Source organism: Sphingobacterium sp. PCS056, from assembly GCF_023273895.1.
GTDB lineage: Bacteria > Bacteroidota > Bacteroidia > Sphingobacteriales > Sphingobacteriaceae > Sphingobacterium.
On record NZ_CP096883.1, the window covers coordinates 5,132,759 to 5,190,429 of the forward strand.

At 36.1% G+C, this 57,671-nt stretch carries 44 protein-coding genes, 3 tRNA genes, 2 rRNA genes and 1 pseudogene (2 of these 50 running past the window's edge); 21 read left to right on the top strand and 29 right to left on the bottom strand.

Annotation, left to right across the window (positions count from 1 at the left end; genetic code table 11):
• Positions 1-1,080 carry the 5' end (the start) of a phosphoenolpyruvate carboxylase gene (locus MUB18_RS21565; RefSeq protein ID WP_248754588.1) on the bottom strand. Its footprint begins 1,497 nt before the window's first position, so 1,080 of the gene's 2,577 nt are visible here — the first part of the coding sequence; the start codon lies at positions 1,078-1,080; its stop codon lies off the left edge, out of view.
• 202 nt (positions 1,081-1,282) lie between these two features.
• Between MUB18_RS21565 and MUB18_RS21570 the strand changes: the two genes are divergently transcribed.
• The 3 genes from MUB18_RS21570 to MUB18_RS21580 all read left to right on the top strand — a co-directional run bounded on the left by MUB18_RS21570 (position 1,283) and on the right by MUB18_RS21580 (position 4,969).
• Positions 1,283-1,693 carry an organic hydroperoxide resistance protein gene (locus MUB18_RS21570; RefSeq protein ID WP_045754816.1) on the top strand — a complete coding sequence of 137 codons (411 nt, stop codon included), beginning with the start codon at positions 1,283-1,285 and terminating at the stop codon, positions 1,691-1,693.
• Positions 1,694-1,786: 93 nt separating this feature from the next.
• Positions 1,787-3,982: an FUSC family protein gene (locus MUB18_RS21575; RefSeq protein WP_248754589.1), complete on the top strand. Its 2,196-nt coding sequence runs from the start codon at positions 1,787-1,789 to the stop codon at positions 3,980-3,982.
• Positions 3,983-4,000: 18 nt separating this feature from the next.
• Positions 4,001-4,969 (top strand): YpdA family putative bacillithiol disulfide reductase, encoded by a 969-nt coding sequence (locus MUB18_RS21580; RefSeq protein ID WP_248754590.1) that lies wholly within the window; start codon positions 4,001-4,003, stop codon positions 4,967-4,969.
• Between the two features lie 11 nt (positions 4,970-4,980).
• On the opposite strand, the gene MUB18_RS21585 is transcribed toward MUB18_RS21580, so the two are convergent.
• The gene (locus MUB18_RS21585) at positions 4,981-5,586 is read right to left on the bottom strand and encodes a TetR/AcrR family transcriptional regulator (protein ID WP_045754819.1); all 606 of its coding nucleotides are present in this window, start codon (positions 5,584-5,586) and stop codon (positions 4,981-4,983) included.
• A 104-nt stretch (positions 5,587-5,690) separates the two neighbouring features.
• Between MUB18_RS21585 and murB the strand changes: the two genes are divergently transcribed.
• From murB to MUB18_RS21600, 3 genes are all read left to right on the top strand, one after another.
• Positions 5,691-6,707, top strand: coding sequence for a UDP-N-acetylmuramate dehydrogenase (gene murB, locus MUB18_RS21590; RefSeq protein WP_248754591.1), 1,017 nt, complete (start codon positions 5,691-5,693; stop codon positions 6,705-6,707).
• Between the two features lie 264 nt (positions 6,708-6,971).
• Positions 6,972-7,484, top strand: coding sequence for an RNA polymerase sigma factor (locus MUB18_RS21595; RefSeq protein WP_045754821.1), 513 nt, complete (start codon positions 6,972-6,974; stop codon positions 7,482-7,484).
• A gap of 18 nt (positions 7,485-7,502) precedes the next feature.
• Complete coding sequence (locus MUB18_RS21600) at positions 7,503-7,748, top strand: cytochrome b5 domain-containing protein (protein WP_248754592.1); 246 nt, start codon at positions 7,503-7,505, stop codon at positions 7,746-7,748.
• On the opposite strand, the gene MUB18_RS21605 is transcribed toward MUB18_RS21600, so the two are convergent.
• Both MUB18_RS21605 and MUB18_RS21610 read right to left on the bottom strand, forming a co-directional pair.
• A complete protein-coding gene (locus MUB18_RS21605) occupies positions 7,749-8,663 on the bottom strand; it encodes a PfkB family carbohydrate kinase (RefSeq protein WP_045754823.1) in 915 nt (304 codons plus the stop codon). It abuts the gene before it with no gap.
• A 62-nt stretch (positions 8,664-8,725) separates the two neighbouring features.
• Positions 8,726-8,799 (bottom strand) — tRNA-Asn (locus tag MUB18_RS21610).
• A gap of 208 nt (positions 8,800-9,007) precedes the next feature.
• On the opposite strand from MUB18_RS21610, the gene MUB18_RS21615 reads away from it, so the two are divergent.
• Entirely contained in the window at positions 9,008-10,567 is a 1,560-nt protein-coding gene (locus MUB18_RS21615; RefSeq protein WP_248754593.1) for a S41 family peptidase, read from the top strand.
• A 156-nt stretch (positions 10,568-10,723) separates the two neighbouring features.
• Here MUB18_RS21615 and MUB18_RS21620 read toward each other — a convergent pair whose 3' ends face one another.
• The 4 genes from MUB18_RS21620 to mgtE all read right to left on the bottom strand — a co-directional run bounded on the left by MUB18_RS21620 (position 10,724) and on the right by mgtE (position 13,633).
• Positions 10,724-11,587 carry an HD domain-containing protein gene (locus MUB18_RS21620; RefSeq protein WP_248754594.1) on the bottom strand — a complete coding sequence of 288 codons (864 nt, stop codon included), beginning with the start codon at positions 11,585-11,587 and terminating at the stop codon, positions 10,724-10,726.
• Positions 11,588-11,848: 261 nt separating this feature from the next.
• A tRNA-Asn gene (locus MUB18_RS21625) sits at positions 11,849-11,922 on the bottom strand.
• A gap of 121 nt (positions 11,923-12,043) precedes the next feature.
• A tRNA-Asn gene (locus MUB18_RS21630) sits at positions 12,044-12,117 on the bottom strand.
• Between the two features lie 133 nt (positions 12,118-12,250).
• The gene (gene mgtE / locus MUB18_RS21635; protein WP_045753400.1) at positions 12,251-13,633 is read right to left on the bottom strand and encodes a magnesium transporter; all 1,383 of its coding nucleotides are present in this window, start codon (positions 13,631-13,633) and stop codon (positions 12,251-12,253) included.
• 685 nt (positions 13,634-14,318) lie between these two features.
• On the opposite strand from mgtE, the gene MUB18_RS21640 reads away from it, so the two are divergent.
• Positions 14,319-17,138, top strand: coding sequence for a TolB family protein (locus MUB18_RS21640; protein ID WP_248754595.1), 2,820 nt, complete (start codon positions 14,319-14,321; stop codon positions 17,136-17,138).
• A gap of 51 nt (positions 17,139-17,189) precedes the next feature.
• Here MUB18_RS21640 and MUB18_RS21645 read toward each other — a convergent pair whose 3' ends face one another.
• Both MUB18_RS21645 and sppA read right to left on the bottom strand, forming a co-directional pair.
• Positions 17,190-18,380, bottom strand: coding sequence for a phosphoglycerate kinase (locus MUB18_RS21645; RefSeq protein ID WP_045753398.1), 1,191 nt, complete (start codon positions 18,378-18,380; stop codon positions 17,190-17,192).
• A gap of 112 nt (positions 18,381-18,492) precedes the next feature.
• Positions 18,493-20,256: a signal peptide peptidase SppA gene (gene sppA, locus MUB18_RS21650; protein WP_045753397.1), complete on the bottom strand. Its 1,764-nt coding sequence runs from the start codon at positions 20,254-20,256 to the stop codon at positions 18,493-18,495.
• A 111-nt stretch (positions 20,257-20,367) separates the two neighbouring features.
• Here sppA and folK point away from each other — a divergent pair, with 111 nt between their 5' ends.
• Both folK and MUB18_RS21660 read left to right on the top strand, forming a co-directional pair.
• Positions 20,368-20,859, top strand: a complete 492-nt coding sequence (folK, locus tag MUB18_RS21655) for a 2-amino-4-hydroxy-6-hydroxymethyldihydropteridine diphosphokinase (RefSeq protein WP_094772857.1) — start codon at positions 20,368-20,370, stop codon at positions 20,857-20,859.
• Positions 20,846-21,199 carry an Hpt domain-containing protein gene (locus MUB18_RS21660; protein ID WP_052627539.1) on the top strand — a complete coding sequence of 118 codons (354 nt, stop codon included), beginning with the start codon at positions 20,846-20,848 and terminating at the stop codon, positions 21,197-21,199. The genes folK and MUB18_RS21660 overlap by 14 nt, the downstream gene beginning before the upstream one ends.
• Before the next feature lie 3 nt (positions 21,200-21,202).
• Here MUB18_RS21660 and pssA read toward each other — a convergent pair whose 3' ends face one another.
• Together pssA and rho are read right to left on the bottom strand one after the other, a co-directional pair.
• Positions 21,203-21,880, bottom strand: a complete 678-nt coding sequence (gene pssA / locus MUB18_RS21665) for a CDP-diacylglycerol--serine O-phosphatidyltransferase (protein WP_248754596.1) — start codon at positions 21,878-21,880, stop codon at positions 21,203-21,205.
• A gap of 68 nt (positions 21,881-21,948) precedes the next feature.
• Positions 21,949-23,430: a transcription termination factor Rho gene (gene rho / locus MUB18_RS21670; RefSeq protein ID WP_248754597.1), complete on the bottom strand. Its 1,482-nt coding sequence runs from the start codon at positions 23,428-23,430 to the stop codon at positions 21,949-21,951.
• Between the two features lie 334 nt (positions 23,431-23,764).
• Here rho and MUB18_RS21675 point away from each other — a divergent pair, with 334 nt between their 5' ends.
• The 3 genes from MUB18_RS21675 to MUB18_RS21685 all read left to right on the top strand — a co-directional run bounded on the left by MUB18_RS21675 (position 23,765) and on the right by MUB18_RS21685 (position 27,545).
• Positions 23,765-25,492, top strand: a complete 1,728-nt coding sequence (locus tag MUB18_RS21675; RefSeq protein ID WP_094772860.1) for an MFS transporter — start codon at positions 23,765-23,767, stop codon at positions 25,490-25,492.
• A gap of 244 nt (positions 25,493-25,736) precedes the next feature.
• Positions 25,737-26,591, top strand: a complete 855-nt coding sequence (locus tag MUB18_RS21680) for an N-acetylglucosamine kinase (RefSeq protein ID WP_045756144.1) — start codon at positions 25,737-25,739, stop codon at positions 26,589-26,591.
• A 135-nt stretch (positions 26,592-26,726) separates the two neighbouring features.
• Positions 26,727-27,545 (top strand): UDP-2,3-diacylglucosamine diphosphatase, encoded by an 819-nt coding sequence (locus MUB18_RS21685; RefSeq protein WP_045756143.1) that lies wholly within the window; start codon positions 26,727-26,729, stop codon positions 27,543-27,545.
• Positions 27,546-27,583: 38 nt separating this feature from the next.
• Here MUB18_RS21685 and MUB18_RS21690 read toward each other — a convergent pair whose 3' ends face one another.
• Both MUB18_RS21690 and MUB18_RS21695 read right to left on the bottom strand, forming a co-directional pair.
• The gene (locus tag MUB18_RS21690; RefSeq protein WP_248754598.1) at positions 27,584-28,267 is read right to left on the bottom strand and encodes a metal-dependent hydrolase; all 684 of its coding nucleotides are present in this window, start codon (positions 28,265-28,267) and stop codon (positions 27,584-27,586) included.
• A gap of 4 nt (positions 28,268-28,271) precedes the next feature.
• A complete protein-coding gene (locus tag MUB18_RS21695) occupies positions 28,272-28,577 on the bottom strand; it encodes a YbaB/EbfC family nucleoid-associated protein (protein WP_045756141.1) in 306 nt (101 codons plus the stop codon).
• A gap of 126 nt (positions 28,578-28,703) precedes the next feature.
• Between MUB18_RS21695 and MUB18_RS21700 the strand changes: the two genes are divergently transcribed.
• Positions 28,704-29,330: an ABC transporter substrate-binding protein gene (locus MUB18_RS21700; protein WP_248754599.1), complete on the top strand. Its 627-nt coding sequence runs from the start codon at positions 28,704-28,706 to the stop codon at positions 29,328-29,330.
• A 35-nt stretch (positions 29,331-29,365) separates the two neighbouring features.
• Here MUB18_RS21700 and MUB18_RS21705 read toward each other — a convergent pair whose 3' ends face one another.
• Entirely contained in the window at positions 29,366-30,391 is a 1,026-nt protein-coding gene (locus MUB18_RS21705) for a hypothetical protein (protein ID WP_248754600.1), read from the bottom strand.
• Positions 30,392-30,629: 238 nt separating this feature from the next.
• On the opposite strand from MUB18_RS21705, the gene MUB18_RS21710 reads away from it, so the two are divergent.
• Positions 30,630-31,214 carry a thymidine kinase gene (locus MUB18_RS21710; protein ID WP_045756138.1) on the top strand — a complete coding sequence of 195 codons (585 nt, stop codon included), beginning with the start codon at positions 30,630-30,632 and terminating at the stop codon, positions 31,212-31,214.
• 218 nt (positions 31,215-31,432) lie between these two features.
• Here the strand turns inward: MUB18_RS21710 and MUB18_RS21715 are convergent, their stop codons facing one another.
• The gene (locus MUB18_RS21715; protein ID WP_094772876.1) at positions 31,433-31,951 is read right to left on the bottom strand and encodes a glutathione peroxidase; all 519 of its coding nucleotides are present in this window, start codon (positions 31,949-31,951) and stop codon (positions 31,433-31,435) included.
• Positions 31,952-31,960: 9 nt separating this feature from the next.
• The gene (locus tag MUB18_RS21720) at positions 31,961-32,827 is read right to left on the bottom strand and encodes an N-acetylglucosamine kinase (RefSeq protein ID WP_045753295.1); all 867 of its coding nucleotides are present in this window, start codon (positions 32,825-32,827) and stop codon (positions 31,961-31,963) included.
• 208 nt (positions 32,828-33,035) lie between these two features.
• Between MUB18_RS21720 and MUB18_RS21725 the strand changes: the two genes are divergently transcribed.
• Positions 33,036-34,769, top strand: coding sequence for a M61 family metallopeptidase (locus tag MUB18_RS21725; RefSeq protein ID WP_094772861.1), 1,734 nt, complete (start codon positions 33,036-33,038; stop codon positions 34,767-34,769).
• 55 nt (positions 34,770-34,824) lie between these two features.
• On the opposite strand, the pseudogene MUB18_RS22070 reads toward MUB18_RS21725, so the two are convergent.
• Positions 34,825-36,193: pseudogene (locus MUB18_RS22070) on the bottom strand (IS3 family transposase).
• 81 nt (positions 36,194-36,274) lie between these two features.
• Positions 36,275-36,775 carry a hypothetical protein gene (locus MUB18_RS21740; RefSeq protein ID WP_094772862.1) on the bottom strand — a complete coding sequence of 167 codons (501 nt, stop codon included), beginning with the start codon at positions 36,773-36,775 and terminating at the stop codon, positions 36,275-36,277.
• 189 nt (positions 36,776-36,964) lie between these two features.
• Here MUB18_RS21740 and MUB18_RS21745 point away from each other — a divergent pair, with 189 nt between their 5' ends.
• Both MUB18_RS21745 and MUB18_RS21750 read left to right on the top strand, forming a co-directional pair.
• Positions 36,965-38,734: an AMP-dependent synthetase/ligase gene (locus MUB18_RS21745; protein ID WP_248754602.1), complete on the top strand. Its 1,770-nt coding sequence runs from the start codon at positions 36,965-36,967 to the stop codon at positions 38,732-38,734.
• A gap of 72 nt (positions 38,735-38,806) precedes the next feature.
• Positions 38,807-39,808 (top strand): YihY/virulence factor BrkB family protein, encoded by a 1,002-nt coding sequence (locus MUB18_RS21750; RefSeq protein WP_045753291.1) that lies wholly within the window; start codon positions 38,807-38,809, stop codon positions 39,806-39,808.
• 61 nt (positions 39,809-39,869) lie between these two features.
• On the opposite strand, the gene MUB18_RS21755 is transcribed toward MUB18_RS21750, so the two are convergent.
• Both MUB18_RS21755 and cls read right to left on the bottom strand, forming a co-directional pair.
• On the bottom strand, positions 39,870-42,596 hold the full coding sequence (locus MUB18_RS21755) for a carboxypeptidase regulatory-like domain-containing protein (RefSeq protein WP_248754603.1): 2,727 nt from the start codon (positions 42,594-42,596) through the stop codon (positions 39,870-39,872).
• Positions 42,597-42,687: 91 nt separating this feature from the next.
• Entirely contained in the window at positions 42,688-44,175 is a 1,488-nt protein-coding gene (cls, locus tag MUB18_RS21760; RefSeq protein ID WP_248754604.1) for a cardiolipin synthase, read from the bottom strand.
• Between the two features lie 247 nt (positions 44,176-44,422).
• Here cls and MUB18_RS21765 point away from each other — a divergent pair, with 247 nt between their 5' ends.
• The 3 genes from MUB18_RS21765 to MUB18_RS21775 are packed head-to-tail and all read left to right on the top strand — an operon-like array spanning position 44,423 to position 50,239.
• On the top strand, positions 44,423-45,583 hold the full coding sequence (locus MUB18_RS21765; RefSeq protein WP_248754605.1) for an efflux RND transporter periplasmic adaptor subunit: 1,161 nt from the start codon (positions 44,423-44,425) through the stop codon (positions 45,581-45,583).
• A gap of 35 nt (positions 45,584-45,618) precedes the next feature.
• The gene (locus MUB18_RS21770) at positions 45,619-48,774 is read left to right on the top strand and encodes an efflux RND transporter permease subunit (RefSeq protein ID WP_248754606.1); all 3,156 of its coding nucleotides are present in this window, start codon (positions 45,619-45,621) and stop codon (positions 48,772-48,774) included.
• A gap of 10 nt (positions 48,775-48,784) precedes the next feature.
• Positions 48,785-50,239 (top strand): TolC family protein, encoded by a 1,455-nt coding sequence (locus tag MUB18_RS21775; RefSeq protein ID WP_248754607.1) that lies wholly within the window; start codon positions 48,785-48,787, stop codon positions 50,237-50,239.
• On the opposite strand, the gene MUB18_RS21780 is transcribed toward MUB18_RS21775, so the two are convergent.
• The 8 genes from MUB18_RS21780 to MUB18_RS21815 all read right to left on the bottom strand — a co-directional run.
• Positions 50,232-50,930, bottom strand: a complete 699-nt coding sequence (locus tag MUB18_RS21780; protein WP_248754608.1) for a sulfite exporter TauE/SafE family protein — start codon at positions 50,928-50,930, stop codon at positions 50,232-50,234. The genes MUB18_RS21775 and MUB18_RS21780 overlap by 8 nt on opposite strands.
• A 1-nt stretch (position 50,931) precedes the next feature.
• On the bottom strand, positions 50,932-51,354 hold the full coding sequence (locus tag MUB18_RS21785) for a FixH family protein (protein ID WP_045753284.1): 423 nt from the start codon (positions 51,352-51,354) through the stop codon (positions 50,932-50,934).
• A gap of 34 nt (positions 51,355-51,388) precedes the next feature.
• Entirely contained in the window at positions 51,389-52,774 is a 1,386-nt protein-coding gene (gene ccoG, locus MUB18_RS21790) for a cytochrome c oxidase accessory protein CcoG (protein WP_248754609.1), read from the bottom strand.
• 10 nt (positions 52,775-52,784) lie between these two features.
• Positions 52,785-53,654, bottom strand: a complete 870-nt coding sequence (locus tag MUB18_RS21795; protein WP_248754610.1) for a cbb3-type cytochrome c oxidase N-terminal domain-containing protein — start codon at positions 53,652-53,654, stop codon at positions 52,785-52,787.
• A gap of 2 nt (positions 53,655-53,656) precedes the next feature.
• Positions 53,657-53,848 carry a hypothetical protein gene (locus MUB18_RS21800; RefSeq protein ID WP_045753281.1) on the bottom strand — a complete coding sequence of 64 codons (192 nt, stop codon included), beginning with the start codon at positions 53,846-53,848 and terminating at the stop codon, positions 53,657-53,659.
• 11 nt (positions 53,849-53,859) lie between these two features.
• Positions 53,860-55,998, bottom strand: coding sequence for a cytochrome-c oxidase, cbb3-type subunit I (gene ccoN, locus MUB18_RS21805; RefSeq protein ID WP_248754611.1), 2,139 nt, complete (start codon positions 55,996-55,998; stop codon positions 53,860-53,862).
• A gap of 761 nt (positions 55,999-56,759) precedes the next feature.
• A 5S ribosomal RNA gene (gene rrf / locus MUB18_RS21810) occupies positions 56,760-56,871 on the bottom strand.
• A gap of 110 nt (positions 56,872-56,981) precedes the next feature.
• Positions 56,982-57,671, bottom strand: a 23S ribosomal RNA gene (locus MUB18_RS21815) (it continues 2,199 nt past the right edge of the window).

The window sequence follows — 57,671 nt, forward strand, 5'->3', positions numbered from 1 at the left end:
AATGTCCAATGTCGTAAAAAAGCAACCAAAAGTCATTACCTTACGCAAAAGATCATCGACGATCTCCACGAAAAGATTATTATGCTTTTCTTTCAGTACCTCCTGAATAGCTTTTAAATTTTCAATAATATGAGCAGTCTCATCGACAGGGTTTTCAACAGGATTAAAACTATTTTCATAAAATAGCTCCTGTAGATTGTCCATATATTGTTCAACACCTCTAAAAGTAATACGGCGTTTCACCACTCTGAAATCTCTGTAATAACAACGAAATAAAATAGTTCTTAAAAGTGTTGCTACTTTTTTAGTACTATCAGCACTCACATTTGGATTTCCATCGCGATCCCCCCCTGGCCAAAAACCAAGCTCAATCAATTGCCTCACTTCCTCTGTCTCAATCCCCAGCTCATCATCAATATAAGTTTGGATCTCAGAAGCTACTTTGTAGAACACATTTTCTAGAAACCAAGCCAAGCTAATCGCCTCATCAACCGGAGTAGGCTTGTTATTATTGATAAAAGGTGTTTTACCAAGTTGTTGCAATAATAAATGAATATTATGAATATCATTCTCTTTGATTGCACTGATCAGATCATTGATAATCGACAATACAGATCCAGGATAAAACTGAGTCGGGTGAGCAGTCAATACAAGGCGGACAGAGAAATCTTTTAGTTTCGCAACTATTTTTCGCTTAAGTTCCGGATTTGTTTCTGAAGATTTAATTAAAGACCCAAGCTGTGAAGATTGATCTGTTTTACCAATTGCTTTAAATGAAGAATCTTCAATTGCATCAAAAAGCACCACCTGTCTTTCGATGTATTGTACAAATCGAAATAACAAATCGACTTGAGTTTCCTCATCCGAATAAATTTCATGCTGCTCAAAAAAAGTATTGATGATATCTTCCGGAGTTTGATGCTTCTCTACTCCATTTTCACAGTGTTTGGCAAAAAAAGGTAATAAGGTACCCGTATCCTTTACCTGTTGGAAGGGTAGCGTTAAAAATAGACTTTTAAAAAGTTCAAATCGCGTCAAAACTTCGTTTTGAAAAACGGCTTCTTTTGTACTTAATTTCATATTATAGAAAAAACAGTTGTAGTTAATGGAGAACGTTTGAATATGATCAAACATTCAAATATATAAAATTTATATTCAAATAATCATTTAAATGAAAAAAAACTAATAATAACATCTTAAAATTACAATATTATTAAGAACAAAAACGTTTTTCACTTGTTATATTATTTTTGATCAAGTACAAATTACTAAATGTTACAAAATGGGAAAAATTTATACAGCAGAAGTTACTGCAACTGGTGGACGTAATGGTGAAGTAAAATCTTCAGATGGTATCATTGATTTAATTGTAAAAAAACCAACAGCTATGGGCGGTGATGGAAACGCTACCAATCCAGAGCAATTATTTGCAGCAGCATGGAGTTCATGTTTTTTAGGAGCCGTTGCCGCAGTAGGAGAAAAAGATAACGTCGATATGACCGATGCTACAGTGACGGTACGCGCATCATTTAACGAAGAAAACAATGCCTTCTTTATTTCTGCAGAAATTGATTTACATGTACCGACTCTTAGCGCCGAACAAGCTCAAAAGCTTGCGGAAAAAGCACATCATGTATGCCCCTATTCAAAGGCTACCAGAGGAAATGTAGAAACTAAAATAACAGGTATTTAATTACCGATCTTCAAATACGAACCCGCTATGCTTTTTATTGTAAAAGCATAGCTTTTCCTATTCAATCTTGTATATTTGTTTGTATTCTAGATTATGAAGCAGACACAAGAGATAAAAAGTTTTTTTTATAGCCAATACTTCGCAGATGGTATCAGGATCACCATCGGATGTATCATTCCAGTCATTATTTTTGCGGCAATGGGCCAGTTCATAAATGGAACATTCGTGTCCTTAGGAGCACTGTTGGTTGGATTGTCAGATACTCCAGGCGCCCCCTCCCACCGTCGTACAGGGATGTATTTTGCAGCGATACTAACGATTATAACTTTTATTCTGACAGTCGCTGTAAATTCCAATATTTATTTACTAACGATATTAATTGCTGCCTTGTGCTTTATCTTTGCCATGTTTGCAGTGTTCAATGCTCGTGCAGCGAATGTCGGGTTGATGTGCATGTTGATGATGCTTATACATGTTGATACACCATTTACACTCGACAGCGCACTTACCTATTTATTTTATTACTCCATAGGTTGCCTTTGGTATATTATTATCAGCTTATCGATCACGCAAATTAGACCCTATAGACTAACGCAACAGGAACTTGCAGAATCCATTCGTCATGTTGCCGATTACCTACGTTTAAAAGCTAATTTTTACGACATCAATGTTGATAATGATAAAAATTATCTCAAACTGATAGATAAACAAGTCGAAGTAAACGACCATCAAGAAAACGTACGAAATCTACTCTTTCAGAGCAAAAGATCCATCAAAGATACCACCAAAACTGGACGGTATTTAACATTCGTATTCAATGATATTATTGATCTCTTTGAGCAAAGTATGGCAACTCATTATGATTATAATGCAGTCAGTGAAAAATTTGGACATACCGGTATTTTAAATGAATTTAAACATATCATCTTAAAATTAACGAATGAATTAGATCATATCGCCTATCAATTAAATGCAAATCGAATACCAACTCCAATGTACAACTTTGATCAAGAGATCAATTTAATGCACAAAAGGATCGATCAAGTGGAAAAAGAACTTCAATATAATGCCATTGCGCTTCGAAAAATTTTAATCAATGTTCGAGACATCATCCGTCATATCAATGATATTTATAGCTATTCGCACATAAAATCGACAGAAATTAATAAGCAAGAAATCGATGAGGCAAAAAAATTCATTGAACCATCCATTATTGATTTTAAAAAAATAAAAGAAAATCTAACCTTAGATTCAACTTATTTTAGACATGCGTTGCGCATGGCCATCGTCATGTCATTATCTTATTTTATAGCCAAGTCATTTCATATCAGCCAAAATATATTTTGGATATTGCTGACGATAATGGTCATTTTAAAACCAGGATTTGGATTAACAAAATCAAGAAATATCCAGCGCCTAATGGGGACCATAATTGGAGGACTGATCGGAGCTTTCATCCTTTTTATGGTACATGATGAAACCATTCGCTTTGTATTACTCATATTTTTCTTCCTAAGCGCTTATAGTCTCTTTCGAGTCAATTATATTGTAGCAGTTATATTCATGACACCTTATGTACTGATCATGCTGAGTTTTGTCAGTACAAATACAATTGAAGTAACAAAAGAGCGAATTTTTGATACCTTTATTGGAGGTATGATTGCATTCCTTTCCAGTTATGTTATCTTCCCAAATTGGGAGTCAACACAAGTTAAAGTCTCTATGCAAAAGCTACTCCAAGCAAGTTATCACTATATTGCATTGACCATCAAAGAGATTGCAGGAAATGAACCAACAGTTACAGAATATAAGTTGGTTAGAAAAAAGCTGTATGTAGAAACAGCCAACATGGGATCAACATTTCAACGTATGCTTACAGAACCCAAAAACAAACAGAAATACACAAAAGATGTCAATAAGTTTGTTATTTTTAATCATGTTTTAGCATCATTTGCAGTTACCTTACATAATCAGGTTACTTCATCAAGAGCTAATCACAGCATCACAAAAGAACATATCAAATTGATTCGTAAGATATTAAGCTCCTTAGAAAGTGCAATCAGAGATTTAAGTAATCCCAATGAAGAAAATCCATTTACACCAGTCGATTTTCAGATACCTGAAACTCTCATAGCAATAGATGACATCAGGGACGAAAACAGTATTTTACTAACAGAGCAACTACAATTTATCAATAAAATCGCAGCAGATATTGCAAAGTTGGTACAGCAATTAAAAGAAAAAACAAGCGCGGAAATCGACCCGATGTTAAACAAAAAGGTACAATAGTTAAAATAAATGGCAATTATGCAAGATAATTATTTCGATATCATCATCGTAGGTGGGGGCCCAATAGGACTTGCCTGTGCTTTAGAAGCATCATTGAATAATCTCAGCTATCTTATATTGGAAAAAGGATGTCTTGTCAACTCACTTTATCATTATCCCCAAAATATGACTTTCTTTTCTTCATCAGACCGATTAGAAATTGGAGATATACCTTTCGTAACGACATTGCCCAAACCTAAGCGATCCGAAGCGCTGGAGTATTACCGACGCATTCAACAAAAGTTCAAATTAAAAATTAATTTATTTGAAGAAGTCACATCAATTGACAAAACGGAATTTGGCTTCCATACGCAAACGGTTAAAGACAGCTATACATCCAGATACGTCATCATTGCGACTGGCTTTTATGATATTCCTATGCAACTAAACATTCCTGGAGAAGATTTGGATAAGGTCAAACATTATTATGATGATCCACATTATTATGTCAATCAAAAAGTGATTGTAGTAGGCGCCAGTAATTCCTCTATTGATGCAGCTTTAGAGACCTTTAGAAAAGGGGCAGATGTTACCCTTGTTATACGTGGAAAAGAAATCAGTCCAAGAGTCAAGTACTGGGTCAAACCTGACATTGAGAATAGGATTGCTGCTGGTGAGATTAGCGTATTGTATAATAGTACACTGAGCAAGGTAACCCAATCTCACGTCTATATCCATACGCCAGATGCTGAAGTTGTACTAGAAAATGATTTTGTATTGGCTCTGACCGGCTATCAGCCAAATTTCAAATTCCTAAAATCTGTCGGAATTCATATCGGTGAAGAGTCTCCATGTATTCCTGAGCATGACCCTACAACAATGGAAACTAACGTTAAAGGTCTTTATCTTGCAGGTGTTGTATGCGGAGGTCTAAACACTCATTTATGGTTTATAGAAAATTCCAGAATTCATGCTCAACAGATCATAACAGCGATCAAGCAGAAATAATATATATACAACTATTTTCTTAAACCCTTTAAGAAAATCTTCATCATCTTTTTTTGTAAACTCAAGATATCGTCAAACTCATCTTTGGTCGGGAATAACATGTTTTTCATATCTTTCAAAATGCCCATGCGCATTCCAAATAAAGAATATAATAAAATTCGAGCTGTCTCTTCAATATCTTCAACCTCGATTTTATTGTGCTCTACGCCGATCACTAATATTTCAACAAAAAGTTCGACTTCCCTTACATGTGATTCTTTAAATACACGCTCCAATTCTTCAGGGAGCTCTTTGACCATATTGATCGTATATTCAAATAAATTATAGTACTTATTGATTTGTTCAACCCTTTTATCAAGTGTATACATCATGATTTCTTCAAAATCATCACAAGTATTAATTTTTTCTTTAATATCTTGAACCATTTTATCAATCACGTATTCAAATACAGCAGAATATAAACTATTCTTATCCGGGAAATAATAATAGAGCAGTGCTTTTGAAAAATTCAAATCAGTAGCAATTTCAGACATGGTTGTTTTTGCCATACCAAAATGCGCAAATCTACGTGTTGCCGCCTCCAATATCCTCGTTCTTTTTAAATCCGCATTTGCCATCAATTCAAAAATTAATTACACTTAATTACTGCTTTGTACTATCTTTACTAACTATTATATAAAGATAATTTATTTTTTTGATTTTTTGAAAAAACTAGTCAACAATGGGTATAAACATACAATCAGATATTTCTTTAAAAAAATACAACACATTCGGCATTGAGGAAGTTGCACACTATTTCATTGAGATCACTGAAGCAACTCAATTATTGGATGCTTATGAGTCTGGTATATTCGAAAAAGACTTTCTGACATTAGGCGGTGGAAGTAATATTTTATTCACCCATCCCTATGAAGGCTATATCATCAAAATTAACATCAAAGGAATAAATGCAAACCAAGTTCATCAGGAAATATTCCTAACCGCATCAGCCGGCGAAATCTGGAATGATCTCGTATGGTTCTGTGTTGATAATAATTACAACGGATTAGAAAACATGGCGCTTATCCCTGGTACAGTCGGAGCCTCTCCAGTCCAAAATATTGGAGCTTATGGCACTGAACTTATGGATATTTTTTACAGCTGCGTCGCCTTTGATACACTTGAAGGTGTATTTAGGATTTTTTATAATGAAGATTGTCAATTTTCTTATCGAGATAGTATTTTCAAATCCGAACAAAAAGGTAGATACATTATTACAGAGGTAACGTATAAACTTAAAACTACTCCATCGATCAACACTTCATATGGAGCAATCAGCACGGAGCTTGAAAAACGCAAAATAACGCATCCTACGATACGAGATATTGCAGAAGTGGTGTCGACTATTCGTGTCGAAAAATTACCAGACCCGAGCACAGTTGGAAATGCAGGAAGTTTTTTCAAGAATCCAATTATATCGGCTGAGCAGTTCAAGAAGATCAAATCATTATTTCCAGATATGATCAGTTATGATATGCCAGATGGACGTGTAAAACTTGCCGCAGGTTGGCTGATCGAGCAATGCAACTGGAAAGGTCGAGTCATCGGTCAAGCAGGTGTATGGAAGAACCAAGCCCTTGTACTAATAAATATACAATCAGCTACAGGAAATGAAATTTTTGAATTATCGTCTAAAATAATAAACGATGTGTATCAAAAATTCAATGTGAAATTAGAACGTGAAGTAAATATTTTTTGATTTTTAATAAAAAAATATTTCATAAAAATTTTTATAAAAAAGCGCCCTATTAGGTATTTGAATTAGTGTTTATAGAAAAACAACTTTTCTATAAACGAAACTTCCTGTTAAATATTTATTAATTTAATATCAATTCTCAATAATTAGCATACTATTTGCAATCAGTTTACTGAACCGTATTAAAATCGCTGAGGAATTTACATTTTATTTCTCTCTCAGTGTTTTGCAAACCATTCATTTTAAAGTGAATATAAATTCAGTGATATGACTAAGTATGAATTCAACTCATTAGTGGTAGAGCAATCCGACTCCCTAAAACACTATGCAAAGAAATTTACAAATGACACCGAAGATGCAAATGATTTGGTGCAAGACACAATGTTAAAGGCTGTTACCTATTTCAACAACTTTAGAGAGGGAACCAATTTAAAAGGTTGGTTATATACTATTATGAAAAATACATTCATTAACAATTACAGAAGAATTGTTAAAACGAATTCTTTCATAACTAAAGAAGAAGAAATTTCAAGTGCTAACTTGATCTTGTCAGCATCAAAAAATCAAGGTGAAAATAAATTTGTCATGGAAGATATACATACCGCGCTTTCTAAGCTTTCAGAAGACTACTATGTCCCTTTTAGCATGTATTTTGAAGGATTTAAGTATCATGAAATTTCCGAATATTTAGCAATTCCTATTGGTACTGTCAAAACACGAATACATATCGCTCGAAAAGTTATGAAAAAATCATTATCAACTTATAAACTTATCGACTAAGTTTTATACCTTCGATTCATGGATCATCATGAAACACTTCCCGTATATTCCAAATCGAAACTTGCATTGAGAAATGGTCAAGATCGGCCGGAAATATGGGTGGCTTTTCAAGGATTAATATACGATGTCACAGCAAGTAGATTGTGGAGATCCGGAAAACACTATGAGCATTGGGCGGGTCAAGACCTAACTGAGGAGCTTTCAGAAGCTCCTCACTCAGATCAAGTATTTCTTAAGTTTCCAATAATAGGAAAAATAGGATAATTAAATATCAAATTTAGCTAAAGAAACGAAAGCCTTCAATCGAGCTTCGATTTCTTCCTGCGTTAAAGTCTGCAAGCGTTCAGTACCAAATTTCTCAACACAGAATGATGCTAATGCGGATCCATAGACCACAGCATTTTTCATATTGGTAAAGTTAATTGTTTTCACTTTAGCCAAATAGCCGATAAAACCACCTGCAAACGCATCACCCGCACCGGTTGGATCAAACACTTCAGCCAAAGGCAATGCTGGAGCTGAGAAAATCTGTCCTTCACCGAATAATAAAGCACCATGCTCTCCTTTTTTAATGATCAAATATTTTGGTCCCATTTCAAGAATAACAGCAGCAGCTTTTACCAACGAATACTCACCAGATAGCTGACGAGCCTCACCATCATTAATAGTTAATACATCAACATGTTTCAATACCGCTTTCAAATCATCCATAGCGATATCCATCCAGAAATTCATGGTATCTAAAACAACCAATTTAGGTTTGTTTTTTAGGCGATTTAAAGTCGTCATCTGAACTTGAGGAGTCGCATTGCCCAATAACAAAAATTCGCAATCTTGGTAACTCTCAGGAATAATCGGATCAAAATTTTCCAATACATTCAATTCAGTAGTGATGGTATCACGACTGTTCATATCGTTATGATACTTACCAGCCCAGAAAAATGATTTACCCCCCTCTATGATCTGGATACCCTCAACATCTACACCTTTACTCGTAATGATATTGAGATTATCATCTCCAAAATCTTCACCGATTACGCCTACTAATTTTACTTGGTCATATAAGAAAGACGCTGAAAGTGCTGCGAAAGTTCCCGCTCCACCAACAATTTTATCTGTCTTACCAAAAGGTGTTTCGATAGCGTCGAATGCCACCGTACCCATTACTACTAAACTCATAGTGTATAAATAAATAACTTTAAACAAAAAAAAACCGGCTTTTTAGCCGGTTTAACCTAATGCTCCTGAAGCTGGGCTCGAACCAGCGACCCTCTGATTAACAGTCAGATGCTCTAACCAGCTGAGCTATTCAGGAATCTTCTCAAGAAAGATGACTATATATCCTTCTCTTTTGATGCCACAAAAATAGCTAAATTCAACGTATTTCCAAATTATTTTAAATATTTTTTACTTTTTTTTTATCGAAATTATGATCATATTTAGATTATAAAATAGTAGCGATTGAAAACAAAGCAATTACATCATCCTATTACTTTAATAATTTGATTTAAATTTATTCCCTTATGCACAAAGTTGCTGTAAAAACAAGCACCCTTCTTCTCTTAGCCGCACTTGTTGTGAGTTGTAGCAAAAAAAATGTAACAGATGATGACCCGATAAAAGAGCCCGATACAAAAACCACACGTATCGAAAGATTGACAGACTCTCTTTTCTATTATGCAACAGATGCATATTTATGGAACACCGATCTTCCGACGTATACCGTTTTCAATCCACGACAATACAGCAAAGGAACTGATGAATATGAAAACCTCAACGCCGAACTATTTGCCATTACACGTTACGGTATAAATCCGAAGACGACACGACCTTATGAATATAGTTCCGATAATGAAACAAAATATAGTTATATCGACAAAGAAAGCTATAATGGGAGTACCGCTTTTATTAGAAAGAACGAGTCAGCATCTCTCGACTTAGAAGGAAATGGAAATGACTTTGGTTTGAAAGTAGGTCTTTATGGAACCAATACAGACTACGACATTAAAATACAATTAACCTATACTGGTTCTCCAGCCGCTATAAAGCAGTTAGATCGTGGAGATGTAATCACTCATATCGATGGCATTAAATATGGATCCAACTTCAACAGTGAAATAACAGCACTAAACAAAGCCCTATTTGATAGTGAATCAACCACAATCAAAGGGGTAAAACTTGATGGAAAATCATTTGAATTCACATTAAATAAAGCAAGATATAAAACTCGTTCAGTTGTCAAAGATAGTGTGTATACCAGTGGAGCCAATAAAATTGGCTATTTTGCATTCACTTCATTTTCTAGCCTGGAACATACACAAGCCGATCTGACCAACACCTTTAATAAGTTCCAAACTGCAGGTGTTACGGATCTGATTATCGACTTACGCTATAATGGTGGTGGCTACATCAATACTGCTCAGTTTATTGCCAATAAAATTGCTCCAGCCTCTCTAAATGGGCAGCTGATGTTTTCAGAACATTATAATAGTACCATGCAAAACAACAAAACGCAATATCTGAAGAACCTGCCTTATCAGACAACGGATCGAATGGGAAATCCTGTAACGAGTAATTACGGTAATATTGATTATAGTGTTTCTGGCAATACATTTAAGTTTGCCCCAACCGGAAATTTAAATATCAAATCCATTGTATTTATTGTTACAGATAATACTGCTTCGGCCAGTGAACTACTCATTAACATCTTTAAGCCGTATTTAAATGTAAAATTAGTAGGTGAAAAAACCTATGGAAAACCGGTCGGATTCTTTCCTTTGACTATTGGAGGTTATGATGTCTACATGAGCATGTTTACATCGAAGAATTCAAAGAATGAAAGTGATTACTTTGATGGCATGTCCGTTGATAAAGCTAGCAGAGATGATGCAGATTATGCATTGGGAGACTTAAAAGAGCAATCATTACAAGCAGCCTATAATTACATTACCACGGGCAGTTATCTCAATAGCTCATCTGCAATTTCAAGTATACGGACATCAACGACCCAAATCAAGAAGTTAAAGGATTTATCCCCCAATCAGTTCAAAGGGATGGTAGAACATCGATTAAAAACAAGATAAACGCAGAAAGCCTTTCCAAAATGGAAAGGCTTTAATTTTTGTCTTCTCATGCGCAATTCTCAAATCAGATGATTGTTTCATCACCTAAATTGATCGATATAAGAATCGATATAAGAAATGATCACTATATAAGATACATTTAGCAAAGAGTAATTATCACGCATGATCAATGACCATCGGTTTCAGAATCCTTTCCTTAAAGGTCTTTCCGGATCCAGAAACAGAAAATCTTTCAAAATCGTCCAGGCTTTTTATTTTTTGCAGTTCTAGATTGAGATCAGGATCAGATTTTATCGTCGATAAAACGGCAGGGTCATCTTTCATGAAATCAGACAGAATAATAACACCTTTTTCCAATCCAAGAGCAATCAATTCAGAAAACTTCGTATTGGCATATACATGTTCGGGTTTTCTAAAATACTCATTATTGAGCTGAACATATTTACCGACAATCCATAAAGCGGTCTTTTCACTCTTAACACCAATCTTCCCATCCTGAACAGCAAGTTCATTTATAAAATGATGCACCTCAACAATATTGATTAAGCCAAAATGATATAAATCCCTCATCATATAATCAATCCTATCCGCACAAAGGGCAGGAAGGGCCATCTCAAGCAAAGTATATTTTGGATCTTCCAGTAAAGAAGTACTGAATCCATGTTTAGTGAGAATAGATGGTATAGTGGAATTTGCAATTACTTCTTTAAAAATTTGCTCATGATAATCTTCTCCTGACTTTTGCAGGACATAATCGCTAACATGTGAAAAAGCAGTATGGGAGACATCGTGCAAAAGGGCAGCAATCTGCTCTTCCAGACTACCTCCAAGTTTCTTCACAAGAAGCATCACTCCGATCGCATGTTCATATCTGCTGTGACTAACATGTGGTGAAACCAAAAAAACCGCACCTCCCTGATGAATATTTTTTAATCTTTGAACCGGTGCCGAACTTATGAGATCGCTGAGTATATCTTCAAGTTCGAAATTACCATAAAAAATATCGATTAACGTCATCATACAAATATAATAGATTTAGATAATGGTAGAGATAAACAAAATGAATAACACAATTTTCTGATGATCTAGAAATTTAAAATCAGTTTTTATAATTGTATGGAGATTGTTCATTGGTATTCACCGAAAAGTTGACCTATGCAATGAGGGCAAGATCGAAGCGCCAATGTCGGCTTTATATTTATGAACTTACACCTCCCGCTTAGAGCAGACTATGGGATAAAAAAAAAGGAAAGCGACCGTTTTACCGTGCTTTCCCTTTTGCTCCTGAAGCTGGGCTCGAACCAGCGACCCTCTGATTAACAGTCAGATGCTCTAACCAGCTGAGCTATTCAGGAATCATTCAAGAGTATATTGCTATAACTCTTTTTGGTTTTAAGAATTTACATTCTTATCTTTTAAATAAATTCAATCTAGACTATCGATTGAATGACGATTTTACTATCTAAAATCGCTTTGCTCCTGAAGCTGGGCTCGAACCAGCGACCCTCTGATTAACAGTCAGATGCTCTAACCAGCTGAGCTATTCAGGAATCCGGTTAATTTTCCGAAGCGTCATTTCCGTTTCGGTGATGCAATTATCGGAAGATTATTGCAATCCTACAAATCTTTTAAAAACATTTTTTGCAACTCCCTCGCTTCCAACAAGAATAATTTTTATCCCATTTAGATCAAAACACCCTTTAAGAGCAAAACAGCAAACGTGAAGTAAATCAGAAGACCCGTTACGTCAACTAAAGTGGATACAAATGGAGCCGAAGAACTGGCAGGATCTGCACCAAGTTTTCTTAAAATAAAAGGGAGCATTGATCCCATCAACGAACCCCAAAGCACAACACCTACCAACGAAAAGCTGACCACAAGACCGACTAAAACCCAATGTTCACCATAAGCATGCGAAAATCCCTGCCAAGTCATAATTCGGATAAATCCTAAAATCCCAAGTATAAGACCCAACATAAATCCAGAGACTAATTCTCTCTTCATCACTCTCCACCAATCACCTAGTGTAACCTCACCCAGTGCCATGGCCTGAATAATTAATGTCGAAGCTTGTGAGCCACTATTACCACCACTCGATATAATGAGTGGCATCAAAGCAAAAAGCATGATAGCACTCGCTAATTGATGCTCAAAATGCTCGATGACGGTAGCTGTCAACAATTGTCCAAAAAACAAGACCACTAACCATCCCGATCGCTTTTTGACCAGATTGACAATAGACACATCCAAATAAGGTTCATCCAAAGCCTCCGTTCCCCCAAACCGCTGCATATCCTCAGTATACTCCTCATTTGCGACCCATAAAATATCATCAATCGTCACAATCCCCAACATGATTCCCGCTTTATCAACAACAGGCAATGCAACACGATTATTCATTCGAAAGATATTAACAGCCTCCTCCTGAGGATCATTGGCATTTAAAGAAATCAATCTATTATCGATAAGATCACCAACGACAACATTGGGGTCTGCCATCAGGACATCTTTAATACGAATATCATCGATCAATTTGCCGGCAGCATCAATGACATATAACACATCAATAGTTTCCGAATTTTTTCCATATTGACGAATATGTTCTAAAATTCGAATGATATTCCAGTGAGGCTTGACAGTGATATAATCAGGCGTCATCAAACGACCAACACTATCTTCCGGATATCCTAATAAAGAAAGAGCTTCTTTCCGATCTTTTGGAGGTAATAAAATAATTAATTGTTTTACGACATCACCATCCTTCAATTCACTAAAAAAGGAAGTTCGATCATCGGGGGGCATTTCATTAATCAGTTCACTAATTTTACCACCAGAAAGCTTCTTAAAAATACGCTCCTGGGTAGGGAAATCCAAGATACGAAATACATTAACAGCACGGTTCAGATTTAAGGTCTCTATGAAGATATGGGCATACTCGGGAAGCTCATCGATCAGTGCCTCCACATCTGAAATATTTAGTTCATTTAAATATGCTTGTAATCCATCAGTATCCTTCGACTCAATGAACTGTTCAATTTGTTCAACTTGCATTTCCAATTCTTCCATAGTTCCCTTTCTTTACTAATATGCTACATCGGTGTATTTAAAATTTTATGCAAAAATCGTCTTTTTAAAAATAATATAAGAATTTATTTATAGTCTATTCCAAATACTTATTTTCACTTACGCATCGATGACAAAAAACAATATGAACTTCATTTTCATTTCATTTGAGAAAGGTAAGCAACTCTACGCGGTAATTCAAAACAATTAAAAAACAAGACATATTGTCACTCACACATGTATCCGAAAGAAGTGAAATTTTTGAAATAGAATTTGAGATAAATTAAAATAGATGCACGCATGTGCACAACTCTAGCGTATCAAGAAACTCCTAATAGGTCGATTTAGATTAATCGTATTCCAAATCGATCCCTGAATCAGATACTCCTTTAAAATCAAGCAATCACGCAGTTAAAATAGATAGAATAAAAGTTGCAAAAATAGAGAAACAAAGAAACAGAATACTCATTATCAATTGATTGAAATAAAAAAAACACCAAAATAAGTAAATTAAAATAAAAAACTTATATTTAGTAATCGATTTATAAAAAAGCACAAGTATAATAACAAACTATAACATAACCACTTAATAACCAAATGGTAAATAAATCATTAAATTAACAAACAGGAGTAATACTAAAATAATTAGCAATTAATGAAAACAACGATATAAAACTACCGTAAGTACATGAAAATCTACCTGTTATCTTTAATATTCTCTATTTTCACTTTCCATACTAGTTACTGTCAAATTTTTGAAGACAGTCAAGCCCCTCCGTCACAAAATTGGCATCAGATTGACTGTAAGGAATTTAGACTTATTTTCCCAATTGAAATGGAAAAGAAAGCCTCTACCCTAGCCGATCAAATTATACAATATCTAAGGATAAATGGTAAAGATTTACAGATAAAACCTCGAAAAATATCACTCATTCTACAAAACACAGAGCTGCGACCTAATGGATTTGTACAATTAGCTCCTCGAAAATCCGAATTATATAGCAGTCCCTCACCCGAACCAGATAACCAAGAGTGGCTATCTAATCTAGCATTACATGAATTGAGGCACGTTGCCCAATTTGACAAATTGACAGGAAAACTAAAAGCTCCTTTTTTAGAACAATTAGCACTCGCCATTTATGGATTAACGTTACCGTCGTGGTATTTCGAAGGTGACGCTGTCTGGACAGAAACCTTTTTTTCAAAAGGTGGAAGAGGCAGACTCCCATCTTTTGAAATGACTTTAAAAGCGAATGAAAGAAGCGATAAAAAATACAGATTTGAAAAATACATACTCGGATCCTATCGCGATAAAATTCCGAGCTATTATACAATAGGCTATTTCATGACTGAATATCTAAAACGAAATTTTAAAGAAAATTTTGAACCAGAACTATATCAAAATATCAACAAAAATCTACTGACCCCATACAATTTCAGTCGATCATTAAAGAAAATAACAGGATATAATACAACAGGTTTGTTCACTAACACGATGAGCGTCCTGAATAATAAGTGGAGACAAAATGAACAAACAAACGCATTTTCTGTATACCCAATAATTGAATTTAAAAGCAATAAAAACTATCAAGATTGGCTGCTACCGAAAAGTGATGAACACAGCAATTATTTTTCCATTTTGCAAACTCCCCATAACACCTCTGAAATTATTAGAACAGATCCTGATCATCATATTTCAACACTCATAAAATTAGGTTACCAAACGGTACCAAATTATGATATGCGAAATAATATGATTGTATGGGATGAAGTAAGGAGAGATCTGCGATATACAAAAAGATCCTATAATGTTATCAATCTGTATCATTTAGAAACAAAAAAGCAAGAACAAATCAGCTCTAAAAGTCGCTATTTCTACCCCATTATACATCCACATAAACCAGAGATCCTCACACTTGAAGTCGATCTAAGTAACCAAACTGCAATTGTCATAATCGACATCAAAACAAAAAAAGTACTTAAGAAAATCCCGATCGACCCCGCTATATTTCTCCAACAACCCTCATTTAATGCTGACGGATCCAAAGTAGTTGCTATTGCAATTTCAAATAAAGGAACAAATTTAGCGGAAATAGTATTAAACTCTGGACAGATCACATTACTGCAAAAATGGGGAAATGAACAATTTGAAAGACCTCAATATATAGACGAAGATCAGATTTTATTTAAAGCGCAATACTCGGGGCTAGATAATATATATCAATACCATAAGCGATCAAAAAAATTGACAAAGCTCACGAATGTCCCATTTGGTGCATTCAATCCTTTTTATGACCCCTATAAAAAGGAAATTCTATTTAATAACTATCAATATAACGGATATAAAATATCAAAAACAGCGCTACTGCATAACGATTCACTAAATGCAAATTCCTTTACCCTAGCGATGACTGATATAGATCAAAGTATAGAAAAACAATTTTCCAATTATTCCGATACCACAGCACAACATACAATATCTCCTTATAAAGGTTTATCCAGAACATTTAATTTTCACAGCCTATCATTAAGCAATACTAATTTCGAAAGCTTAGACAACTTTAAACCAGGTATATTTTGGCTCTCCAACAACATACTCAATACCACACAAATTGTTCTCGGATATGAGTACGATACAGATATTAAAAAATCTATCTATTCTGCTACCCTAAATTACAATAAGTACTTTCCAAAATTCACTTTGAAATATGAGAATAGAGGGCAGATAGGTACAGCTACCATTAATAATAAAACAGATAGCACCATCAACTTTGATTGGAGAGAACATGATGTAAGCGGACAAATATCCATACCGCTGGCTTATTACAGCAAAAACTATGTTTATAGCACAGGATTTAATTTTGCAACATCCTACCTTCAACGATACGATTTAAGTATCAATAGTTTGAAAAACTTCAACTCAAAGGTATTATTCCCATTAACCTATCAATTTTACTGGAATAGAAATGCGATGATGTCAAAAATGGATATAACACCAAGATGGGGACAAAACTTCAGCATCACATACCGTCATCTCCCCTTTGACAATCAACAAGGCACATTATTTTCAATCAGAAGCGGTTTCTATATTCCAGGATTGGCTACCAATCATGGTTTCCAAGTACGGTTTGGATATCAAAAAGCATCAGGCCGCTATCAGTACAGCAATGATATTCCAACCATTAGCGGATATGGGTATTACAAATATGAAAAAATTAAGAATACGCTATTAATAAATTACAGATTTCCTATTAGCTATCCCGATTGGGCTATTGGCGGTTTAACCTATATCAAACGGATCAAAGGCGGAGTATTTGCCGACTACCAAAATATACATCATCAATCCGATATCAGTCCAAAAACCTTTGGCCTCTCTGTATCTGCAGATTTTAATGCCTTTAGATTTCCATTGCCAAATTTTGAAGCAAGTCTCAAATTGACTTATATCAATGATATCACAGCTAGCCAGAAAGTTGTTCCCGTATTTAGTCTCAACTACACTTACTAACGACAAAAGGCATCACATCGATGCCTTTTGCTTCATTATTTTTATGATTAATTAATCCTCTATAGCTTTTACACCAGGTAATACCTTACCCTCCATATATTCTAACAAAGCACCACCACCTGTCGATACATAGCTTACTTGTTCAGTCATGCCAAATTTAGAAACCGCAGCAGCAGAATCTCCACCACCGATCAAGGAGAATGCACCCTTTTCAGTTGCACTCACCACTGCATCTGCAACAGCTTTTGTTCCAGTAGCAAAAGTATCAAATTCAAAAACACCCATAGGACCATTCCAAAGAATCGTTTTAGACGCCTCGATTACTTTTGCAAAAGCAGCACCCGATTCCTTACCGATATCAAGACCTTGCAATTCCGCAGGAATCTCATCATTAGGACCATCATACACTTGAGCATCATTAGCAAATTTATCTGCAATCTGAGCATCAGTAGGTAGTATTAATTTCACACCTTTATCAGCAGCTTTCTTAACCAATGCTGTAGCCAAATCCAACTTATCAAGTTCTACCAATGATTTTCCGATCTCACCGCCACGAGCCTTTACAAAAGTATAAGCCATACCACCACCGATAATCAAATTATCAACACGGTCCAATAAAGCTTCGATTAATTCTAATTTATCTGAAACCTTAGCCCCGCCCATAATAGCAGTGAATGGACGTTCAGCCTTATTTAAAACTTTCTCTGCATTTCCAAGTTCTGCAGCCATTAAATAACCAAAATATTTGGCATCAGGAAAAAATTGTGCAATCACTGCAGTAGAAGCATGTGCACGATGCGCTGTACCAAAAGCATCATTCACATACACATCTCCCAATTTCGCTAACTTCTCAGCAAAAGCGACATCACCCTTTTCTTCCTCTTTATAAAAACGAAGATTTTCTAAAAGTAATACTTGACCAGGTTTCAAGTTCTTCGCTTTATCTACAGCTTCTTCACCAATACAATCATTTGCAAATTGAACATCTACACCTAAAACTTGAGATAAATGGGATACAATGTGTTTTAATGAATATTTATCCGTCGGTCCGTCTTTTGGTCTACCTAAGTGTGACATCAAAATAACCGATCCACCATCAGTTAAGATCTTTTTAATCGTAGGAGTTGCACCTTGAATTCTATTATCGTCTGTAATATTAAAATTATCATCTAAGGGAACGTTAAAATCAACACGTATCAGCGCTTTTTTGTCAGCGAAGTTTAAATTATCTACTGTTTTCATTTCTATTGTTTTTGTGAAGTATTACTAGTCCATTCAAATGGACAGCTAAATATAAAAAAAGCCTTTTACTATCCGAATAATAAAAGGCTTTTTTTGATAAATTTGAAAAGAATTAATGTATTTCAATCGAATATGGCAATTTTGCCATAATACCCGATTGACTGGAAACATTTTTAATTACATTAAAATAATTATAAAACTCCCCCATTTGTTGCTGAGCCATCCAGATCTGCACCTTTTCCTTAGATGAATTTAAAAACATAGATAAGGCATCATCTTTAGCCGGATATTGCTTGACCGCATATTGAGCTATTTTAGCTTTTTTAGCAGCAGATTTTATAGCATCATCGATACCACCAATACGATCTACCAAACCGATTTCAAGCGCTTGTTTACCCGTCCAGACACGACCTTGACCAATAGTATCAACCTGAGCAACAGTTATTTTTCTTCCATCCGAAACACGTTTCATAAATGTTTGATACACACGATTCACTTCCATCTGGATGATATCACGTTCTTCAGCAGTTAAAGGTCTATCGGGAACCATACCCAAATCCGAAAACTTACCTGTTTTAACACCATCAAAGTGTACACCAATTTTATTGTTCAACAAGTTTTTAAAATTGGGAATCACACCAAACACGCCGATAGAACCTGTAATTGTATTATTCTCCGCAAAGATAGAATCCGCGGCAGCAGAAATATAATAACCACCAGAAGCAGCATAATCACCCATAGAAACAACGATCGGTTTTACCTTTTTTGTCAATTCGACCTCTCTCCAAATAACATCAGAAGCTAAAGCAGATCCTCCAGGTGAATTAACGCGAAAAACTACAGCTTTCACATCTTCATTCTCACGCAACTTCCGAAGCTCTCTAGAGATCTTATCCGAGCCTATTTCATCTTTAGATCCTTCGCCACTTACAATTGCACCTTCAGCATACAAAACCGCGACTTGAGATGTCTCAGAACTGGTATTTGTTTTCGATTTATAATCCATTAAAGATACAACAGATAGATCATCCTTTGCCGATACGTTCAGTTTTTTCTTTAATGCTGCAATCAGTTCATCTTTATAGAATTTAGCGTCAGCCAATTTATAACGCACAGCATCATCTGCATTTCGAACCAAATAATTATGAGCAATATTCCGCAATGAATCCGCACTCATTTTTCTAGAAGTTGAAATCTCCTGAATAAAAGAATCATAGATACTTCCCAAATATGAATTTACTTGCAAACGGTTTGCAGCACTCATTTCATTTAAGAAATACGGTTCAACCGCACTTTTAAAAGTCCCGACTTTGACCACCTGCATATCAACTCCAAATTTATCGAAAGCATCTTTCATAAACATAGTAGAACTGGCCAAACCTTTAAAATCAATCGTTCCTTCTGGATTTACATATATTTGATCAGCAACACTCGCTAGGTAATATGCTTTTTGAGAATAGCTTTCATTATAAGCAACGATAAACTTACCTGATGATTTAAAATCCAGCAAAGCATCTCTAATTTCTTTTAGACTAGCAAATCCAGTAGCGATTGTGCTCGCATCCATATAGATGCCTTTAATTTTACCATCCTCCTTTGCATTTCTAATTCTAGCAAGAATATCATCCAAACCTAGATTCTTCAAGTTATAGCCCGGGATATCCAGAGAGCCAAATGGATTTTCCACCGAACGCTCTGAAATCGCATGATTAAAAGTAAGGTATAAAAGCGTATTATCTTTCACGATAACCTCCTTTTCCGAAGAAGCTGAAGTCACCAATGCACCTATAATACCGAGTGCTATAACAAATAAAACTACTGTTGATATCACAATTCCAGTGACAGTAGCCAGTACATATTTAAAAAATGATCTCATATAATAAAAAATCTAAAGTTCAATTGATTCATTAGTTGTCAATTCTGTACAAATGTTACAAATATATTTTTAAATCTTTCATATAATTAACTAAAATTCTATATTTATAAGGTGAAAAGCATCTACATTTTATTAGGAGCAAATCTTGGCGATCGAACAGCGCAATTAAATGACGCGTTAATCGCTATTGCAAGTTCAATTGGAAAAATTACAAGAGTATCTACGATCGTCGAAACCGCAGCTTGGGGCGTAGAAGAACAACCTAGTTTTCTCAATCAGGTTATTCAGGTTAAAACATTCCTCAATCCTATTGAAACCTTAGAAATCTGTCAACGTATAGAAAATCAATTAGGAAGAGTTCGTTCTCAAAAATGGGGAGCACGTGTCATAGATATTGATATCTTATATTATGAAAATGAAAGCGTCAACTTGCCACATCTTCAAATTCCACACCCTTACATCCAGGACCGTAAATTTACGCTCATCCCATTGGTTGAAATCGCGCCCGATTACATACATCCAGTTTTAAATAAGACTAACGATGAGCTGTTAGCCATATGCACAGACCCCTTAGACGTACATATTTATAATGAACATATATAAACACATTAAACCCGAAATTATTGAACAAAGTATGTTTAATAATGAAGAAATGATCAGAGAGTTTATTGCACTGTACCGGACACAGACTCCAATAGATTTTGAAAAATTAACAAAAGCAGTCCAACAAACAGATCATCAACAAATAATGAGTGCCGCCCATCATATCAAACCAACAATGGAATATATTGGAGCCTCGTATTTAAAAGATCAATTACAACTACTGGAAACATCAGCAAAAGAGATAGCCGCTATTGATCACATTCAATCACAATTCAATTCGTTAAAAATAGTGTTCGATGAACTATTTAATGAATTGGAGCAATATGAAAAATCACTATAACGATTATTTCAAACGTTGAAAATGTAACAACGAAAGGATAATATAGATGAGCAATATCATAGGCAAGGCTATAAACTGAAAAATAGCAAAAAGAGCAATTGCCAAAATCACGAAAATAAATTTAAATTTATTTTCTTCCCAGGACATCGAAGACAATTTCATCGAAAACAGTTTAATCTCACTGATCAACAGATAGCTCGTTATAGCAACGCTTATTAACAGAAAAAAAGGATTCAGGATGATCTGTGGGTATTTTTCTGCAATAAAAGGCAACGACAACACGTAAAAGGTATTCATTGGTGTATTTAAACCAATAAAGTCGGTCGTTTGACGTTCATCCAAATTAAATTTAGCGAGACGCAATGCCGAAAAGATGGTCACGACAAATCCCAAATAAGCTACTGCAGGTTGATCAACAAAAACCTCTCCCAGCAATTTATACATAATGATACCTGGTAAGAAGCCAAAACTTACCATATCAGCCAACGAATCCAATTCTTTTCCAATATTCGATTTCACGTGCAAGAGGCGCGCAACCATACCATCAAAAAAATCAAATATACCAGACGCCAACACACAATAAGCAGCTGACATATAATCCCCCTTTAGCGCCATCAGTACTCCGATACATCCACTAAATAGATTTAAACAGGTTATGGTATTAGGAATATGTTTTTTCATGTTTTCTGTATAAATAAAAAAGCCATCATTTTAATAAATGATGGCTAAATTATTAAAATCAAATGGGATTACCCATTCATACTGATCAAAAACTCTTCATTGGACTTAGTACCACGCATTTGCGCTAATAAAAATTCCATTGCTTCATTAGAATTCATATCTGCCAAATGATTACGCAATATCCAAAGACGACGAATCGATTCTTTATCCATTAATAAATCATCACGACGTGTACTAGAAGCAGTCAAATCGATAGCAGGGAAAATACGTTTATTCGCCAACTTACGATCCAATTGTAATTCCATGTTACCTGTACCTTTAAACTCCTCAAAGATCACTTCATCCATTTTAGATCCAGTCTCTGTCAGCGCAGTCGCTAAAATAGTCAATGAACCGCCATGCTCAATATTACGAGCAGCACCGAAGAAACGCTTTGGTTTATGTAAAGCATTAGCATCCACACCACCAGATAAAATTTTACCAGAAGCAGGAGCAACCGTATTATAAGCACGGGCCAAACGAGTGATTGAATCTAACAAGATCACCACATCGTGACCACATTCGACCATACGTTTTGCTTTTTCCAATACGATATTAGCAATTTTCACATGACGCTCAGCAGGCTCATCAAAAGTAGATGAAACTACTTCAGCACGTACACTTCTAGCCATATCCGTTACCTCTTCTGGTCTTTCATCAATTAATAAAATAATTAAGTAGACCTCAGGGTGGTTTTTAGCGATTGCATTTGCAACCTCTTTTAATAAATTTGTTTTACCCGTTTTTGGTTGAGCAACGATTAGACCACGTTGACCTTTACCAATCGGTGTAAACAAATCCATGATACGTGTCGAATAATTACTTGTTCCTAAATCCAAGTTCAGACGCTCATTAGGAAATAATGGCGTTAAGAAATCAAAAGGAACACGATCACGAATTTCAGCAGGATTTTGACCATTGATCGCCTCTACGCGCACTAATGGAAAATATTTTTCGCCTTCTTTCGGAGGTCTGATACTTCCCCTTACCGTATCACCAGTTTTTAATCCAAATAATTTGATTTGAGACTGAGAAACATAAATATCATCCGGGGATGTTAAATAATTATAGTCAGAAGAGCGTAAAAATCCATAACCATCAGGCATAATCTCCAACACCCCTTCGTTGACAATCACATTGTCGAAATCAGCATTTGATGAAGTTGATTCTGCTTTTGTTGGAGTTGGTTTTATTGCTGGAGCAGCTTTTATATTTTCTTCAGATTCTGAGTTTACTACTTCAGTAGTTGAATCTGTTTCTTCTTTTTCTTTTTTGCGAACAGGGACCGGTTCTGATGTTTTTGCCGTTCTTATTCTTTTTCTAGGTCGCTCAGTTGATTCATCATGATGCTCCTCCTTTACTTCAGAAGTATTTTCTGCGTCATCACCAGTACTGATAATTTTTTCTATAAGTTCTTGCTTTCTAAGCTTATCAGCGTCACCGATACCTATTAATTTTGCAATTTCGCGTAATTCAGACACGAGTTTTGCATTTAATTCATTAATATCCATTAAATTTTTATTATGATATATTAGGATTTTATTTTAAAATGAAATCTATTTATTGCGCTCCATTAATCATTTTGATTAACAAACCAAGGGATTTAAGAACTAAGTGATTTCTTTTATACCTGAAGCGGAATAAATTATGAGAACCTGCACAAAGAAAAAAAACAAATATGACAATTCAAAATAAATTACAAAAAAAAACAAATTTTTAACAAAACATTTTTTGTTAAATCGTTTTACTAAAAATGGAAACGAACTTCCTAACGACAATATTATATTTGATTATGACATTTTTTTTTAAGTTAGCGGTGCAAAAAAAACAAAGCAAACGATTTAGATGGAAAATAAACTCATTAAAACGAATTATCCAGCCCTTTATACATTAATTATTGTATTTTTCTTTTGGGGCTTTATTGCAGCAGGAAATAGTGTATTCATTCCTTTTTGTAAAAACTACTTTCACTTGGATCAATTTCAATCACAATTGATTGACTTTGCCTTCTACACCGCCTATTATTTAGGAGCACTACTTCTTTTCATTTTCAGTACATTTTCCGGAAAGGATTTAGTAGGTAAGTGGGGGTACAAAAAAAGTATTGTATATGGTTTACTTTTCTCTGCACTCGGTGCCGGCGCGATGATCGTAGCCGTAGAAGTCAACGTATATATAGGTATGCTCTTAGGTCTATTTACCGTAGCACTAGGTTTTTCACTTCAACAAACAGCAGCCAATCCATTCGCTGTTTTATTGGGCGACCCTAAAACTGGAGCCTCACGTGTTAATTTGGGCGGCGGTGTCAATTCTTTTGGAACAACGATAGGCCCATTAGTAATTGGCTTTGCCTTATTTGGAACATTTGAGAAAATATCAGATTCTGAAATTGCAAATTTACCCTTAGACAAAGTAGTCTATCTTTACATAGGTGTTGGTCTGTTGTTTCTATTAGCAGCAAGTCTATTTTATTTTAGTAAAAAAGTTCCTGCTGGAATCAGCAATGAGCCTATGGAAAAAGCAAACAAGGCGTTAAATACCTTGGTTATCATGACGATTTTGCTTTTTGCTATGTTTACACCGGTATTTTTAAGTTACAAAAGTGAAATAGCATTACAGTTAGAGCAATTAAATGCACAATTAAAGACCCTAACAGATCCAGCAAGTATTGACCAATTAAAACTTCAAATCAAAGAACTTGCTCATCCACTGGAGATACAACGCATGCTTTGGTTAGCAGGAGCTCTTATTGTCGTAGTAGGTGGACTGATATTCGCCAACGTTAAAGCACAAAAAAATGCCGAAGGATGGGGCGCAATGAAATATCCACAACTTGTCTTGGGTATGATTGCCTTATTTTTATATGTAGGTGTTGAAGTAGCCATAGGAAGTAACTTAGGTGAACTGCTTACTTTAAAAGAATTTGGAAGTCTTCAATCATCACAAATCACTCCATATGTATCCATGTATTGGGGAAGTATGATGATCGGACGTTGGGCTGGAGCAATTACAGCTTTCAATCTAACAAAATCAACTAAAAATATCCTATTGATCATTGTGCCACTAGTCGCTTTTTCTATTATTATAGGCGTTAATACAATGGCTGGATTTGAAATGACACATCTTTATTATTATGTGATCTGTATTATCATCCAAATCGGTGCATTCTACTTAAGTAAAGAAAAACCTGCTCGTACATTGATCGTTTTTGGATTATTTGGTATCATAGCGATGACAGTAGGCTTATTATCTTCTGGAACAGTAGCGATTTATTCATTTTTAGCAGGTGGATTAGCATGTTCGATTATGTGGTCTTCTATTTTCAGTTTATCCATTGTAGGCCTTGGTAAATATACTGCTCAAGGATCAGCATTCTTAGTCATGATGATCTTAGGTGGAGGTATCATCCCTCCTATTCAAGGAAAATTGGCCGACATCATCGGTATACATAATTCTTACTTACTTCCATTACTTGGATTTGTCTACATTGTATTCTTTGCAATCGCAGTAAGATCAGTATTGAAAAAACAAGGTATTAATATCGATGATATTGAAGCAGAAGGAGGACATTAAGCTCTCCAAAACCCCAACTAATTGTAAAAAATACACTATCAAACTAATTTCATAGAAATCAACAAAAAACGCCTTGAATATAATTTTAAGGCGTTTTTTATGTAAAAGAAATTTTATGGTTGAAATAATTTTTTATTTTAGTACGTTGGGGATACATAAATTATAAATAAAAAAATGTATTTTCGAAAATCGGATTCTAATAATCCCATTTTAAAACGAAAAACTCAATTAAAACTACTCAATAATGATTATTATTGCTGACGGAGGATCAACGAAAACAAACTGGTGTTTGTTAGATGATTCAAACAAAAAAATTTACTTCAACACTGAAGGATACAACCCATATTTTGTGGATAGCGAGTATATCGTTAATTCATTAAAAAAAGGCCTACCCAATGATTTACCATTTGATGATATTAAAGAGGTTAACTACTACGGGGCAGGTGTACACAATAAAGAAAAAGCAGAAATCGTTGTTAAAGCTATTCAAGAAGTTTTCCCACAAGCTCAAGTTGAAGTTGGCCATGATTTACTTGCCGCAGCAAGAGCTTTACTAGGTAAAGAAGCTGGATTCGCAGCTATTTTAGGTACAGGAACCAATTCTTGTATCTATGATGGACAAAACATCACCTACAACATCGATTCTTGTGCATACATTTTAGGAGACGAAGGTAGCGGCAGTTATATTGGTAAAAAATTATTAGCTGATTATATCCGTGATTTAATGCCTCAAGATGTTCGTAAAGTATTTTACGATACCTACAAAATCACACCTGATGAGATCATGGATGCGGTATACACAAAACCTTTAGCAAATCGTTTCTGCGCTAGTTTTAGTAAATTTGTTTACGACAACAACGTGAATATTGAATATACTCGTGCTATCGTTGACGAAGCTTTTGAAGCATTTTTCAAAAACTTAGTAAGTAAATATCCTAATTACCAAGAATACACCTTTAATTGTATCGGATCTGTAGGTTACAATTTCCGCAATGTACTGGAAGAAAAGGCATTACAATATGGAATGAAAGTAGGTAAGATCTTACGCTCGCCGATTGATGATTTAGTTCAGTTTCACATTAATAGAGCTTCAAAATAGGCACGCCCTATTTTAATACTAACAAACATAAAGGGTGGAAATCATGATTTCCACCCTTTATGTTTGTTAATAATTTCATAACAAAGCATTTATACACAAATCATATTAAAATGCGTCTTTTGAAAAAACGAAGTTATGAAACGAAACCTCGATATTGTAGTACTATCAGACATTCATCTCGGAACCCATGGAAGTCATGCAAAAGAGTTGTTGTATTACCTAGAATCCATCGCTCCAAAAATGCTCATTTTGAATGGTGATATAATCGATATCTGGCAGTTCAAAAAAAGTTACTTCCCATCAGAGCATTTGCATGTGATCAAAAAAATCATTGATTTAAGTGCTAACGGTACAGAAGTCTATTATATCACAGGCAACCACGACGAAATGCTCCGAAAATTTGCTGATCTCAAACTGGGCAATATCAAATTAACCAATAAACTTCTGCTATCACTCAATAATAAAAAAGCATGGATATTCCATGGTGACGTATTTGATGCTTCCATTCAACATTCCAAATGGTTGGCCAAACTAGGTGGCTGGGGATATGATAAATTGATTCAGCTCAATCATTTCATCAATTGGATACTAGTCAAAATGGGGCGAGAAAAATATTCCCTATCTAAAAAAATAAAAAATAGTGTCAAGAAAGCAGTCAAATATATTTCAGATTTCGAAGAAACCGCTACAGAATTAGCGATTGAGAAAAACTATGACTACGTAATCTGCGGACACATCCACCAACCACAAATCAAGGAAGTCATCACAAGAAAAGGAACCGTAACCTATATGAACTCCGGCGATTGGGTTGAAAACCTGAGTAGTCTAGAATATCATAACGGCAAATGGACATTGTTCCATTACGAAGACTATAAAGAGTCTATCATGAAAAATAAGCTAGCGGATACACCCATTTTCACTTTAGAAGATTTAAAAAAATTAGTTACTATATAATATAAAAGGGGAATTAACACATAATTCCCCTTTTATAGCTATAATTCGATCGATTCACCGATTGCAGGTAAGTACAATGTCTTGCCGCAATTAGCAAATTTTTCTACTGCATTGACTTTGTTAATAGTAATTGGAGGAAATGTGTCATAATGAATTCCTACTATTTTATCACAATCGATAAATTCCGCAGCTCTTACTGCATCATCAACGTCCATTGTATAATGTCCACCGATAGGTAAAAAAGCCCAATCTAGTTCAATATCAGCCAACAATTTCATTTCCATGGTCAGCGCGGTATCTCCAGCAAAGTAAATTTTCTTATTCCCAGAATATAAGATAAATCCAACAGGAAATCCACCATATTCACCATCTGGAGTACTGTTAGTATGTAAAGCATATACCATCTTGACTGTACCAAAAGAAGTTTTTATAGTCCCTCCTAAGTTAAATTCAATTACCTTATCATCTGGTACACCTTGTTTTCTTACCCAAGCAGCAGTCTCCACAATAGCAGCAACTGTAGCCTGGCTATTCTTTTGAATTTGAGCCATATCAGCTACATGATCCTGATGTCCATGACTTAAAAAAATATATTCAGGTAAGATCGCATTTACATCAATCGCTTTTGCCAATGGATTATAACTGATAAATGGATCCATTAATACCTCATGTCCATCAAAGTTAAATGCAACACAAGATTGTCCATAATAAGTAGCTTTCATAATTTTATTGATTAAATAGTCCACCTAATCCACCTAACATATCCTGACTAGCAGCAGACATTTCGGATTGACTCACATTTTCCGCTTGTACCATCGCCTTATTTAAAGCCACTACAAGTAGTTCCTCCAGCTCCTCTTTGTCCGCATTACTCAAAAAAATCGGATCAATTGTAATTTCCTTAATTTCCTTATTAGCGGTCGCAACAACTTTTATCAGTCCACCCTCAGCTTCTCCAAATACGGAAATATTATCTAATCGCTGTTTAATTTCTTGTGCCTTTTGTTGTGCTTGGAATAATTTATCAAACATAATATAAGATCTAAATTTACAATTCTAAATATAGGGCAATTTACACATTTGAATTCAAAACATAGATGTCAAAATTACCTTTCAATTTAATTCGCAAATCAAATCATCCTTTCGTAAATTTGCAACATGCAAAGCAATCAAGAAATTTTAGTTGAAGCTATCCTAAATCAATATGAAGTTGATCAAGCTCATTTGCCACAAGGAATTTTAGATGAAATCTATGCCATACCCAGTAACTTGGTGACGAGTAACGATATCATAAATTACACCAAGTGTATAGGTCAAGTATTAAATAAAACTGAAAAAACAGCTGATCTTTTAGAAATTTTAGATGATGAAGTCCATATCATCATCCATAAGCTGAAATTTATCACAGCATCAGATCGTCCTAAAGTCGTTGTTTTAGACGGACTAAACCCAACAGTAATAAACTCCAGCAATTATTTGCAAGAATGTCTGACCATTACGGGCGGCATACCAACCAATAATATTGCAGAAGCTGATAAAGTCATGATCATCAATGATGAGGAATTAACAATTGCACAAATTCCTAATCTACTATCGGATTCAAACTGGTATGATACCAATGCCATTAAGCTAAATCAGGTTTTCTTAATCAATAAAGAAAAATTCGGAAAAATTCCAGGGAAAAACTACTGCCTAGAATTAGAAACATTAGCCGAGATACTGCAACCCAAATACTTTTTTTATGGGTTAGAAGGCACCACTTGGATTCAATTTCAACTACAATAAAAAAGCTGACTTAGTAGTCAGCTTTTTTATTGTAGTTATGCAAATCTCTTTCTAATCAAAGCATAAAGCTTATCAACACTATTAGGTTTTTCGACCCATTTATTTTTTACAGCATAATTGGTTTGTAAAAATGCGTCTGCTTCTGCATAATCATTACAACGATTCAGTAACTCAATTGCTTCGCTATAAGCCAAACTATAGCCGTTGAACAGATCTTTAATAAACAAAAGCTTATCATTCAAATTGATGATCGTCTTAATATCCTTCACCTGTCCTGAATTGCCTGTTGGATTATTCATTTCAAAAACACGATTTTGAACACCAGCTTTCTTTTGTTGTGAAATAATTTCATTTAATGTTAAAGGTCGAGCAGTAGTTTCAGGTTCGCTTGAAGCTTCCACACGGATTTCTTCTTCTATGAAAATTTCCTTTGATTCTTCGATTACTTCATGAACAATCACTTTTTCTTGCTCCATTTCCGGTATTGCTGATGGAGCATCGCTTATCTCAACTTTCTCTTCAGGCACCACAGGTCTAACATACACCTGCTCGCTATCCACTACTTCACGTTCAACGTTAGCCTCTTCAGTAGCTTTAACCGATTCAGTAGGATTGACTTCCTGGGCAGGACTCACTTCATCCGCATGCGTTTGTTCAGCATCCGTATCCAAAATATCATTTCCACCTGCTAAATGATTTTTTTCAATGACGACATCAGCATGAGCAATAGGCTGCTCTTCTTTCTTCTGCAGACTACCTTGAAACAAATTGGAAGGTGGAGTAAAGTAATTATTAAACGACACCTTTTCTTCTTCTACTTGACTATGTACTACTTTTGGCGCAGCAGGTTCATCTTCCCGAGCCAATTTCTGTTCTTTATCGAGGAGATCCTGTGCCTTTAACACCCCTACTTGAGCAGCAAGATATTGTGCAGTAGCCTCTAACAGAGCTAAATCAGTTTTTTTATTTTCAAAACCATTTTTTGAAAGTGCTAAATACTGTACTTCCAACTCTTGCAATACATCGCCTATCTTATCAAATAAATTTTGTTTCGTCGCCATAAATTATACATTTCTTTGTTCTTGATGCCAGTAAAAGCTTAAATTTTACAAATGGAATTAAACGCTATTTCCAACTTACTGATTTATACTTTATTGTTCAGTATTTTAGTTATTATAGACTCAAATTTAATATTAAATTCTGATATTAGCAGGACTTAATCCGTATTATTTTACTTTAAAAATCAGATTTCGCACTGATTAGAGATAATACTCAATTTATTGATTTTAATTCATTTAAATGCTTTTTTCTGAACATAATTTTACCCAACGAGGGCCTGCATATGGAAGTATCGAAGTTATTTGTGGTTCCATGTTCTCGGGTAAGACCGAAGAACTCATTAGAAGACTTAAGCGAGCACAATATGCCAAACTCCATGTTGAAATTTTCAAGCCAGCAGTAGATAAAAGGTATGATGATCTTTTGGTAGTTTCACACGATAGCAACAGTATTCCATCCACGCCAGTAGATCATTCATCATCAATTTTGTTACTCAGCAACGATACACAAGTAGTTGGTATAGATGAAGCACAATTTTTTGATGAAGGTTTGACAGAGGTCTGTGTCAATTTGGCAAATAAAGGAATTCGTGTCATAGTAGCCGGATTGGATATGGATTTCAAAGCACAACCCTTTGGCCCCATTCCTAATATTATGGCTATTGCCGAACATGTCACTAAAGTACATGCCGTTTGTATGCAATGCGGAGCCCCGGCAAATTATTCTTTTAGAACTTCATCAGATACAACCACTGTACTTTTAGGCGAAAAAGAAGCGTATGAAGCAAGATGCAGAAGATGTTACTATAATTTAACAAACTCTTAACAATATTTTAATATTCAAACTATTTTTTGGCATTAGGTTTGTATATCTATATGAAACAAGATAATAACAGCTATTAGTAGCTATAAAATACTTTTCATAATTTAGGTTTATAATTGGTTAGTTAAAGTCCACCCTCCCAAGGTGGACTTTCTTTTTGCACACCTATTGAAAATACGATCAAAAAAAAACCAACAAATAAATCTGTTGGCTTTCAATTTCTATTTTTTTACCCAATTGACAATTTCATCGGACAATGGATTGACAGCTGAACGATAGCGGTGCACCAGTTTACCATGCTCATCAATTAGAAACTTTTCAAAGTTCCATTTAATTTCTCCTTTAAAATCTGGATTGTCCTGACTGGTTAAATATTTAAACAGTGGATCAATTTGGTCTCCTTTCACCTCAACCTTTTCAGCCATCAAAAATTCAACACCGAAATTTTGCTGACAAAATTCCTGAATATCATCATTAGTACCAGGCTCCTGATTTCCAAAATTGTTGGCTGGAAATCCGATAATCACCAAATCTTTACCATACTGTTTATACAGCTCTTGCAAATCCTTATACTGCTTCGTAAAGCCACATTTAGAAGCCGTATTGACTATTAGAATTTTCTTTCCTTTAAAAGAAGACATCTTGACGTCATGACCATCTAGACTTTTAAAGGTATAATCATAGATGCTGGGATTTCCAAATATCATGGAAAAACAAGCAATAATTGTGGATAAAATCATCATGTTGTGTTAAAAATTTATAAGTGAACTTTTTTCTCTTTCAATCACAAAATCAAACAATTCGTTGATCGGCGATTTTAATATTTTACCAATTTTAATATGATGACCATTACATACATCACGGAGTATCAAATCAAGATAATAAGCGATAGAACCCACAAAATGACATTCATAATCTTGATAATCCTGATACGTGAGTACACACGTCTGAACATATTCTTCAAAACCTGACCGAACAATTTCATCAATAAAAGGATGCGTAATATTAGCCGATAAAAATGGTGCAAATGAAGCCAAATAAGCATTTGGTCTCTCCTTTTGATAAACATTCTTAATAACGATCTCCTTTGTTACCCGATAATGTTCAGCAAAATTCTCAGCCAGATCTTTTGGAAGCCTTCCATACAGAAATAAAGTGATTAACTTTTTCCCAAACCAAGCTCCTGAGCCCTCATCACCTAACACATAACCATTGCCATAGTTAGAAGGTTGCACCTCCTCACCATCAAAAAAACTGATATCAGATCCCGTTCCTAAAGTTGCTATATAACCTTTGTTCTTGCCACAAGTAGCTAATGCACTTCCAACCAGATCATTCTCAACAGATATAAATGCATTTTCAAACAATGGCGTCAAGGCATTTGAAACCATTTCCCTTCTATCAGGAGAGATGCAGCCGGCACCATAAAAATAAAGCTCCGTTATTTCGTTAGCATAAGGTATAATTTCAGGTATCTCTTTGATCACCCGAGTAATTTCTTTATCATTTACAAAAAAAGGATTGAGCCCATTTGTAGAAAAAGACAAAGGAGGACTATCTGGAAGTTCCAATTTCCAATCTGATTTGGATGAACCACTATCAACAACTAAAATCATAAATAAAAAGATTATGCTCCATGGAGCGTATCAAATATACAAAATTTTCAAGTTTTAAAATAACTTAACATTTGCCCTCAAAGCAAAATTACTAACGACACCCAAAACATTCACCAATAAATTTTGTATAACACACATAACCTTGTACTTTTGTAAACCACAAATAAATTTTGAACTGATATACGTATCAGTTATTTAACGCTTTAAAATGATCGAAAAAAGTAATAGTACATCAAAAGTACATTTTGATGTTTCCTTTAGTGAGCCTCAAGCACATTACGCAGATATAAAAATGTCTATCAAAGAAATTCAAACAGATTTCATTGACTTAAAAATGCCCGTTTGGTCTCCAGGATCCTACTTAATACGCGAATATTCAAAACAATTAGAACGATTCTCTGTCGAAGATCATGTAAAATATGAAAAAATTAGTAAAAACACGTGGCGTATTTACTGCAAAAATGTAAACTCATTAGTGATCAACTATCATGTCTATGGTTTTGAGAGCTCCGTCCGGACTAATTTCATTAACGACGAACATGCTTTCATTGTACCAACCGCAACTTTCCTACATATAGACGGTATGATTGATGAATCTGTAACCGTAAAATTTTTCCCTGCAGAAAATTGGAAATATATTTCAACGGGTCTTGAAAAAGTTGAACATCATACATTTTTTGCACCAGACTTTGATATTCTATACGATTCCCCCATTGAAATAGGCAATCAAGATATATGGACGATCCAAGCGTCGGACGTAGAACATGAATTTGCCATGGTAGGAGGCGGCACATACAATAAAGAAAGATTAAGTGCAGATGTTCAAAAAATAGTAGAAGAAGAAACCCGCATTTGGGGCTCCAACCCCAACAAAAGATATGTCTTCATCACCCATAACTATCAGTCAGGAGGAGGAGGATTAGAACATCTCAATTCAACAGTACTGGGAGCATCCAGAACAGCCTATAGCAATGAAGGATCTTACAAAACATATTTAAGTCTCATTGCACATGAGTACTTTCATTTATGGAATGTAAAACGTCTACGTCCTAAAGCGCTAGGTCCATTTGATTATGATCAAGAAAACTACACCACCGGTCTATGGATCATGGAAGGATTTACCTCATACTATGACAATTTAATCATCAAAAGGTGTGGTTTCTTTTCTGAGCAAGAGTATCTCAATTTATTAGCAAACGATTTTACGACTGTACTCAATCGTCCTGGCCATCTCATACAATCTGCGGCCGAAGCAAGTTTTGATGCCTGGATCAAGTATTACAGACAAGATGAAAACTCACCCAATTCTAGCATCTCCTATTACAATAAAGGGGCTATGCTCACCGTGTTTTTAGATTTAAAAATAATTGCAGCATCAAAAGGAACAAAAAAATTAGATGACGTATTAAAAGTAGCTTACGACTATTTCTACATACAGGAAAATAGAGGATTTGAAGAGCACGAATTTCAACAACTGGTAGAGCAAGTTTCTGGAATTTCAGTCGCTGATATCTTCCAAGCAGCACATGAAAATGGGGAACTTCCTTACAACGACTATTTCAACTTAGTGGGATATGAAATGATAGATGTAAATGCCGAAAGCAATTACCTAAGCCTTGGAATAAATTATCAAAAAAATGATGGTATGCATATTATTACCGCAGTAGAAAAAGGATCAGGGGCTTGGGATGGAGGTCTCAATGTTCGTGATGAATTAATTGCGATCAATGGTATACGCCTAGATATGAAAGATAAAGAGTATGATTATTTTATGCAGCATAGTACTCAGGGCGAGATTTTAGATATCTTGATCGCACGAGACGGAATAATAAAAGAACTTAAAATTCAGATACGGGCCAACAATAAAAAGATGTTCCGTATCCAGCCATTAAAAGATCAATCCGAAGAACAGCAAAAATTAGCTCAATTCTGGCTATCATAACAAATAAAAGGCTGTCTTACCGATGGACTGCCCCCAAAATATTGGACAAATTTAGTTAATTAGATTTGTAATAATGAGCTCGATATTCTGTCGGGCTCATTCCATTTAAATTTAGTTTTATCCGTTGATTATTGTAATAGGAGATATAATCTTCTATTTCGCTTTTTAACTTCTCTGTTGATTCGTATTGTTTTAGATAAAACAGTTCTGATTTTAAAATTCCGAAGAAATTTTCAATTACGGCATTATCAAGGCAATTTCCTTTTCTGGACATGCTTTGAGTGATTCCGTTTTCTTTGAGCCACTGTTGATATTTAGGCATTTGGTATTGCCAGCCCTGATCTGAATGTAAAAGCAGTTGTGATGCCCCCTTGCTTTGGGCAGTGCCTTTTTGAGCATATCCATTACCCCTTTAAAGACCGGCCTGTCAGTAATTTCATAACTTATAACTTCCTGATTAAACAGATCAATTATTGGGGAGAGATACAGCTTTTTTTCCTTGACTTTGAACTCAGTAATATCCGTGGCCCATTTTTGCAAAGGCCCCTCAGCCTGGAATTTCCTGTTGAGGATATTGGGGGCGATCTTGCCCAGTTCACCCCGGTATGACCTGTATTTCTTTATCCTGATCAGACTCTTCAAACCCATTTCCCTCATTAATCTAAGAATGGTCTTATGATTCATATCCACTCCATCCCGTTTGAGCTGCAGGGTAATGCGGCGATAGCCAAAGCGGCCCTTATGTACATGGTAAACTTTGTTGATTTGCGCTTTCACCTGTTCGTATTTATCTGCTTGTCCCTCCTTCTTGGAATGATAATAGAAAGTACTTCTTGCCATTTTAACGCAACTCAGCAGGATATCAAGATCAAATTGATGCCTTAGCTCCATTATGGCTTTCGCTTGTTTTCGGCTTGAGCTAAGGCGCTGAGCTTTTTTAGCAGGGCATTTTCTGCACGTAAATACTCATTCTCCTGCAAAAGTTCCTCTTCACGCGTGAGCGCTTTATTCGTTTTTCTAACTTTTCGCTTGATCTGCGGATTTGCTTTCTTTGTCATCAAGGGTCTCCCTTTTGGCCGTGCCTCCAATCCTTCTGGACCAAACTTGTCCAGCCTTTTCTGCCATTCAATGATATGGGCATCCGAGGAAAGGTCAAAGCGTACACGGGCTTCTTTCAAAGATAAACTTTCTTCTCGGATTGCAGTAAGGACAGAAAGCTTAAAAGAAGCACTAAAGTGTCTTTTCCCTTTCCTGGGAAGTAGCCCCGATTCCCCCTGATACTTATATATTTTGTACCACGTCTCAAACAAAGAATACGTAATCCCGAATTCTTCTCCCAAAGACTTTGCAGAACGATAATGCTCATCCATTTGTCTAACACAGCTCAACTTAAATTCAAAACTGTGCTTGTTTTTCTTATTCATAAAAATGCCCCCAGAAAGTGTCTAACTTTTTGGGGGCACTGCACCGATGGTAGGACAGCCTTTTATTGTTTACATCGAGTACTAAAATTTATAACGGAAAGAAAACCCAATTGGATCTATTAATTTAATCGAACTGGATTGTAAAAAATCAAAATAGGGTTTTACATCCAAAGACACTTGAAATGGAGTTTCTGGAATATTATATTCAATTCCAATGATTCCATCGATACTAAGTGCCAATTCCGAATCATGTTCCACACGCTTTCCATCAATTGTTTTGTCCTTCTCCTTATAAGATCCAAGTCCACCACCGAATCCATAATACCAATTAAAAGCAGATGAAATAGGTTTATAGTATTCGTATAAACCAACGACTCTAAACCTTCTGTAGTTAGAGTTACTTTGAATGCTTAACAGCGCCTCTACAGCTCGGTCATTTGAAAGTGTATGTCTATAGGTAATTCCTTGAGCAGAACCAAAACGAGCTCCAATGGCACCTTTAGAATCTAACTGCGCAAAAGCTTCATTTGTTACCCCCAATAAACCAACTGCCACCCCAACGATCCAAGATAATTTTTTCATACTTAATGTTCGTAATTTGTTTTTCAATATAATTTTCCAAAGGTAATATCAATAATTAAACGATACAAACGTTAAAATGTTATCAACAATTTTAAATATAAAAAAATGCACATCAAAACATTTTTCATATATTAGACTGTATTTGAATACTTAGTAATAACCCAATTAAGTACATATTATAAATTTATTATGGCACGACAAAATAGAATTTTTGATCTCATCACCAATTATATATCCGAATACTCTGATAAAACCATTATTGCCGGTCGCGATAAAACAGGTCATTGGAAAACATATTTAGCAAGTGAATTTATTGATCGTGTAAATAGCCTAAGCAAGGCATTATTGAATCTAGGTTTACAAAAAGGAGATCGGGTAGCCTTAATGTCTGGCAACCGTCCAGAATGGAGTATCGTCGATTTTGCCTGTAACCAATTGGGCATTGCACTCGTTCCACTTTACCCAACTTTAGCCTCACAAGACTTATCGTATATTGTCAACGATGCAGAAGTAAAATTAATCTTTGCAAGTAACAGCAAACTTGCAACACGTGTTGCCGAAGCATTGAACGATCACCAATTAATCATTCCAATCTATAATTTCGAAACTACTGGTGACGAAAAAAACTTAGAAGCTCTCCATCAAATTGGAGCAAAATTAGACATCGATCTCAAACCATATCATGATGCCATCCATGAAGATGACTTACTCACATTAATTTATACATCTGGCACTACAGGTAAACCTAAAGGTGTATATTTATCCCATAAAAATATTTTAAGTAATGTCCAAGCCTGCTATCATCTGATCAGATCAGATTTCAAAAAAGCGGTCAGTTTCTTGCCCCTCTGTCATATTTTTGAACGCATGGTTGTTTATATGTATTATGCAAAAGGTGTAGAAATCTATTTTTGTGAAACTTTAGATAATATCGTGGTCGACATCAATGAAGTAAAACCCGATGTCTTTACAACAGTACCGCGCGTATTAGAAAAAGTATATGATAAAATCGTAGCCAAAGGAAAAGATTTGACGGGGATAAAAAAATCACTATTCATGTGGGCATTAAACCTAGGCCTTCAATATCAAGAACCTACGAAAAATAGTTCTTGGTACAATTTTAAACTTGCCATCGCTCGAAAATTAATTTTTTCAAAATGGAAAGAAGCTCTTGGAGGAAATATAAAGATAATCGTATCCGGAGGCGCAGCACTACAAGAAAGACTTGCACGAGTTTTTTGGGCAGCCGATATCAAAGTTCTTGAAGGATATGGCTTGACAGAGACATCACCAGTGATCGCTGTAAACACGTTCTTCGATACCGGTATTAAATTTGGAACCGTCGGAAAACCATTAAAAAATCTAGAAGTAAAAATAGCTCAAGATGGTGAAATTTTGGTAAAAGGCCCAAGTATCACTTCCGGTTATTACAAAAATGATGAAGCAACCAAAGAAACCTTTGATGAAAATGGATTTTTCAAAACTGGAGATATTGGAGAAATTTCAGCAGATGGATTTTTAAAAATCACCGACCGCAAAAAGGAAATGTTTAAAACCGCAGGAGGCAAATATGTAGCACCTCAAGCAATTGAAACAAAACTTATGGAGTCTACACTCATTGCCCAGATTATGGTCGTCGGAGAAAATAGAAAATTTCCTTCCGCATTAATTGTACCCGCTTTTGAAGAAATTGAAAAATGGATGAAACATAAAGGCATTCCAGTCGTTTCGAAAGAAGAGACCATCAAAAATCCAAAAGTAATCGAAAAATATAATCAAGAAGTAGAAAGATTATCCACCGAATTTGGTCACTGGGAAAAAATTAAAAAATTCGTCCTACTAGCCAAGGAATGGACCATTGATGAAGGTCAATTAACACCAAAACTCAGTTTAAAAAGAAAAATCATTCTGAAAGAGAATGAAGAAAAAATTGAAAAAATCTATCAAGAAAATAGCTAAACAAAATATCCCCCTATCTAAAAATAGGGGGTGTTTTCTGAAAAAAAATTTGTTTTATCTGCGACTCACCATATGAAAGAAGTATACTTTAAAGATCTATTCACACACACTTACTGGAAACAAGTTTTACGATTAGTCTATGACGCCTTTAATGGTTTTATGGATGACAATTGCATGAAAAAAAGTGCCTCATTAGCATACTATACCATTTTCTCCATCGGTCCGTTATTAATCATAGTCATCTGGTGTATCGGTTTCTTTTATGGCGAACATCTCAGCCAAGAAACATCTGCGCAAAAGGAAGTTTTTGATGAACTTATGGTCCTGTTTGGAAAAGATGTAACACTTCAAATTCAATCTTATATTCAAAAAATAAATTTTGAAAATAAATCCAACATAGGGATCACAGTAGGGGTTGTAACACTTATTATCAGTTCAACGACACTTTTTGTAGATATACAAGATTCCATCAATCAGATATGGAAAGTAAAACCTAAACCTAAAAAAGGATGGCTAAAATTGATCATTAATCGCCTGATCTCATTTTCCATCATCATTGCATTGGGATTCTTATTAATTGCTTCTCTAATGATCAATGGGGTGATCGCAGCTGTTACAAATTTAGTTATACAATACTTACCTTTTATACCCATCACGTTAATTGACTGGGTCAATACCGGGATCACCTTTGTCGTCATTGTCACGCTATTCGGTTTTATTTTTTCATTTCTCCCGGATGCCAAAGTAAAATTTAAGGATATCCTAGGTGGCGCAATATTCACGAGCTTGTTATTTATGTTGGGAAGATATTTGATATCATTATACCTTTCTCTATCCTCTACAGCAAGTTTATATGGAGCAGCTGGTTCAATCATTGTCATGTTATTATGGATCTATTATTCAGCAGCAATCTTATATTTCGGTGCTGAATTCACCAAATTTTATGCTCAAAAACTGGGCGGAGGTATCGAACCCTCCTCATTTGCAGTCATGATTGAACAGACAGAACGGACCAAAAAAGTCGGTGAAGATGCCGATGCCAAAGAAGGTGAAATTATTCAAGTTCTTAAATAAAAGTAGGGAGTGCTTCTAAAATGAAGCACTCCCTTTTCACGATATATGAAAGACCCTTTTACTATTGTCTGACTTGGTAATGGATCACTTTTCTACCCACATTACCCGTTTCATCCATACCTTCCACGACAACTTTATATTGACCATTTCCATCCGCATTATAAAATTCTAAAGCAGCCTCACCAGTTTCTGTAACCTGCACTTTTGGATTCCAATATATAGTTGTTCTCAAATCATTAACAGCTTTGCTTTCTGCTGTTTCATATTTAGGTACATAAAACTTTCTTTCCTTAATATATCCTAATGGGAATAAATCAATCACATTCGATTTCGGCAACAATTTTTCAATCTCCGATAAAGACATTCTTGGTTTCTTCTCTACTTTTTTGGTATAAATCGAAACGACACCATTATTTTGATACATTCTTGAAACTGTTCCCAGATCATCTTTCAAGAAAATTTCAATTCCTTCAATATCAATAACATTAATACCATTTAATCCCGGTTCGTCAATCGCCATTCCATTTAAGAAAAATTGAACAGGAACCCGACTACCGCTGTTATAATCTCGAGTGACATAATACTTTTGAGTCTGTGAATCGTATGTTATACCCGTCAATAATGTAGTCAGACACATGGTCAAAACATTACAACCGGTTAATCGGTCAGCCTCGATACGGTGCTCAGGCATAGATAATCCCGAAATAGAAGGAAAGTCCCTATTTGTAATTACTTTTTTCTGTACTCCCGTAATCGCAACTTCATCTAATAAGATTGATGTTCTAAATTCCTTCTTGCTATTTTCCAAATAAGGAGCAATTGCTTTGTCAATATTCATGACAAAGTTATTTTTATAAGCATTATTCTTATCGATTTCCGGAAAGTAAGTTTGATCCATATTGATCACCATACTCCGATAATTATCATTTCCACGCGCATTAACCGTCACTTTGGATGAATCAGTAAATACAAGATCCTTAAACAAGAAACGTCCCTTGTCGTCCGTATACGTATCTTTACGAATACTACGAGAAGGAATGGACAACAACAATCCACCGTTAGGAACAGTCCGCCCTGTATTCAAGCGTAAAGTTCCACCAATTTCAATTCCTTGTTCTGGCATAAAGGATAACGTAGGGAGTTTCTCTGCGATCAGATCTTGATATTCAAATCTACGGAAACCCTGCGTCATTAATAAAGCATCCAATGCTTTATCTCGATTCGCATTTTTCTCATCAAAATAAGAATTTGGATTCTCCACATAGCCTTTCAAATCCGAAGTCAATAAAAAGTTACTCACAATCGACAGATCCTGATTATCATCATAAGGAACCTTAGACTCATCGATTACTGAAATCGAATAACTTCCTGGAAACTTTTTACCATTATTTAAGACCGAAAGCTTCAAATTAACCTTTTCTTTAGCCTTAAACAATTCCTTATTAACCGCTAAATTAATATCTAAAAACTTTTCGCTCTTCACAAAAGTTAACCGCTCACTGACTACTTTACCAGCAGTATTTAACAAAGTCACCTGAGCGATACCATTAGGGAGACGTTCTTTCGGAATCACAATAAGAGCTGACGCACTTTTTAGATTAGCCTGAGCTGCATATACGAGGTGACCATTTGACTGCACCAAAACATAGTACGATTGATTAGGCGATTTAGCAAAATCTTCATCACTGGTCACAATCGCCATATTCAGATTTGTTTCATCTTGCTTCAAATAAACCACATTGGCTTTATTCTGAACCACCGGAGGCAATTTATACTTACGCTCTTGACCATTCGCAAAAGTGATCACAGCCTCATATTTCTCATTGGCCATAGGCAACAAGCTAAAATAGCCCATTCCCAGCCCAAAATCTGAAAATTCAGCCACTTGCTTACCCTTACCATCCAAAATACGACCTTTAACAGGCACACCCTTTCCCGATGAAGAAACAGCTTTAAAAGCCACATTTTTAGCAATACCCGCTAACAAATCGCCACCCTCAGGAAAAAACTGGACATCAGCATCCCAAAGCGAGTTCTTCAATGAAAATGTACTCTTTAATGGCTTTTCATTTTTATTTTCTAGAAGGGAGACCTCCAAATATGCTTTCTGCAAAATATCCTTCTCCTTGGCACTCAAGTTCACCGTAATTCTACCCAGATTATCCGTTTCACCCTTTCCGTTAGCGATGGTTTCCCAACCCGATATTAAAGACCAATTGACTTTCGAATTAATCAAAAGCTTGCCAACTGGATCTCTGAACTGAATAACAGCCTGACTTTTGGCCGCATTTTGATCGTTATTAATAAAGGAGATATCTGTTATCAACTTTTTATTAATAGCATCACCAACAGGAACGACTTTATTAAAGAAGTAATCGGAAGAGAAGTTTCCCATCCATTTTGTATAAGCCCTGAAGCGATAATTGTCTTGAGCAAGATATTGGGGATCTAATACCAAGTAGCCATCCCCCACTCCTTTGTCCAATGGAATTCTCAAGGTCTGGATCAATGAATCTCGGCTATTCAGCACCTCCACATAGGTGATTTTGCTCGGTTCATATTCTGCAAGATTGCGTGATAAGTAACTGTTAAACCACAAGGTATCTCCTACAGCATAATAAGGTTTGTCAAAATGCAGATGTACTTTTTCTACAGGAAATACTTGGAATAACTTTTGTACTCTTTCGACTATGGTATTGATCGGCAGTGTAGCGTCTGTCGTCTGGGCAACAACTTGTTGAGCACCACAAACACCCATCGTAAGCGTCAATAATTTTATATACTTCATCTAATACTATTGGTAATTAAAATAGAATAGATAAATATATTCAATTTTAATTAAATATGGTAAGTATCATTAGTTTTTAACATTTTTTAATCTAGAGCAAAGGAGCCAAAAGTCGGCATAAAGAATCGATACCTCTTTTCCATTTTTTTCGATGCGCCCATATATATAAGGTCACTAAGTCTGACTCCTCCTTATCAAGTTCAAATTGCTGTTCCAGACGTTTACAATAAGCATCATCAGAGACAATACTCGATATTTCATAATTGATATAAAAACTTCGCATATCCAGATTTACGGTTCCTACTAAAGCCAATTGACCATCAATACAGATTGATTTAGCATGTATAAAGCCTTTCTTATAGAGATAAACCTGGACACCACGCTGTAAGAGAGGTTTTAGAAAGGAGAAGGAAGCATGCTGCACAATATACGAATCGGATCTTTCGGGCAACATCAATTCCACTTTTACACCTGATGAAACTGCGATCTCCAAAGCCGTAGATAACTGTTCACTCGGAATAAAATAAGGAGTGCACAGTTGAATACTCTCTTTAGCATCATTAATGGCCAATATAATTGCCTCCATATTAAAAGGTCCCACAGACCCCGGGTCACTTGATGAAAAAGCAACGGCAGCCCGTTCAGGAATTTGGGCAATATTAAAATTCAAATACTCTTCGCTCAGCACAAATGGTTCAGCGTCCGTTTGATTCCAACTGTTCCAAAATTGGATTTGTAAATTATTCACCGCAATTCCTTCCACCGCCATAGCCGTATCCCTCCAATAATCCTTTTGATTTGGACTATTAATATAGCGATCTGATATATTGATCCCTCCCACAAAACCGTAGTGGCAGTCAATCACCACGATCTTTCTGTGATTACGATAATTGCTATTTGCTAATGATGTAAAATTAACAGGCAGAAATGCAACAAATGGATAGCTAGGAGGATTTTTTCGTAAATATTTAATGACATCTGGAGAACCAAAACTATCTAAGATCAAACGGACTTTAACCCCTGACTTCGCTTTTTGTTCCAAAATTTCTAATACCTGTGTACCAATATGATCCAACTCAAAAATATAGTATTCCATATGGATAGAATGCTTGGCCTCACGAAGTCTCTTCAATAAAACTGGAAACTTCTCTTCCCCATTGATAAACAGTTCAACGCGATTGTTTAAGGAAAAAAATGATAATTTTTGATTTTTCAGATAATCAAATACCCGTGACAAAGTACCGATTTTTTCATGGATTGTCTCCAACTGCTCATCCATTCTATTTAGGTTTTCCTGCCAGGCTGCAAGTAATTTGGTATTCTGCTCCCGATTGATATGCTGTAACCGTTTTAATTTTCTAAACTTTTGACCAAATAAATAATAAAGAATCACACCCAGTCCAGGCAGAAAAACAATCACCATAACCCAAGATATTGTTTTTGTCGGATTTCTATTTTCGATAAGTATCGTACTTATTATACCAAAATACAAAATAAATAAAGGTAGCCAATACCAATTTAACAGCCATTGCCACACCTGGTTCCAATCAATTTCAAGTTGATTAATAAAATTTTCCATAAAAAAATTAGCATATTTTTAACCTTGTAAGTAACAAAATTCCATCTTAAACGTTTTAACTATTGTAACACGCTAGTTACACAACAGTAGGTTACTGGACTTACAAATGACGATTCAAATCATTGTATCCTATTTGTTAACAAATGTTAAATCAAAAAAGGGTGGCCACATTGGCAATATTTATGTTACACACCCTAATAATTTAAAAGTCAAAAGTTAATTAACAATTAACCACTATACAATATTTATGAATAAATTCACACTATTTATCCTAGCCCTATCCTCCTCCGGAATACTCTTTTTTAGCTGTAACTCTGGTAGTACTAAAGAATTAGATAAAAAAAACAATGCTATTGCCCTACCAATATACTCAATTGATACAAGTTCTGCGAATACAATAAAAGATTATATTGGTACTATCGAAGGAAAGGTAAATGTGGAAATCCGACCTCAAGTAGAAGGAATTTTAGAAGAAATATATGTCGATGAGGGCGATTTTGTTGAAGCTGGTCAAAAATTATTTAAAATAAATGCATCTGCTTACGATGAAATATTAAATAATATGGTTGCTACAGAAAATGTAGCTAAAGCAAAATTACAAAATGCAAGATTAGAAATGGAGCGCCTTCGCCCTTTAGTCGAAAACGAGGTAATTTCAGAAGTACGATTAAAATCTGCCCAATCTGAGTTTGATGTCGCCAAAGCATCCTTACAGCAAGCCTCAGCTGCTGTACGTTCCGCCGACATCGATAAACAATTTACGACTATCAAAGCACCTGTATCGGGTTATATCGGACGTATACCAAAACGTGTCGGAAATTTAGTGACCAAAAATGACTCCCAATCTTTAACAGTCCTTTCTGATGTTCAGGAAGTCTATGTCTATTTTTCTATGAGTGAATCCGATTTCTTATATTTCAGTAAAAAACAAGCAAAACAAGATGTAAAAGATTCTATTTATTCCCAAAGCGGAAAAATTAGAAAACTTGCTTTCCCTGAAGTCTCCCTATTACTAGCCGATGGCGAATCTTATGGCCGAAAAGGTAAAGTAGATGCAGTCAACGGGCAAGTAAATAGAACAACAGGTGCAATCTCGTTGCGTGCAACATTTCCGAATACCGACAACATCCTACGTAATGGAAGTACTGGTACTCTCAAATTTGTAGAAACACAAAAAGGTGTCATTCAGATACCACAGATATCGACATCAGAATTACAAGATAAAACCTTTGTATACGTTGTTGATAACAACAATATTGTTCACCGCAGATCTGTTAAAATTGAAGGAAAATCCAATTCCAACTACATTATCTCAGAAGGCTTAACTGTCGGAGATCGGATTTTACTATCGGGCTTTGACAAAATATCGGAAGGTGCCACCATCATTCCAATCAACAAAACCAAATAATCAACTTTTCTTAATTTTTAATAAACGATCTATAAATGCTAAAAACATTTGTTAATAAACCCGTATTGGCTACCGTGGTCTCCATGCTCTTAGTAGTCTTAGGAGCCGTGGGATTAAAAATGCTACCCGTATCTCGGTTTCCAGAAATAGCCCCACCCTCCGTAGTCGTTTCATTAAGTTATCCTGGTGCAAATGCAGAGACAGTAGCGAAGTCTGTTCTCTTACCCATAGAAGAAGCTATTAATGGTGTAGAAGATATGACCTACATCCGATCTACAGCCAGTAATTCTGGATCAGGTTCAGTACAAGTATTTTTCAAAACCGGTATTAATCCAGATATTGCCTCTGTTAATGTTCAGACCAGAATATCAAAAGCAATAGGCTCTATTCCCTCAGAAGTCAATGAAGCTGGTATCACCGTTATGCCTCGACAATCCGGGGTCATCATGACCATTAATCTCTTCGCAGATTCCAAGGAAAGCATGTTTGATGAAACGTTCTTACAAGCATATTCACAAATCAATATTATCCGACCTTTACTTCGTATAGACGGTATCGCCCAAGTGTCACGCGTCGGAGCTCGTGATTATTCCATGCGCATGTGGTTGAATCCTGAAAAACTAGCTTTATTCAATCTTGTACCAGACGATGTCATTACAGCAATTAAGGATCAGAACTTTGAAATAGCACCAGGTAAATTTGGAGAAACATCCGATGAAGTATTTGAAACCGTGATCAAACATAAAGGACGCTTCAGTCAACCGGAAGAATTTGAAAATATCGTCATCAAAACAAATGAAGATGGTTCTGTATTATACTTACGCGATTTGGCGCGTATTGAATTTGGTTCCTCCAATCTAGGTTCAGACAATAAAGTAAATGGGAAACCAGGATTGACTTTAAATATTACACAAACATCTGGATCAAATGCCCATGATATTGATATTGAAGTGCGTAAAGTATTGGAAGATTTATCCAAGACATTTCCAGAGGGCATTAAATATGAAGTTTCCTACTCAGTTAGAGATCAGATTGATGCATCCATATCTCAAGTAAAACACACCCTATTTGAAGCCTTTATATTAGTCTTTATTATCGTCTTTATCTTTCTACAAGATTTTAGATCGACGATCATTCCTGCAATCGCCATTCCTGTTTCACTCATAGGTACCTTTTTCTTTCTCAATCTATTTGGCTTCTCGCTCAACGTACTGACCATGTTTGCCTTGGTACTCTCGATCGGTATCGTCGTTGATGATGCTATTGTTGTAGTCGAAGCGATTCACCTAAAAATGCATGAGACTGGTATGAAAGCCCGAGAAGCAACTCTTTCCACCATGTCAGAGATTTCTGGAGCCATCGTATCGATTACCTTAGTGATGGCAGCTGTATTTATTCCTGTCGGTTTTATGGAAGGGCCTGCCGGTATATTCTATAGACAATTTGCCTATACATTGGCAACAGCCATTTTAATTTCAGCACTAACCGCTTTAACATTAAGTCCAGCATTATGTGCCTTGATTTTAAAAGCACCCGAACACGAGGATTCGTCAGCACAATCCGAAAAAAATAAATTTACCGCCTATAAAAAGCGTTTCTTTACAGCCTTTAACACCTCATTTGACAACTTAACATCACGGTATATAGTTGGTGTTAAATATTTAATCCGAAATAAGAAGATTGCCATTACAGGTTTGATCGGTATTTCGGCGATCGGATTTACCCTATTATTATTAGCCCCTAAAAGTTTTATTCCTACTGAAGATGATAGTTTCGTTACTTATTCTTTGGCGATGCAACCAGGTGCGTCATTGGCAAGAACAACAGAAGTTTTAAAACAAGCCGATAGCATTCTACAAAAGCGTAATCCAGATATTGCAGGGATGACGACCATATCAGGTTACAATGCTTTAGATGGAAGTACAAGTCCTGCATATGCCGTAGGTTATATTAATCTAAAAAGCTATGATAGACGAGAAAAAATCAAAGATATTGAAGCCTTTATGGACACGATACGTCAGGATCTTTCGGTAATCAATGAAGCGACATTTAACGTATTTCCACGACCTACTGTTCAAGGTTTCGGAGATTTCGCAGGTATTCAATTGGTTTTAGAAGATAAATTAGGTGGAGAAATTTTAGATTTTAGTAGTATCGCCGATACCTTCATCAATGAAATCAATCAGCTACCCGAAGTTAAAAGTGCCTATACTTCCTTTAAAGCAAATTTCCCACAATATGAAGTAGATATTGATGCTGTTAAAGCCAAGTCATTAGGAGTGGACATTAAATCGCTCATGTCTACCATACGTGCATATTACGGACGCGTACAAGCAGGAGATTTTAGTCGCTTTGGCCGACAATATCGTGTTTACATACAAGCAGATTACGATTACCGAACAGATCCCGAATCCTTTAAATCAATTTTTGTCAGAAATAAAAACAATGAAATGGTTCCTATCAGCACCTTACTCACCTTAAAAAAGGTGGTAGGTCCAGAAACCATCACCCGTTACAATTTATATAATGCCATTACCATCAATGCTAACCCAAATGAAGGTTATAGTACCGGCGACGCTATGAAAGCAATTGAAAAATTAGCCGTAGAAAAGCTTCCTGGAAATTATAGTTATGAGTGGACCGGTATGAGCTTAGAGGAGTCCGAATCGGGTTCTCAGACTATACTGATCTTCATCATGAGTATTGTTTTTGTGTACTTCCTGTTATCAGCACAATATGAGAGCTATATCTTACCTTGGGCAGTATTATTATCCATACCAGTAGGTCTTGTCGGCGTCTATGCCACCATTTTACTCGTGGGTTTAGAAAACAATATATATGTACAGGTGGGAGTTATTATGTTAATTGGTCTACTTGCCAAAAATGCCATATTAATAATCGAGTTTGCCGTTCAGGAAAGAAACAAAGGACTAAGTATTTATGATTCCGCTGTAGCAGGAGCAAAGTTACGTTTGCGTCCTATCTTGATGACCTCTTTTGCATTTGTCGCTGGTTTAATACCACTCATGTGGTCTTCCGGACCATCCGCAAAAGGTAATCACTCGATCAGTTTCGGTGCTGCAGGAGGAATGCTGTTTGGTGTTTTACTCGGGATTTTCATTATCCCTGTACTCTATATCATCTTCAAAACCTTAGATGAACGCTTAAAAAATAATTTTAAATCCAACTAGTCTGTTATACATGCAACATATCAATCGTCATATTTTCTTATTTACAGCTATTTTACTCCTATTTTCATCATGTAAAATGGGACAACGCTACACTGCTCCAAATTATCAACTTCCTGATCAATTTCGTGCTGACTCCACTTATCAGGATAGTATGGAAACACTTGCTCAAGTCGATTGGCGCAATTTTTTCACGGATTCGAGCCTAGTTCAGCTTATTGATGCTGGATTAGCCAATAATTACGATATGCGTAGCGCAATTTTAAATATTCAAATCGCCAATCGTCAATTGTCACAATCAAAAGCCGGCTATCTTCCACAATTAGATGCCACACTTGCAGGTGTTGGACAAGAATGGAGATCCAAGAATTATTATGCAGGACCTGCCTCTAAAATTTATGACGGAAAAGACGCAAAAAATAATCTTTTCAAAACACAATCACAATACTTAACCACTTTGAGCTTAAGTTGGGAAATCGACATCTGGGGTAAAATATCCGCTCAAAAAGAAGAGGCATTAGCCAATTTTCTGGGCTCTACTGAAGCAAAAAAAGCGATACAAACAAGCTTGATTGCCAATATCGCAAAAGGTTATTTTAACCTGTTGACTTTGGATGCCCAAATTGAAGTAGCTCTTCGAAATGTACAACTTAATGACAGTACATTAAGAATGATTCAGTTGCAGTTTGATGCAGGTGAGATCACATCATTAGCCATTCAGCAAACTCAGTCTCAACGACTGCTTGCCGCTTCATTAGTACCACAGTTGGAACAGGAGATCCAAATTCAAGAAAATTCGTTATTGGAGCTGACAGGAAAAATGCCCGATAAAATCGCTCGTGGAAAAAGCTTACAACATTTAATTGATGAATCTAAAATTTCTTTAGGATCACCGTTAGACTTAATCCGTAATAGACCCGATATTAGAGAAGCAGAGCTAGACTTGATAGCGGCGAATGCGCAAATGAATATAAATCAAGCTTTGAGATATCCATCATTGACGCTTGGTGGTACACTGGGACTAAATTCGATGTTACCTGAAAATTGGTTTAATATCCCAGGTTCTTTACTGGGGTCGGCACTAGGAAATGTGACAATGCCGATTTTCAAAAACAGAAAATTAAAAACAGCTTACGAAGTCTCAAAATTAGAGCGCGAGAAAGCCGAAATAAATTTACAAAAAACTGTCTTGAGATCCGTAAATGAAGTATCCAATAGTTTCACCTCACTCACCAAATTAAAAGAACAATTGGTATTAGCCGAAGCCCGAGTTGCCAATTCACACTTGGCCGTGAAAAATGCCAACTTATTATTTAAATCTGGATATGCAACCTATCTGGAGGTCATAACAGCCCAATCCAATGCACTGACATCTGAATTGAATTTAGTTTCGATCAAGCATTCTCAATTGGATTCTTTTGTCGAATTATACAAATCTTTAGGTGGCGGTTGGGCAACATCTATGTAATATGACAGTTTATTGCTCCATCAACATGGAGCAATGGACTTAAATATGGAATATCTAAATTTGCACCCCGTAATAAGAACCAGATTCCCATCAAAATATAAAGGAAGGGTAACCATTTCGAAAAATTCATTTTAAAATATGTTCGAATAAAATTCCCTAAGAAAGAAAAGACTAATAACAAGGGAAGTGTTCCTAAACCGAACATGATCATGAAGTAAAAACTTGTCAGACTAGACGATGTATTCATCGCTGCTGCAGCTGCCATGTACAGCATACCACAGGGTAAGATTCCATTTAAAACTCCAGCAAAAAAACTCCCACCTGGTCTATAGAGCCACCTTCCCATTATTTTGGCTATTGGTTGAACAAAACGCATTTGTAATTTTATAAAACCTTCATTTTTAATCTTAAATAATTGAACCAACCCTATAATGAGCAATATGATTCCTGTAAAAAGACTCAATCCCATTTGCCATCCTTGGATAGAAGCGATTTTACCAACCAGACCAAGTACGAAACCAAAAATACCATAAGTCAGTATTCTTCCAACTTGATAGAATAGTTTATTTAGAGCTATTTTCCAAGTCAATTCTTGACTACCTTGTATCGCAAGAAGTAAAGGTCCGCACATGACAGCGCAATGAATGCTTCCAAATAGACCCATAAAAAACGCAAAATACAGATAGCTCATCTTACAAATGCAATTGTTGATCTGTTAAAAAATCCAATCCACCACTCTTCCAGACGATTTCCAAATTCCAAGTCCCTTTTTTCAAACTCGAAATCGGTAATTGGTATAAGGTAGAATTGGTCTCAAAGGGTAATTGTAAATCAATACTACTATCAGAAGGTCGCTTAAAGATTAAGTTTCCTTTATTTGCTGCATGGACAAATTCAATATACAAGGTATCCTGACTGATTTTTACAATAGGTTTAGCCCGATGCGTAACCACATTTTCTTTTTTATTATAAACTTGATCATAGTTTAAACCCTGCTCATAATAATCCGTATCTTCTAATGTATCCGTATCATGGCTTACCATATAAATCCCAGCACTTATGATACACAACATAAATACACCTAAACTTAAAAATATTTTACCACCCCAATTCATCTGCTATTTTTCTTATTTTACAATTTCTATAAATTTACATACCAGGAGGAGCAATAAATGTCGTTTTAAGTGTCTCAACTTTTCGATCTCCAGAATAGACAGCTATTTTCACGTTCTCCTTATATTTCTCCACATCATCCTTATTAATGATTAGGAAAAAACTTAATGAGGCAGTTCCACCTTTAGCCAATGTCTTTATCGGATTTACAACCTGAATTTTTAATTTTTCATCCTCAGGAACTAATCTGAACGGCATTTCTGATGCACTCTTATTTACTAATTCGAGTGAATATAGATTACTGATAGTCTGATCATCCCGTAATTGATAGGAACTTCCCTTAGCTCTTAATAAAGTAGCACCGACATCTGAACGCATTATGATCAGCGAAACAAAAACAGAGATCAATGCCACTAATACAACCGAATACGCGATCGCTCTTGTATTACTTCTTTTAGTGACAGTTCCTTGAATTTCACCCATCGTATAAAAACCGATCAGCTTTTTAGGCTTACCAATTTTTTCCATGACAGCATCACAAGCATCCACACAAGCCGTACAGCTCACACACTCCATTTGCAAACCATTTCGAATATCAATGCCAGTAGGACACACATGAACACAAATTTGGCAATCAATGCAATCTCCCTTTACTTCCTGTATATCCTTTTTTTGTTTACCACGAGGTTCACCACGACGATGATCGTAAGCGACGGTTATACTTTGATCATCGAGCAATACACCCTGTAACCTTCCATATGGACAAATCGTGGTACAGACAATTTCCCTAATATGGGCAAATACAGCATAAAAAACAAAGGTGAATATGATAATAGCAAATAATCCTCCCAAATGCTGATCCAGCGGGTCGGTAACAATTTTATAAAGCGCATCTACTCCAATGATGTAGGATAAAAAGATATTGGATATTAAAAATGAAATCAATAGAAATATGCTATGTTTTAATATCTTTTTAAATTTCTTCTCATCAGTATTAGGACCTTCATTCAATTTTTTTTGTTGCTGCCAATCCCCTTCAATCCAATACTCAATTTTCCGAAAAATCAGCTCCATAAAAATCGTTTGAGGACAAGTCCAGCCACACCAGATACGACCAAAAACAACAGTAAATAAAACAACACAAACCATCACGATCAACATCCCAAAAACAAAAATGTGTAAATCCTGAGGATAAAAAATGCTCCCTAGAATACTGAACTTCCGTTCCAAGATGTTGAACATCAAAAATGGCTCACCTCCTATTTTTATAAAAGGAGCTGCAAATAAAAACAGTAGCAACCCATACCCGACCCATTGCCTTATCACATATAATTGTCCCGAAGGCTTCTTTGCATATATCCAGGCACGTTTTGTCTTATTATTATTCGGAGTCTCAGGAAAATTTGTCGCTACTGCTTTCATAAATATAATGTTATTGAACTTTTGTCGAATCTGTTGCTGCAGCTTTCGCATCTGCAGCTTGGTATGCTACCTCAGTTCCTTGAGGTTCCTTTGGATTTGCAGGTTTTGTATCACGGAGGGAAATAATATAACTGCTCACCTCGGCAATCTGTCCTGGAGTCAGTGTCTGTTCCCAAGGGACCATCCCCTTATCAGGAACACCATATTTAACCGTTTTAAAAATATCCTTAATTTCGCCGCCATGTAGCCAAAATTTATCCGTTAAGTTTGGACCTATACCGCCTTCTCCAGCTCCACCATGACAAGCGACACAATTGGCCTGAAAAACAGCACTACCGGCCGCTAGCTTAGTCTCATCAAAGAGCACACTGGATTCATCAATTAAATTAGCTGCCTGTGCTAAATATTCCTGCTTTGCAATTTCCGCCTTTTCCATCTCCTGAACGTACTCTTGATTCTGATTAAGTCCCCAGCCAAATACATGGTAGATCAGAATGTAAACAACTGCGAAAGTCATGGTCGAATAAAACAGCGCGTTGAACCAAATAGGTACCGGATTGTCCAATTCACTGATTCCATCATACTCGTGGTCGATAATCAAGTCTTTCTCTTCAGAAATTGGACGTAAACCCAATAATTTATTCCAAGAAGCTTTTCGCGACTCTTTTCTCTTAACTTTAGTTACTTGTTCTTCCTTTAAAACTTCCGGCATTGTGATACGCAGAATAGAACGCATGGCCTTATTCACGATCAATGCTGTAGCTAGTAAAGCAATCATGACAACAATAAGTACAACAACTAAAATATCTTGATACATATTGCCTGAGCCAATGCCCCATGCTGCCGCATTTAAAACTGTAATATTTAAAAATAAACTCATATTTATAAACTATCTGATGACTCACTTTTATTAATATCATCCTCTTGGAACGGAAGTTCCTTCATATATGAAATATGCTCTTTATTCATTCTGAATAACATAATTCCGACAATAATGAAGAATACTAGAAATATCCATAATGAAGCGATCAGATACAGTTCGCTACCATTTAAATTTGTTATCTGTTTGAACATAATCCTTTATTTTAATTGAGTTCATCAACTTTTCCAGCCACTTTGGGTTCAGCTTTAATATCTGTACCCAATCGTTGTAAATATGCAATCATGGCTATAATTTCACGATTTGGCAATACATTTACTTGATTCTTTTTCAAATCAGCAGCGATCTCCTGAGCTTGTTTATCTAAAGCTGACTGAGCTTGAGCAATCTGTTGATCTGTATAAGGAACCCCTAATTTTTTCATGGCTTCCAATTTAGCTGTCAGCAAAGAATTATCTAATTCTTGATCAATCAACCAAGGATACGTAGGCATAATGCTACCAGGAGAAGTGATCGTTGGATCTAAGAGGTGATCAAAGTGCCACTTATTTGGATATTTGCCACCGATCCGATGTAAATCTGGACCAGTACGTTTTGATCCCCATAAAAATGGATGATCATAAACATATTCACCCGCCTTACTATATTCACCGTATCGTGCAGTCTCTGAACGGAATGGACGAATCGATTGCGTATGACAGTTGACACAACCTTCACGAATATATAGATCCCTACCTTGGAGTTCCAATGCCGTATATGGTTTTACACTTGCGATAGTTGGTATGTTAGACGAAATCGTAAATGTAGGGATCATCTCCACAATACCACCGATCAAAATAGCAATCAATGCCAATACCATAAACATAACGGGTTTACGTTCCAAACGTCTATGCTTAGATTGTTCATTGGTCGTCACCGGCAACAAAGCAGGTGCTTGAGCAGGTTCATCGGCCAATAACTTACCTTGGCGCATAGTTTTTACTAAGTTGAACGTCATTAAAATAGCGCCACTCAGATATAACGCACCACCGACAGCACGCATCATATGCATAGGGATAATTTCCAATGTTGTTGCAAGGAAATTTGGATACTTCAGCACACCTTCTGGTGTAAATTCTTTCCACATCAAACCTTGCACTACTGCAGCCCAGTACATCGGAATAGCATAAAATAAAATTCCAAGTGTACCGATCCAAAAGTGAACAGAAGCCAATTTTTTAGAATACAACTCTGTCTTATATATACGCGGGATCAACCAATACAAAATTGCAAAAGTCATAAATCCATTCCATCCCAAAGCGCCAACATGTACGTGAGCTACTATCCAATCTGTAAAATGGGCAATTGCATTCACTTGTTTCAGCGATAGCATAGGTCCTTCGAAAGTAGCCATACCATAACAGGTCAGGGCAACCACCATAAATTTGAGAATAGGCTCAGTACGTACTTTGTCCCATGCCCCACGAAGTGTCAATAAACCATTGATCATACCACCCCAGCTCGGAGCAATCAACATAATGGAAAATGCTACACCTAAAGATTGAACCCAGCCCGGAAGAGCAGTGTACAATAAGTGATGGGGACCAGCCCAAATATAAATGAAGATCAATGACCAGAAGTGAAGAATACTCAATTTGTACGAGTAAACAGGACGATTTGCCATTTTAGGTAAAAAGTAATACATCATACCTAAGAAAGGAGTAGTCAAGAAAAATGCAACAGCATTATGTCCGTACCACCATTGTACTAATGCATCTTGAACACCAGAATACACATAATAACTTTTCCAACCCGATACAGGTAGCTGCACAGAGTTGACAATGTGTAATACGGCAACAGTAACAAATGTGGCAATATAAAACCAGACCGCTACATACATATGTCGCTCTCTACGTTTTATAATTGTACCAAACATATTGATACCAAATACCACCCAAATTATTGTGATACCAAGATCAATAGGCCATTCCATCTCCGCATATTCATGACTTGTCGTCAAGCCAAGAGGTAATGTAATAGCCGAAGCTACAATGACCAACTGCCAACCCCAGAAATGAATCTTGCTGAGTGCATCACTGAACATACGTGCTCTTAACACACGTTGCAACGAATAATAAACACCCATAAAAATTGCATTACCGACAAACGCGAAGATAATCGCATTTGTATGAACAGGTCGGATTCGACCAAAAGTGGAAAATTGAATTCCAAAATTCATCGCAGGCCATACCAGTTGAGTAGCTACAAGTAGTCCGATGGACATACCAACTATCCCCCAAATAATGGTAGCGATACCGAAATTTCTGACAATCTTGTTGTCATAATTAAACTGCTCTAACTGCATTACTTATAATATTGATTTCTTAATCAAAAGTAGAGCTTGTTTTATGACATTAGAATGATGACGATAACCAAAAAAAATAACATTCGTCACACTTTTATCACACACATGTAACGAATTTGTCCGAGTCTAAATATTAAAATAGCAATTAGTATAAATCGTGGTAGAATTTATTGATTTTATAGGTCAATATGTTGTACTTAGAACGATGAAATACCAAGCTATATGACTTTAACATTGGTCTGAATGTTATTGACATGATGAAAGAAGATACTCAACTTATGCATTACCAATAGGCTTATTCACCTACAGGATCATCAGCTAACTAGCAACATAGTTCAGCTAGCTGAATAGAAAGCAGGATATCACCGATTCTTCGGCAGTTCACGGGGTGAGCTATAAGCGTATTTCAAAAGCAGGAGTTGCCTGCCGTGGATATGGAGGATGAGCTTGAAGTGGAACCGTGCCGCCAATAGCCATATCCGGAACCAGGTCGGACATGAAGGAGAAGAAATGTAAGTGTGCTACGTCTGCAGTACTGCCGTAGCAAGTCGATATCTTTGGATGTGAAATGGGTTATCTGCGGCAGCAGGAGGCTTGATTGCTGCATCGGCATCGTTCCGGAAGCAGCGCTATTGATTATACCTGCAGCAGCGGAATGGCTTGTTCTAAAGCAATGAGATTGGGCTATGCTGCATCCGAAAGGGAGAAAAAGTTTAGCGCACAAAAAAGCCCCTACTGTTTAGCAAGGGCTTCTGTATAAAAAAAGGCACCGACCTACTCTCCCACCTGTTACGGCAATACCATCGGCTCTGGCGGGCTTGACTGCTCTGTTCGGAATGGGAAGAGGTAGACACCGCCGATATAGGCACCTAAAATGTTTTTATTAGTCATAAGAATGAAATATACAATATCCCATCCAACATACTAATCTATAGACAATTGAAAGAAAAACTAAAAGAGGAAGACAACAGTGTCTGCGTTGCTTGAGAAAGCTTCGGGTGATTAGTATTGCTCAGCTATGATATCTCTACCTTTACACCTGCAACCTATCAACGTAGTAGTCTACTACGGCCCTATAAGGAAGTCTCATCTCGTGGCTAGTTTCGCACTTAGATGCTTTCAGCGCTTATCTATTCCCGACGTAGCTACCCAGCCGTACACCTGGCGGCATAACTGGTTTACCAGCGGTCAGTCCATCCCGGTCCTCTCGTACTAAGGACAGATCCACTCAAACTTCCAACGCCCACAACAGATAGGGACCGAACTGTCTCGCGACGTTCTGAACCCAGCTCGCGTGCCACTTTAATGGGCGAACAGCCCAACCCTTGGGACCTTCTCCAGCCCCAGGATGTGACGAGCCGACATCGAGGTGCCAAACCTCCCCGTCGATATGAGCTCTTGGGGGAGATCAGCCTGTTATCCCCAGCGTACCTTTTATCCTTTGAGCGATGGCCCTTCCATACAGAACCACCGGATCACTATGTCCGTCTTTCGACCCTGTTCGACTTGTTGGTCTCACAGTCAAGCAAGCTTATGCCATTGCACTCCGCGTACGGTTACCAAGCGTACTGAGCTTACCTTTGAAAGCCTCCGTTACCTTTTTGGAGGCGACCACCCCAGTCAAACTACCCACCAAACAATGTCCTCGGCATGACCGAGTTAGAAACCGAATA

Bases quoted from the DNA above. Each gene is read 5' to 3' on its own strand.
- MUB18_RS21570 (WP_045754816.1), top strand. From the start codon at position 1,283: ATGGGAAAAATTTATACAGCAGAAGTTACTGCAACTGGTGGACGTAAT.
- MUB18_RS21575 (WP_248754589.1), top strand. From the start codon at position 1,787: ATGAAGCAGACACAAGAGATAAAAAGTTTTTTTTATAGCCAATACTTC.
- MUB18_RS21580 (WP_248754590.1), top strand. From the start codon at position 4,001: ATGCAAGATAATTATTTCGATATCATCATCGTAGGTGGGGGCCCAATA.
- MUB18_RS21585 (WP_045754819.1), bottom strand. From the start codon at position 5,586: ATGGCAAATGCGGATTTAAAAAGAACGAGGATATTGGAGGCGGCAACA.
- murB (WP_248754591.1), top strand. From the start codon at position 5,691: ATGGGTATAAACATACAATCAGATATTTCTTTAAAAAAATACAACACA.
- MUB18_RS21595 (WP_045754821.1), top strand. From the start codon at position 6,972: ATGACTAAGTATGAATTCAACTCATTAGTGGTAGAGCAATCCGACTCC.
- MUB18_RS21600 (WP_248754592.1), top strand. From the start codon at position 7,503: ATGGATCATCATGAAACACTTCCCGTATATTCCAAATCGAAACTTGCA.
- MUB18_RS21605 (WP_045754823.1), bottom strand. From the start codon at position 8,663: ATGAGTTTAGTAGTAATGGGTACGGTGGCATTCGACGCTATCGAAACA.
- MUB18_RS21615 (WP_248754593.1), top strand. From the start codon at position 9,008: ATGCACAAAGTTGCTGTAAAAACAAGCACCCTTCTTCTCTTAGCCGCA.
- MUB18_RS21620 (WP_248754594.1), bottom strand. From the start codon at position 11,587: ATGATGACGTTAATCGATATTTTTTATGGTAATTTCGAACTTGAAGAT.
- mgtE (WP_045753400.1), bottom strand. From the start codon at position 13,633: ATGGAAGAATTGGAAATGCAAGTTGAACAAATTGAACAGTTCATTGAG.
- MUB18_RS21640 (WP_248754595.1), top strand. From the start codon at position 14,319: ATGAAAATCTACCTGTTATCTTTAATATTCTCTATTTTCACTTTCCAT.
- MUB18_RS21645 (WP_045753398.1), bottom strand. From the start codon at position 18,380: ATGAAAACAGTAGATAATTTAAACTTCGCTGACAAAAAAGCGCTGATA.
- sppA (WP_045753397.1), bottom strand. From the start codon at position 20,256: ATGAGATCATTTTTTAAATATGTACTGGCTACTGTCACTGGAATTGTG.
- MUB18_RS21660 (WP_052627539.1), top strand. From the start codon at position 20,846: ATGAACATATATAAACACATTAAACCCGAAATTATTGAACAAAGTATG.
- pssA (WP_248754596.1), bottom strand. From the start codon at position 21,880: ATGAAAAAACATATTCCTAATACCATAACCTGTTTAAATCTATTTAGT.
- rho (WP_248754597.1), bottom strand. From the start codon at position 23,430: ATGGATATTAATGAATTAAATGCAAAACTCGTGTCTGAATTACGCGAA.
- MUB18_RS21675 (WP_094772860.1), top strand. From the start codon at position 23,765: ATGGAAAATAAACTCATTAAAACGAATTATCCAGCCCTTTATACATTA.
- MUB18_RS21680 (WP_045756144.1), top strand. From the start codon at position 25,737: ATGATTATTATTGCTGACGGAGGATCAACGAAAACAAACTGGTGTTTG.
- MUB18_RS21685 (WP_045756143.1), top strand. From the start codon at position 26,727: ATGAAACGAAACCTCGATATTGTAGTACTATCAGACATTCATCTCGGA.
- MUB18_RS21690 (WP_248754598.1), bottom strand. From the start codon at position 28,267: ATGAAAGCTACTTATTATGGACAATCTTGTGTTGCATTTAACTTTGAT.
- MUB18_RS21695 (WP_045756141.1), bottom strand. From the start codon at position 28,577: ATGTTTGATAAATTATTCCAAGCACAACAAAAGGCACAAGAAATTAAA.
- MUB18_RS21700 (WP_248754599.1), top strand. From the start codon at position 28,704: ATGCAAAGCAATCAAGAAATTTTAGTTGAAGCTATCCTAAATCAATAT.
- MUB18_RS21705 (WP_248754600.1), bottom strand. From the start codon at position 30,391: ATGGCGACGAAACAAAATTTATTTGATAAGATAGGCGATGTATTGCAA.
- MUB18_RS21710 (WP_045756138.1), top strand. From the start codon at position 30,630: ATGCTTTTTTCTGAACATAATTTTACCCAACGAGGGCCTGCATATGGA.
- MUB18_RS21715 (WP_094772876.1), bottom strand. From the start codon at position 31,951: ATGATTTTATCCACAATTATTGCTTGTTTTTCCATGATATTTGGAAAT.
- MUB18_RS21720 (WP_045753295.1), bottom strand. From the start codon at position 32,827: ATGATTTTAGTTGTTGATAGTGGTTCATCCAAATCAGATTGGAAATTG.
- MUB18_RS21725 (WP_094772861.1), top strand. From the start codon at position 33,036: ATGATCGAAAAAAGTAATAGTACATCAAAAGTACATTTTGATGTTTCC.
- MUB18_RS21740 (WP_094772862.1), bottom strand. From the start codon at position 36,775: ATGAAAAAATTATCTTGGATCGTTGGGGTGGCAGTTGGTTTATTGGGG.
- MUB18_RS21745 (WP_248754602.1), top strand. From the start codon at position 36,965: ATGGCACGACAAAATAGAATTTTTGATCTCATCACCAATTATATATCC.
- MUB18_RS21750 (WP_045753291.1), top strand. From the start codon at position 38,807: ATGAAAGAAGTATACTTTAAAGATCTATTCACACACACTTACTGGAAA.
- MUB18_RS21755 (WP_248754603.1), bottom strand. From the start codon at position 42,596: ATGAAGTATATAAAATTATTGACGCTTACGATGGGTGTTTGTGGTGCT.
- cls (WP_248754604.1), bottom strand. From the start codon at position 44,175: ATGGAAAATTTTATTAATCAACTTGAAATTGATTGGAACCAGGTGTGG.
- MUB18_RS21765 (WP_248754605.1), top strand. From the start codon at position 44,423: ATGAATAAATTCACACTATTTATCCTAGCCCTATCCTCCTCCGGAATA.
- MUB18_RS21770 (WP_248754606.1), top strand. From the start codon at position 45,619: ATGCTAAAAACATTTGTTAATAAACCCGTATTGGCTACCGTGGTCTCC.
- MUB18_RS21775 (WP_248754607.1), top strand. From the start codon at position 48,785: ATGCAACATATCAATCGTCATATTTTCTTATTTACAGCTATTTTACTC.
- MUB18_RS21780 (WP_248754608.1), bottom strand. From the start codon at position 50,930: ATGAGCTATCTGTATTTTGCGTTTTTTATGGGTCTATTTGGAAGCATT.
- MUB18_RS21785 (WP_045753284.1), bottom strand. From the start codon at position 51,354: ATGAATTGGGGTGGTAAAATATTTTTAAGTTTAGGTGTATTTATGTTG.
- ccoG (WP_248754609.1), bottom strand. From the start codon at position 52,774: ATGAAAGCAGTAGCGACAAATTTTCCTGAGACTCCGAATAATAATAAG.
- MUB18_RS21795 (WP_248754610.1), bottom strand. From the start codon at position 53,654: ATGAGTTTATTTTTAAATATTACAGTTTTAAATGCGGCAGCATGGGGC.
- MUB18_RS21800 (WP_045753281.1), bottom strand. From the start codon at position 53,848: ATGTTCAAACAGATAACAAATTTAAATGGTAGCGAACTGTATCTGATC.
- ccoN (WP_248754611.1), bottom strand. From the start codon at position 55,998: ATGCAGTTAGAGCAGTTTAATTATGACAACAAGATTGTCAGAAATTTC.